Annotated in this window: 38 protein-coding genes and 2 riboswitches (1 of these 40 running past the window's edge); of the genes, 17 read left to right on the plus strand and 21 right to left on the minus strand. The window is 64.2% G+C overall.

The window, feature by feature from the left end:
- From PSQ39_RS14250 to PSQ39_RS14275, 6 genes are all read left to right on the plus strand, one after another.
- A partial coding sequence (locus tag PSQ39_RS14250; protein ID WP_273927493.1) for a hypothetical protein occupies positions 1–355 on the plus strand: 355 nt, incomplete at its 5' end.
- 252 nt (positions 356–607) lie between these two features.
- Entirely contained in the window at positions 608–1,462 is an 855-nt protein-coding gene (locus PSQ39_RS14255) for a 3',5'-nucleoside bisphosphate phosphatase (RefSeq protein ID WP_273927494.1), read from the plus strand.
- Positions 1,463–1,469: 7 nt separating this feature from the next.
- A complete protein-coding gene (locus PSQ39_RS14260; protein WP_273927495.1) occupies positions 1,470–2,372 on the plus strand; it encodes a DMT family transporter in 903 nt (300 codons plus the stop codon).
- Between the two features lie 35 nt (positions 2,373–2,407).
- Entirely contained in the window at positions 2,408–3,043 is a 636-nt protein-coding gene (locus PSQ39_RS14265; RefSeq protein WP_273927496.1) for an L-threonylcarbamoyladenylate synthase, read from the plus strand.
- Between the two features lie 43 nt (positions 3,044–3,086).
- Complete coding sequence (locus tag PSQ39_RS14270) at positions 3,087–3,761, plus strand: site-2 protease family protein (RefSeq protein ID WP_273927497.1); 675 nt, start codon at positions 3,087–3,089, stop codon at positions 3,759–3,761.
- 64 nt (positions 3,762–3,825) lie between these two features.
- The gene (locus PSQ39_RS14275) at positions 3,826–5,130 is read left to right on the plus strand and encodes a tryptophan--tRNA ligase (protein WP_273927498.1); all 1,305 of its coding nucleotides are present in this window, start codon (positions 3,826–3,828) and stop codon (positions 5,128–5,130) included.
- Positions 5,131–5,242: 112 nt separating this feature from the next.
- On the opposite strand, the gene PSQ39_RS14280 is transcribed toward PSQ39_RS14275, so the two are convergent.
- Positions 5,243–6,343: a methyl-accepting chemotaxis protein gene (locus tag PSQ39_RS14280; RefSeq protein ID WP_273927713.1), complete on the minus strand. Its 1,101-nt coding sequence runs from the start codon at positions 6,341–6,343 to the stop codon at positions 5,243–5,245.
- A gap of 803 nt (positions 6,344–7,146) precedes the next feature.
- Between PSQ39_RS14280 and PSQ39_RS14285 the strand changes: the two genes are divergently transcribed.
- A complete protein-coding gene (locus tag PSQ39_RS14285; protein WP_273927499.1) occupies positions 7,147–7,980 on the plus strand; it encodes a shikimate dehydrogenase family protein in 834 nt (277 codons plus the stop codon).
- Positions 7,981–8,014: 34 nt separating this feature from the next.
- Positions 8,015–9,934: a bifunctional sugar phosphate isomerase/epimerase/4-hydroxyphenylpyruvate dioxygenase family protein gene (locus PSQ39_RS14290; RefSeq protein ID WP_273927500.1), complete on the plus strand. Its 1,920-nt coding sequence runs from the start codon at positions 8,015–8,017 to the stop codon at positions 9,932–9,934.
- Between the two features lie 52 nt (positions 9,935–9,986).
- Here PSQ39_RS14290 and PSQ39_RS14295 read toward each other — a convergent pair whose 3' ends face one another.
- The 6 genes from PSQ39_RS14295 to PSQ39_RS14320 all read right to left on the minus strand — a co-directional run bounded on the left by PSQ39_RS14295 (position 9,987) and on the right by PSQ39_RS14320 (position 29,924).
- On the minus strand, positions 9,987–11,681 hold the full coding sequence (locus PSQ39_RS14295; RefSeq protein ID WP_273927501.1) for a mechanosensitive ion channel family protein: 1,695 nt from the start codon (positions 11,679–11,681) through the stop codon (positions 9,987–9,989).
- A 5-nt stretch (positions 11,682–11,686) separates the two neighbouring features.
- On the minus strand, positions 11,687–12,601 hold the full coding sequence (locus PSQ39_RS14300) for a Tll0287-like domain-containing protein (RefSeq protein WP_273927502.1): 915 nt from the start codon (positions 12,599–12,601) through the stop codon (positions 11,687–11,689).
- Positions 12,602–12,845: 244 nt separating this feature from the next.
- Positions 12,846–19,535, minus strand: coding sequence for a prealbumin-like fold domain-containing protein (locus PSQ39_RS14305; protein WP_273927503.1), 6,690 nt, complete (start codon positions 19,533–19,535; stop codon positions 12,846–12,848).
- A gap of 716 nt (positions 19,536–20,251) precedes the next feature.
- A complete protein-coding gene (locus tag PSQ39_RS14310; protein ID WP_273927504.1) occupies positions 20,252–25,855 on the minus strand; it encodes a hypothetical protein in 5,604 nt (1,867 codons plus the stop codon).
- 329 nt (positions 25,856–26,184) lie between these two features.
- Positions 26,185–29,124 carry a hypothetical protein gene (locus PSQ39_RS14315; protein ID WP_273927505.1) on the minus strand — a complete coding sequence of 980 codons (2,940 nt, stop codon included), beginning with the start codon at positions 29,122–29,124 and terminating at the stop codon, positions 26,185–26,187.
- Positions 29,125–29,348: 224 nt separating this feature from the next.
- On the minus strand, positions 29,349–29,924 hold the full coding sequence (locus PSQ39_RS14320; protein WP_273927714.1) for a hypothetical protein: 576 nt from the start codon (positions 29,922–29,924) through the stop codon (positions 29,349–29,351).
- A gap of 606 nt (positions 29,925–30,530) precedes the next feature.
- Between PSQ39_RS14320 and PSQ39_RS14325 the strand changes: the two genes are divergently transcribed.
- Together PSQ39_RS14325 and PSQ39_RS14330 are read left to right on the plus strand one after the other, a co-directional pair.
- Entirely contained in the window at positions 30,531–31,967 is a 1,437-nt protein-coding gene (locus PSQ39_RS14325) for an NAD-dependent succinate-semialdehyde dehydrogenase (RefSeq protein WP_273927506.1), read from the plus strand.
- Between the two features lie 235 nt (positions 31,968–32,202).
- The gene (locus tag PSQ39_RS14330; RefSeq protein ID WP_409242035.1) at positions 32,203–33,237 is read left to right on the plus strand and encodes a Bug family tripartite tricarboxylate transporter substrate binding protein; all 1,035 of its coding nucleotides are present in this window, start codon (positions 32,203–32,205) and stop codon (positions 33,235–33,237) included.
- Positions 33,238–33,352: 115 nt separating this feature from the next.
- Here PSQ39_RS14330 and PSQ39_RS14335 read toward each other — a convergent pair whose 3' ends face one another.
- A complete protein-coding gene (locus tag PSQ39_RS14335; protein WP_273927507.1) occupies positions 33,353–34,288 on the minus strand; it encodes a LysR family transcriptional regulator in 936 nt (311 codons plus the stop codon).
- A gap of 124 nt (positions 34,289–34,412) precedes the next feature.
- On the opposite strand from PSQ39_RS14335, the gene PSQ39_RS14340 reads away from it, so the two are divergent.
- From PSQ39_RS14340 to PSQ39_RS14360, 5 genes are read left to right on the plus strand one after another with little or no spacing between them, the layout of a single operon-like run.
- The gene (locus PSQ39_RS14340; RefSeq protein ID WP_273927508.1) at positions 34,413–35,249 is read left to right on the plus strand and encodes an intradiol ring-cleavage dioxygenase; all 837 of its coding nucleotides are present in this window, start codon (positions 34,413–34,415) and stop codon (positions 35,247–35,249) included.
- 4 nt (positions 35,250–35,253) lie between these two features.
- Positions 35,254–35,553 carry a YciI family protein gene (locus PSQ39_RS14345; RefSeq protein WP_273927509.1) on the plus strand — a complete coding sequence of 100 codons (300 nt, stop codon included), beginning with the start codon at positions 35,254–35,256 and terminating at the stop codon, positions 35,551–35,553.
- On the plus strand, positions 35,550–35,897 hold the full coding sequence (locus tag PSQ39_RS14350) for a Dabb family protein (RefSeq protein ID WP_273927510.1): 348 nt from the start codon (positions 35,550–35,552) through the stop codon (positions 35,895–35,897). The genes PSQ39_RS14345 and PSQ39_RS14350 overlap by 4 nt, the downstream gene beginning before the upstream one ends.
- Before the next feature lie 20 nt (positions 35,898–35,917).
- A complete protein-coding gene (locus PSQ39_RS14355) occupies positions 35,918–36,994 on the plus strand; it encodes a maleylacetate reductase (protein WP_273927511.1) in 1,077 nt (358 codons plus the stop codon).
- Positions 36,995–37,023: 29 nt separating this feature from the next.
- Positions 37,024–38,013 carry a Bug family tripartite tricarboxylate transporter substrate binding protein gene (locus PSQ39_RS14360; RefSeq protein ID WP_273927512.1) on the plus strand — a complete coding sequence of 330 codons (990 nt, stop codon included), beginning with the start codon at positions 37,024–37,026 and terminating at the stop codon, positions 38,011–38,013.
- 61 nt (positions 38,014–38,074) lie between these two features.
- Here the strand turns inward: PSQ39_RS14360 and PSQ39_RS14365 are convergent, their stop codons facing one another.
- From PSQ39_RS14365 to PSQ39_RS14405, 9 genes are all read right to left on the minus strand, one after another.
- Positions 38,075–39,901, minus strand: a complete 1,827-nt coding sequence (locus PSQ39_RS14365) for a methyl-accepting chemotaxis protein (protein ID WP_273927513.1) — start codon at positions 39,899–39,901, stop codon at positions 38,075–38,077.
- Positions 39,902–40,269: 368 nt separating this feature from the next.
- The gene (locus PSQ39_RS14370) at positions 40,270–41,532 is read right to left on the minus strand and encodes a D-amino acid dehydrogenase (protein WP_273927514.1); all 1,263 of its coding nucleotides are present in this window, start codon (positions 41,530–41,532) and stop codon (positions 40,270–40,272) included.
- Between the two features lie 57 nt (positions 41,533–41,589).
- Positions 41,590–41,713, minus strand: a riboswitch (glycine riboswitch).
- Position 41,714: 1 nt separating this feature from the next.
- Positions 41,715–41,815, minus strand: a riboswitch (glycine riboswitch).
- Between the two features lie 118 nt (positions 41,816–41,933).
- Positions 41,934–43,889: a caspase family protein gene (locus tag PSQ39_RS14375; protein WP_273927515.1), complete on the minus strand. Its 1,956-nt coding sequence runs from the start codon at positions 43,887–43,889 to the stop codon at positions 41,934–41,936.
- Positions 43,886–45,520 carry a CHASE2 domain-containing protein gene (locus tag PSQ39_RS14380; protein WP_273927516.1) on the minus strand — a complete coding sequence of 545 codons (1,635 nt, stop codon included), beginning with the start codon at positions 45,518–45,520 and terminating at the stop codon, positions 43,886–43,888. Before PSQ39_RS14380 ends, PSQ39_RS14375 begins: the two co-directional genes overlap by 4 nt.
- A 2-nt stretch (positions 45,521–45,522) precedes the next feature.
- A complete protein-coding gene (locus PSQ39_RS14385) occupies positions 45,523–47,280 on the minus strand; it encodes a caspase family protein (protein ID WP_273927517.1) in 1,758 nt (585 codons plus the stop codon).
- A 38-nt stretch (positions 47,281–47,318) separates the two neighbouring features.
- Positions 47,319–47,708 carry a hypothetical protein gene (locus PSQ39_RS14390; RefSeq protein ID WP_273927518.1) on the minus strand — a complete coding sequence of 130 codons (390 nt, stop codon included), beginning with the start codon at positions 47,706–47,708 and terminating at the stop codon, positions 47,319–47,321.
- Between the two features lie 271 nt (positions 47,709–47,979).
- The gene (locus PSQ39_RS14395) at positions 47,980–48,672 is read right to left on the minus strand and encodes a response regulator transcription factor (RefSeq protein ID WP_273927519.1); all 693 of its coding nucleotides are present in this window, start codon (positions 48,670–48,672) and stop codon (positions 47,980–47,982) included.
- Positions 48,662–51,040, minus strand: a complete 2,379-nt coding sequence (locus PSQ39_RS14400; protein ID WP_409242036.1) for a sensor histidine kinase — start codon at positions 51,038–51,040, stop codon at positions 48,662–48,664. The genes PSQ39_RS14395 and PSQ39_RS14400 overlap by 11 nt, the downstream gene beginning before the upstream one ends.
- The gene (locus PSQ39_RS14405) at positions 50,979–51,329 is read right to left on the minus strand and encodes a hypothetical protein (protein ID WP_273927521.1); all 351 of its coding nucleotides are present in this window, start codon (positions 51,327–51,329) and stop codon (positions 50,979–50,981) included. The genes PSQ39_RS14400 and PSQ39_RS14405 overlap by 62 nt, the downstream gene beginning before the upstream one ends.
- A 199-nt stretch (positions 51,330–51,528) precedes the next feature.
- On the opposite strand from PSQ39_RS14405, the gene PSQ39_RS14410 reads away from it, so the two are divergent.
- Entirely contained in the window at positions 51,529–52,515 is a 987-nt protein-coding gene (locus PSQ39_RS14410; RefSeq protein ID WP_273927522.1) for an NADPH:quinone reductase, read from the plus strand.
- 35 nt (positions 52,516–52,550) lie between these two features.
- Here the strand turns inward: PSQ39_RS14410 and PSQ39_RS14415 are convergent, their stop codons facing one another.
- Positions 52,551–53,351: an IclR family transcriptional regulator gene (locus PSQ39_RS14415; RefSeq protein WP_273927523.1), complete on the minus strand. Its 801-nt coding sequence runs from the start codon at positions 53,349–53,351 to the stop codon at positions 52,551–52,553.
- A gap of 226 nt (positions 53,352–53,577) precedes the next feature.
- On the opposite strand from PSQ39_RS14415, the gene PSQ39_RS14420 reads away from it, so the two are divergent.
- Positions 53,578–54,921 (plus strand): alpha/beta hydrolase family protein, encoded by a 1,344-nt coding sequence (locus PSQ39_RS14420; RefSeq protein WP_273927524.1) that lies wholly within the window; start codon positions 53,578–53,580, stop codon positions 54,919–54,921.
- Between the two features lie 93 nt (positions 54,922–55,014).
- Here the strand turns inward: PSQ39_RS14420 and PSQ39_RS14425 are convergent, their stop codons facing one another.
- From PSQ39_RS14425 to PSQ39_RS14435, 3 genes are all read right to left on the minus strand, one after another.
- Entirely contained in the window at positions 55,015–56,016 is a 1,002-nt protein-coding gene (locus PSQ39_RS14425) for a Bug family tripartite tricarboxylate transporter substrate binding protein (protein ID WP_273927525.1), read from the minus strand.
- 133 nt (positions 56,017–56,149) lie between these two features.
- A complete protein-coding gene (locus PSQ39_RS14430; protein WP_273927526.1) occupies positions 56,150–56,818 on the minus strand; it encodes a DUF4286 family protein in 669 nt (222 codons plus the stop codon).
- 194 nt (positions 56,819–57,012) lie between these two features.
- A protein-coding gene (locus tag PSQ39_RS14435; RefSeq protein WP_273927527.1) for a LysR family transcriptional regulator crosses the window boundary here: on the minus strand, positions 57,013–57,671 show its 3' portion. It continues 271 nt past the right edge of the window; 659 of the gene's 930 nt are visible here — the last part of the coding sequence; its start codon lies off the right edge, out of view; its stop codon occupies positions 57,013–57,015.

A 57,671-nucleotide genomic window follows, 5' to 3' on the forward strand; every position in this document is an offset into this window, starting at 1 on the left:
AGTCAACTCAGAACTCTTTCGAACCCCTCACCAACCAACCGCTTGTCAGTCACTGCGTTTTCAGCAGAGCCTCGAATTATATACCGCTTTTCGCAGCACAGTCAACTCGAAGAAGACTTTTTTTCTTCAGCTCCGTCGCAGCACAAAAGAAACTCTTTCACACCACCACTTCACCAAACTTCTGCGCAACCACCGAAGCCGCTACACAGAAGGACTGTTTGATCAGTCGAGCCCTCAATTATACACAAGAAATCAGGCTCAAAGCAAGAACCGCGAAATTTATGCAGATGGGCACACGGCGCCGCGTTTCGTGCACCGGGCCTTTGTACCGCGTCCTCAAGCGCTCGGCTCCTAGGACGTCCTCCAAGCAAGCCAGGCTGCATACATATATGAGGGATGCGTAGCTGCTCCATGCCCCCTCAGCAGAACGTGCGCGTCATGCGCCACGGGGTGCGTCATGAGGCCAAGCATCTTCTACATTCATAGATGGTGCGACAACCGGGGTGTCATGCAGAAGGCCCTTGCTGGCCCAGGGGAAGCGCGGGATTTGATGTCCCTTGCCCCGCCATGGCCGGCACGGAAAAGCACAGGCGCCTAAAATAGATCGGTGACCTCCATACTCAACGCTGACCTGCACTGCCACTCCGTCGTCTCCGACGGCACCCTGACCCCTGAAGCCTTGGCGACGCGAGCCAAAGCCAATGGCGTAGAACTTTGGGCGCTGACCGACCACGATGAAATCGGGGGGCAATTGCGTGCCGCCGCTGCCGCACGGGCGCTTGGCATGCACTACCTGACAGGGGTGGAGATTTCCGTCACCTTTGCCAACGAAACCGTGCACATCGTGGGACTGGGCTTTGACGCCACAGACCCGCGCATCATGAGCGGCTTGCAGGCCACCCGTGGGGGGCGCGGTCAACGGGCCCAAGAAATGTCGGCCCAACTGGCCAAGGTCGGAATTCAAGGCGCCTATGAAGGTGCACTCAAGTTCGTGGGCAACCCAGAGTTGATTTCGCGCACCCACTTCGCCCGCTTTCTGGTCGAGAGCGGTGTGTGCCGCGACACGCCCGAGGTCTTTCGCAAGTACCTGATCGACGGCAAACCCGGTTTTGTGCCCCACCGCTGGGCCTCTTTGCAACAAGCTGTGCAATGGATCACTGAATGCGGTGGGGTCGCCGTCATTGCCCATCCGGGTCGCTACCGCTTCACGGCCAATGAACAGTACGCTTTGTTCTCGGAATTCAAGGCCCATGGCGGGCAGGCGGTGGAAGTCGTCACTGGCAGCCACTCCCCTTCGGAGTACGTGACCTACGCCGACATGGCGAAGGAATTCGGCTTGGCTGCTTCCCGGGGCAGTGATTTCCACAGCCCGGATGAGTCGCACACCGACCTCGGCGCCCTGCCCTACCTCAGCGGTGAGTTGACCCCAGTCTGGGAGTTGCTGGCCCACCGCATCCAGTGAGGCCCGCATGAGCCTGGCCCCTGGGTACCAGCCGAGTCGCATGCTAGGCGGCATCGGTTTGGCCATTGCAGCGACCGCCTGCTTTGCCACACTGGACACCACCACAAAAATGATCAGCGCCAGCGTCCCGCTGGCCATGGCCTTGTGGTGCCGCTATTTCTTTCAATCCATTGCCACCAGCATGGTGGTCTTGCCCAGCCGAGGGTTGAGGGTCTTGCGCACCGCCAACCCCAGGTACCAATGCCTGCGGGGCGTGCTCCTGCTGATGAGCAGCATGTTCGCATTCTTCAGCCTGCAGCACATGCCGGTGGGAGAAGTCACGGCCATTGTGATGATCTCCCCCCTGGTGATCACCGTGCTGGCGGCCACCGTCTTGCGCGAGAAGGTCTCCATGCTGCGTTGGGTGTTGGTGGTTCTTGGCTTTGTCGGCACCTTGATGATCATCCGCCCCGGCGCCAGCACCTTCAGTTGGGCGGCTCTGTTGCCACTGGGACTGGTGGCCAGCAATGCGGCGTTTCAGATCTTGACCAGTCAATTGGCGCGCACCGAAGACCCGGTGACCATGCACTTCTACACGGGCTGGGTCGGGACCCTGCTTTGCAGCGTGCTGTTGCCTTTTGTCTGGGTCAGTGAGTTGCCCTGGACCACCTGGCTGGCCATGGGCCTGATTGGCCTGATGGGCACCATTGGGCACTTCATGCTGATCCTGGGCTACGGACGCACCCCAGCGGCCATCCTCACGCCTTACCTATATGCACAGATTGGTTTTGCCATGCTGGGCAGTTGGTTGGTGTTCTCGCACCTGCCCGACATTCACGCTTTGCTGGGCATTGCGCTCATTGTCTTATCGGGTGCTGCGGGAGCCTGGCTGACCCTGCGTGAAAGCCGCATCCCGCGCCCCTTGGCCTGAGCGCCTTCGCTCGCGTCGACCACCCCTGAATCTCTATGGCTCAATACTTCGAACTCCACCCTGACAACCCGCAAGCCCGACTGCTCAAGCAGGCCGTGGCCCTGCTGCAACAAGGCGGCGTCTTGGCGGTGCCGACCGACTCCAGCTATGCCCTGGTGTGCCACCTGGACGACCGCGATGCCGCTGACCGCCTGCGCCGCATTCGCCAAGTGGACGACAAGCACCACCTGACCTTGCTGTGCCGTGACCTGAGCGAGCTGTCCAACTACGCCAAAGTGGACAACAAGCAATACCGTCTGCTCAAAGCCGCGACACCAGGCGCCTACACCTTCATTCTGGAAGCCACCAAAGAGGTGCCACGACGCGTCAGCCACCCGCAGCGCAAGACCATTGGCCTGCGCGTGCCTGACCACAAGGTCTTGCAAGCCCTGCTGGAACTGCATGGTGCCCCGCTGCTGGCCACCACGCTGATCCCTGCCGGGGAGACCGAGCCGCTGAACGATGCGCGAGAAATTCGCGAGCGCTACGAACACCCCCTGGCCGCCGTACTGGACGCAGGTGCCTGCGCCCTGGAGCCCACCACCGTCGTCGACTTGACCCCCTTGGGTGACGGTGACGAGCCGGAGGTGATTCGCGAGGGCGCTGGCCCGCTCGCCACCCTGGGCCTGTGAAACCCGCCCGGGGCGAGGCCTCGGGCTCTGAGACAATCACCCCGTGAACCACTTCTCTGACCTGATCCAGACCGTTCTGGTCTACGCCCTGCCCGTGCTGTTCGCCATCACGCTGCACGAAGCCGCGCACGGTTACGCAGCGCGCTTCTTTGGCGACAACACCGCGGCCATGATGGGTCGCATCACACTCAACCCGGCACGGCACATCGACCCCATGGGCACCTTGCTGATGCCTTTGCTGCTCTACTTTGCCACCTCGGGTGCGTTTTTGTTTGGGTACGCCAAGCCGGTCCCCGTCAACTTTGGCAACTTGCGCAACCCCAAGCGGGACATGATCTGGGTCGCGCTGGCTGGCCCGGCTGCCAATTTTGTGCAAGCCATGTTGTGGGCCCTGCTGCTGGTTATGCTGGCGGGCAGCGGCGTCACCGAGCGCTTCTTCCTGGAGATGGCCCGCGCTGGCGTGTTGGTCAACCTGGTGATGTGGGCCTTCAACCTCTTTCCGCTGCCCCCGCTGGACGGTGGCCGCATCCTGGTCGGCCTGCTGCCCCGCCCCTTGGCCTACCAGGTGTCGCGCCTGGAGCCCTGGGGGTTTTTCATTGTGATGGGGCTGGTGATCGCGGGTGTTGTGGGCTCTGTGTGGCTGCGGCCCCTGATGGCCGTTGGCTACAGCCTGATTGAAACCCTGATCGTGGGCCCCGCGTCCACGCTGTTTCGCTGAGCCCTGAAGCCCTGCCCCAGCGCCTCTTATTCTTTTGTCGATAGCAACCTGATTTCTCCCAGCCATGAGCACCAAGCGCGTCCTGACCGGCATCACCACCACCGGCACCCCCCACCTCGGTAACTATGTGGGCGCCATTCGCCCGGCCGTGGCCGCCAGCCGCGCCCCCGGCGTGGAAAGCTTCTACTTCCTGGCTGACTACCACGCACTGATCAAATGCGATGACCCAGCCCGCATCCAGCGCTCCACACTGGAAATCGCCGCGACCTGGCTGGCCTCGGGCCTGGACCCGGAGCGCGTGACCTTCTACCGCCAGTCCGACATCCCTGAAATCCCCGAGCTGACCTGGCTGCTGACCTGCGTCACCGGCAAGGGCATCCTCAACCGCGCCCATGCTTACAAGGCGGCGGTCGACCGCAATGAGGCGGCCGGCAACGACCCGGACGCCGACGTCAACGCAGGCCTGTTCATGTACCCGGTCTTGATGGGCGCGGACATCTTGATGTTCAAGGCGCACGAAGTGCCCGTGGGCCGCGACCAGATTCAGCACATTGAAATGGCGCGCGACATGGCGCAGCGCTTCAATCACCTCTATGGTGAGCACTTTGTGCTGCCAGAAGCCTTGATTGAAGAGTCGGTCGCGACCTTGCCGGGCCTGGACGGCCGCAAGATGAGCAAGAGCTATGACAACACCATCCCGCTGTTCACCCCGCGCGATGCCATGCGCCGACTGATCGCGGGCATCCTGACCGATTCGCGCGCGCCGGGTGAGGCCAAGGAGGTCGAAGGTTCCGCCCTGTTCCAGATCTACCAAGGCTTTGCGAGCGCCGAAGAAACCCAAGCCCTGCGCCAGGCCTACGCCGACGGCATCGCCTGGGGTGACGCCAAACAAGCCTTGTTTGAACGCGTGGACCGCGAAGTGGCGCCCATGCGCGATCACTACCAAGAGCTGCTGGCCCACCCCGAACTCTTGGAAGACATCTTGCAAGCCGGCGCGGCCAAGGCACGCCGCCTGGCCACGCCCTTCATCCAAGAACTGCGCCATGCCGTGGGCCTGCGCCGCCTGTCCGCCGTGGCCAGTGCCAAGACACCGGCAGCCAATGACAAAGTGGCCCTGCCCAGCTTCAAGCAGTACCGCGAAAAAGACGGTTTGTTTTATTTCAAGCTGCTCGATGCCCAAGGCAAGCTGCTGCTGCAAAGCACCGGTTTTGAAGCCCCCAAGGCCGCAGGTCAAGCCATCGCTCAACTCAAACAAAGTCCCGCAGAGACCTTGCAGACCCTGCAGGGCCAATGCCACTTGGCCGACGGTGTGGATGAAACAATTGTGCTGGCGGCACTGACCGCCCTGCAGCCGCAAGATGGCGACTGAAGGTCTTTGACCGCTGTTCACCGCGATCGAGTGGACCAGAAAAAGGGGCGTTCAACGCCCCTTTTTTCATGCAGCACTGTCGCTCGCCTGCCGGCCACAGGATCGACCGCGCTCAGGCGTGCCCCAGGCGGGCCGGTGCACTGTGGGACACGGTTGGCACGGCACTGCCTTGCGGCGCAGCATCATCGTCGTCCAGCTTGAACTCCCCCACCACTTCCTGCAACTGGCGCGCCTGTGTGGACAGCAAGGCCGCGGCCTGAGCCGCTTGCTGAACCAGGGCCGCGTTTTGCTGGGTCACCGAATCCATGTGGGCCACCGCCTGGTTGACGTGCTCGATGCCCGTGCTTTGCTCATTCAGCGCCCCCGAGATTTCGCCCAACAAGCCCGTCACCTGACCCACGGCCTGGACGATCTCCGCCATGGTATGGCCCGCCTGGCCGACCAGCCCGGCGCCACTCTGAACCTGCTCGACCGAGTCCCCAATCAGCGACTTGATCTCCCGTGCGGCCACCGCGCTGCGCTGGGCCAGGGAACGCACCTCGCTGGCCACCACGGCAAAGCCTCGGCCTTGCTCGCCCGCCCGGGCAGCCTCCACCGCTGCGTTGAGCGCCAGGATATTGGTCTGGAAGGCAATGCCTTCGATGACCTGGATGATGTCCACAATCTTCTTGGAACTGGCACTGATGGCGTCCATGGTCTGCACCACCTGGTCCACCACCTGACCGCCGCGCTGGGCAATGCCCGAGGCGTTGACCGCCAAACCGCTGGCAGAGCGCGCGCGCTCGGCGTTCTGGCGCACGGTGGAGGTCAGCTCTTCCATGCTGGCGGCGGTTTCCTCCAGCGAGGCCGCCTGGTCCTCGGTACGACGCGACAGGTCGGCGTTGCCCGAGTGGATGTCGCCCGCCGCGTGGGCAATCGCATCGGTCGAACCCTTGATGCGACCGACCAAATCAGTCAGCGTGTCTTCCATCGTGCCCAGCGAGCCCAGCAAGCGGCCAAAATCACCGCCCAGCTCGGTGCTGAACTCCTGACTTAAATCCCCCGAAGCCACGGTCTCGGCAATGAACAAGGCGTCATTGAGTGGTTTGACAATGCTCCGGCGCAGCGACCACACCGCCACCGCGGCGACCACGGCCGACAGCAGGCCCAAGCCCAGCATCCACCAGCGGCTGGTGCGGATCTCGCCGCTGGCCGCCTCCACTTGCGCCTCCATGCGTCGACGCTGCTCGTCGGCCAGTTGCTGACCCAATTCACGCACCCCGTCGACTGCGGGCAGGGCCTCACCCAGCAAGCGCTTCAATCCGGCCTCTTGATCACCCTGAACCAAGCCCTGAGCCGCTTGCGCCAGGGCCTGCTGCGCCTTGGCGGCACGGTCGGTCAAGGGCGTGGCCAAGGCTTTCTCGGCGGCAGGCATGTCCAAGGCCAGCAGATCCCGGGCGCCGTCGCTGCTGATCTTGAGCTGAGACTCCAATTGGCGGCCCACCAGGGCTTTGTCGGCCCCAGCCTGGGACAGGAGCAAGGCCTGACGGGCGGCGGACTCGGTCCCCTGCACCAGCGCCATGACGGCGTCACGCTCGATCCTGTTGCTGCGGCCCAGCACACGCTGGCTTTCTTCAACCTGCCCCAATTGGGTCCAGCCCAAAGCCAGGATGGCTGCCGCCAACACCACCACGTAAGAAAAGGCCAAAGCCAAGCGGGTACTGATCTTCAAATTGTCGAGGGACACAGGGCACAAGCTCCAAGAAAACCGTCGGGGATCAATGGGGAACCATGAGGAGGCACAGACCTCGCCAAGAACCCCATCATAGAAGCGGAATTCGATGGATGAACAATTGGAAACACCCTAGGACAGGGGCTGTTTCAAGGCCGACGCGGCCTGGCGGTCCACTTCCGCCAATTTCTAGGGGTTTTCACCCATCATTTAATAACGTACTAGTTCGTACATTATTGAGATAATGCCCAGACCAGCCTCCTGCCAAGGCCTGCTGTTCCCTCACAACACCTAGACACCTGCGCATGATCTCCGGCAAGACCACCCTGATCGCCCACCTGGGCTACCCGACCGAGGCGTTCAAAGCGCCCATGATTTACAACCCCTGGTTCGAACAGCAAGGCATCGACGCCGTGGTCATGCCCATGGGCGTGCAAGTCGATGACTACCCCGCCATGCTGGCCGCGCTGTCGCGCGTGACCAACCTCAAGGGCGCCTTGGTCACCATGCCGCACAAAGTGAGCACGTTGGCGCTGGCCGATGAGCTCACGCCCACCGCCCGCATCGCTGGGGCGTGCAACGCCCTGCTCAAGCTGCCCGATGGCCGCTGGCTGGGTGACCAATTCGACGGTGAAGGCTTTGTGCGCGGCCTGCTGCGCAAAGGCCGCCCCCTGAAGGGTGTTCGCGTGCTGGTCACGGGCTGTGGCGGCGTGGGCTCGGCGATTGCTGCTTCGTTGGCCGCGGCCGGTGTGGGACACATCAGCCTGTTTGACCGACTGGCCAGCAGTGCCGAGGGCTTGGGCAGCCGCCTGCAACAACACTATCCGCAACTGACCGTGCGAACGGGCTCGGATGACCCGGCAGACCATGACATCGTGGTCAACGCCACGCCCATGGGCATGAACGACACGGACCCGCTGCCGCTGGACATCGACCGCATCGCCCCCAGCACCCTGGTGGGCGAAGTGGTCATGAAGACCGAGCACACCCCGCTGCTGAAAGCGGCGCTGGCCAAGGGCTGTGAGGTGCAAGTAGGCACGGACATGCTGTTCGAGATGATCCCGGCCTACCTGGAGTTCTTCGGCTTTGGCACGGCCAGCGCGGACGAGCTGCGCGCCGTCTCGCAGATCCGCTACTGAGCCTGCCCCACCCAACGCACCTAGATTGCCCGCCATGCGCCGCTCCATCGCCACCGTCTCCATGAGTGGGACCTTGAGCCAAAAGCTCGAGGCCATCGCCGCCGCCCGTTTTGACGGCATCGAGCTGTTCGAAGCCGACTTCATCAACTTCAACGGCAGTGCCCGCGACCTGCGCCGCCAAGCCGAGGACCTGGGCCTGGGCATTGACCTGTACCAGCCCTTCCGCGACTTCGAAGGCATGCCCGACGCACAGTTCAAGCGCAGCCTCGAGCGCGCCGAACGCAAGTTCGATGTGATGGAAGAACTGGGCTGCCCGCTGGTGCTGGTGTGCTCCAACACCTCGCCGCTGTCGCTCAACGACCCCGCTCGGTCCGCCGCCCAGTTGCATGAACTGGCCGAGCGCGCCAGTCGGCGCAACCTGCGCATTGGCTACGAAGCCCTGGCCTGGGGCCGCTGGGTGAACCTGTACCAACAGGCGTGGAACATCGTCGACACCGCCAATCACCCGCACCTGGGCGTGATCCTGGACAGCTTCCACACCCTGTCGCTGAAGGACGACCCCAGTGGCATCGCCCAGCTGCCGGGTGATCGCATCTTCTTTGTGCAGATGGCCGATGCCCCCTTGATGAGCCTGGACGTGATCCAGTGGGCGCGCCACCACCGCAACTTCCCCGGCCAAGGCAAGCTCGACGTCGAGACCTTCTTTGAGCAGGTGCTGCTGTCAGGCTACACCGGCAACCTGTCGCTGGAAATCTTCAACGACGTGTTCCGCGAAACCCCCAACCGCCGCACGGCAGTGGACGCCATGCGCTCGCTGCTGTACCTGGAAAGCCAGGTGCGCCAGCGACTGAGCCACAGCGCCCACAACCCGGCCGCCCCAGAAGCCGCCGCCGCCAGCCGCGCGCTGCAGCGCTTGGACCTGGCCATGCCCCCCCCAGCGCAAGACCTGCAAGGCTACAACTTCATCGAATTTGCCGTGGATGCGCCGGGCGCCCAAGCGTTGGGCCAGACCCTGAGCGCACTGGGCTTTGAGCATGCGGGTCACCACCGCAGCAAGGCGGTGGACCTGTACCGCCAAGGTGAGATCCAGCTCGTCATCAACGCCCAACCGGGCTCGGAGGCGAGCCAACGTTTCGAGGACCAAGGCCCCAACGTGTGTGCCTTTGGCCTGAGCGCCGCCGACCCGGTGCAGGCAGCCAACCGCGCTGCCGCCCTGCTGTCGGCGCGCCACCATTCCCCGCTGGGTCCGCAAGAGCTGCAGTTGCCTGCCATCATTGCCCCGGGGGGCGCCGTGGTGCACTTTGTGCACGCAGGCACCACCTTGGCAGCTGATTTCGACCCCGTTCCAAGCCGCCCTGGACCACCGGCAGATGCGGGTCTGACCCACATCGACCATATGGCCCTGGCCCTGGCCACCGACCAACTCGACACCTGGACCCTGTTTGGCAAAGCCATCCTGGGCCTGCAAGCTGGTGAAAGCCAGGAACTGGCCGACCCCTTTGGCCTGATCCGCAATTGCGCGCTGAGCAACCCCAGCCGGGCGCTGCGCCTGGTGATGAACGCCTCCACCAGCCAGCGCACACGGACCGCGCGCCAGGTGCACACCACCGGCCGCTCGGGCGGCAGCGTGCACCACATCGCCTTGGGCACCCCAGACATTTTTGCCACCGTGCGCCGTCTGCGTGAGCGCGGCGTGAAGTGGGTGCCCATCAGCGCCAACTACTACGACGACCTGCTGGCCCGGCTCGACCTGGACGAAGCCCTGGTCCGCGACATGCAGGCCCACCACATCGTCTGCGATCTGTCAGCCCAAGGCCGCTTTCTGCACGCTTACACCGAGCCCTTCGCTGACCGCTTCTTTTTTGAAGTGGTGCAACGCGAGGACTACGACGGCTACGGGGCTGTCAATGCCGCGGTGCGCATGGCCGCGCAAGAGCAGGCCCGGCCAGCCTGAGCGGGCGTGCCTGCCGGGCCAGTTCGGGCACGGCGCTGGGGACGCCAGCCGATCAAGCCGCGCGCAGTTCGTCAGTGCGCAACCAAGTCAGCCACTGGCTTGAACTGAGGGCGGCACAACCCGCGGCCTGGCGTCGCAATTGCTGCAGCAGGCCAGCGTGGTCTTGGCCGGAGGCCTGGCGCAACAGGGCTCGCAGGGTTTCGGGCGACCAGACCAGCACAGTGCAGCCCTGGCTGACCCGGCATTCACGCATGGCAGGCTCCAAGCCCAAGGCATGAGCCCAGCCCAACCAGGCACCCGGACTCAACACCCGCATGCTTTGGCCGGGTGCATGCTGCAGAAACTGGGCGCGCGCAGTGGCGTCGGGGATGGACTCCGCCAGCGCCTGCCAAGCCAACCAAGGGTCTTCGGTCAGGGTGGCGATTGGCTCGCACAAGCTCAAGGCCACCGGTCCCAGTACCTGGCTGGCCTGCCCCACCAAAGCCTGGAACACATCCCGCTCCAAGCGGCGCGAGCGGCCAGGCACTGCGAGCGCCGGGTCAGCCAGGGCCTGCAGCAGCTGCGCCAGGTCGTCACTGGCCTGTGCTTCCATCAAGGGTCGGGTCTCCCGCAAGCGGCCGGCGACCAACAGTTTGATCGAGGCTCCCTCGCAACGCTCGTGGCGGCCGTAGTGCAGGGTCTGGGCGCTGCGGGCCCAGGCCTGCCGCAAGGCGGGGCTCAAGCCCGCCAACACGGTGCCCAGCAGTGCCTCTTGCAGTGCAGGGGACGCGCCGACCGGGGCCTGAACTGGCGCAGCACGCAAAGCAGGCCGGGGGGCTGGGCTGGGCTGCACCGCAGCGCTGGCACCATCACCCCCTTGCCACAGTGCCGGAGCACCTTCCCAGATCGGCCAAAACGCAGGGGGCGCCGGCAGGGCCAGCCCTTCGCGTGAAAGGGCATACCAAAAGCGCTCCAGGAAAGCCGAGGCCATGCCGGCTCGTTCCATGTAGCGCAAGGTGTAGAAGCGCACGACATAGCGCAAGGTGCCGTTGGCCGGGTCGTTGGACACCAGCAAGACGCTGGGGCCAGGTTGTTCCAGCGCTCCGGGCAAACCGCTTTGCAGAATCTGCATGGCCGTGCGCACGACCTGGCCCGGGGCGTGCTCCGTGCTGACGAAAAACGGGAACTCGTGGCGGAACGGAACATCGGCCGCAATCACCTCCAGGGATCGGTTGGTGAACTCACTGTTGGGCATCACGATGGTCGACCCCCTCACCGTGCGCACCTTGACCGAGCGCCAGGTCATGGCCACGACCTGCCCCTCCAACTCATCGCGGCGGATGAAGTCGCCCACGCGAATCGGTTTGTCGATCTCGATGGAGACGCCCGCAAACAAGTGTCCCAGCGTGGGCTGCAAGGCCAAACCAATGATGGCCGACAACAAGGCCGACGTCGCCAGCAAGCTGCCCAAGTCACGGTTCAGGCCCCAATGCAAAAACAACACCGTCACCAAGGCGTAGAGCACGATGGTCAGCACGGACTGAAGCAACTCGGAGCCGGCCCCGGACCGGTAGCGCAAAGTGCTGCGCAACACATGCACCAACAGTTGCTGCAGAACTTGGGCCGTGGCCAGGGCGCTCAAGCCCAAGGCCAAAGGGGTCAGCCACACGCCGTGAGCGGCCCAAGGGCTCAGACCCGGCTCATTGCTCAGGGTGACCTGCAGCAACCACGCCAGGGCAGCCAGCGCCAAGGTGATCAGGGGCCACATGGTGCTCAGTCCTTCTTGTCCGAGGGGGCGGCCGTGACGGGCGCGCGTCGGTCCATCAGGCGCAAGGCCTGGTCCACACTGCTCTTGAGCCGCAAAATGGCTTTCTGCAAATCACTGAACTCACCTGGCGCCACCGGCAGGGTCGTGCCTCCCGGCCCGCGCTCCAGACTGGACGCCAAAGCCACCTGGGTCAGCGCCGCCAGGGGGTGGGTGACATGGCGACGCAAGAGCAACAACATGACGGCAGCAGACAGCACAAACACGCTGGTGATGGAGCCAATCGTCACCACCACGCTGTTCAAAGCCTTCTGTTCAGCGGGCGCCGTGGCCACCTGCACCAGTTGCAGCCCCACCACATCGCCCATTTGCCAACCAAAACCGTTGCTGCTTCCGTAGCGGGCCAACATGGCTTTGGGTGCCGCGGCCGGCACACTGTGGCATTGCAGGCAGGCGCTGGAACTCATGCGAATGGGACGGGCCACGTAATACTGCCGGGCTGCGCCCTCCCCCACCTCGCCGATCAACTCTTGCCGACTCGGATCACCCTGGAACTGGCGCAGCAGGCCCACTTCCCAGTCCGTGGCCCGGTCATTCACATTGGTGGGGTTGAGCGAGCTTTCTCGGTACTTGTAGCCAGGCAACTTGTCTGCCAGGCGGTGCATGGCGCTCTGGGCCGCAAAAGAAGGCACTTGAGCGGCATGAAAACGGTCGGGGTCCGGCAAGCTGGCCAAAGCCTGGGTCACCTCTTCGGAGGTGAAGGCCCGCACCGCCAAAGCGGTCTCCAGCACCATGTCGGCCTTTTGCTTGATCTCGTCCTGGGCCTGGCGCGCCTCCAGCCGATAAGAAATACAGCCTGCCGCCACCACCCCGAAGACAAAGCAAAGAGCAATGATCCCGGCAAAGCGGGTTTCCAAACGCATGATTTCCCCCTGACATCCAGCGCTGTCGCTTTGATGAGCGGTCGAGTCACTGGATCAGAAGTCATTCTGGGGGAAAGGGCTGGCCAGTGGTGCGTTTGCATCCAAATGAGCTCTAACGGTCGGCATGTCATCACATCGTCACAAACCGCCCAAGCCCCTGGACGGCCGGATCCTCAGGCGAGGCCTCGAGCGACTGATCTTGCGCAGAACTGGCAAGGGCTGACCAGGGCCAGCCCCGCCAAACTCAATGGGCCAAACGCACACAAAACAACACGCTGCCACTGCCACCTGATTGCAAGCCGATGGGTGCTGCACTGTTGTCCGTGAGCTTCCAGACCAGGGGGCCGGTTGCGCCCAGCGCGGGCTGATCGGTCACCGTGCAGCTGGCCAGCCCTTGGGGCAGTGTGCCGCAGCCAGCGCTCTGGAAGCCCGTGTAGGCCGGCACGGCGTCGGAAATCTGAATGCCCGTCACCGGCCCGCTGGAGCCATTGGCATAGCTCAAGCGGTATTCCAGGAAACTACCCGGCATGGCCGTGTTGCTGGCCGAGAAAGGCAAGGTGTCAGCCACCGTGCTGGGGCAAGTAGCCACCTTGCGAACCTCCTTCAACAAAGTCAACGCCCCAGAGGCGTTCACCCCCACCGTGGTGACATCCACCTTGGTCTGCGCGCGCACCACCGACCCGACCTGGGGTGTGGGCTGGTAAGTTTCCGTGGCGGTCAAGGTGGTTTGATCGGTGCTGCCAGAGGCGGCCGAAGCCGGACTGAACACCCGCACCAACAAGCAAACGGTTTGCCCTGCCGTGACCGACACAGGCCCGTTGAGCACGGTGTCTGAGGCGTCGAGGCTGGCATTGCACTGATTGTCCAAGTAGAGGGTGCTCGTCCACGGTGCCCCCGACGGGCTGGGCTGATCCGCAGTGCTGAACACCACGCTCGCCGACGTGCCCGCCAAGAAGCTGTGCCCGTACACCACCGACTGCCCCGGCTGCAGCTGCTGGCGACCGTCCCCCGTCAACAGGCTGATCGGCACCTCGCCAAACACAATGCCGCTGTAGTCCGTGCCAGCCGCCAGGGTGAAGTTCAAACTGCGGGTGGCCGCATTGAAACTGCCCGCCGTGTTGCCCGCTTGATTGCTGACGGAAACCCAAGCGCCAGGCGAGGTCTCGACCAGGCACACCGGGCCCGGCACGGCAGCCGCCGTGCTCAGGCTGAAGCGCCCCTCACCGTCCGTCACCGTGCTCGCATAGGTGGTCCCACTGCAGTTGCCCAAGGTCATGGTGACACCTGGGCGTCCTGCCTCGGCACCGTTCTTGACCCCATCGTGGGCCGTGCCGCCACCAGCACCGTTGTCTTGCAGCACCAGGCCCGACACCGTCTGCCCAGCCGAGGCCGCGACCGTGGCTGTGCAGACCAGGTTGGCACCTGCAGGCACCTGACCGGCCGTCAGGGCCAGCGTTGTGCCACCCGACACGCTGACATCAAAGGTGCCGGAGGGGTTGCCACTGGCCGCGCTGTTGGCATCCACGCAAGACGCCGAGCTGATCACCCAACCCGCCGGGCCACTCAAGCTCAGTTGCGTGGGGCTGCTGGCCGCCGCCAGGACCTGAACGGGGTTGGGACTGCCGGGCACCGGGCTGGAGGAAGCCCCCGCACTGACGAACGACTGGGCCGTGTAGCCATTGCCCGCCGTCGCCGAGGGCTGGGTGGTGAAGGTCACCGAACCGCTGCCCGTCTGACGCAACAGGCTGAGCTGGAAGATCGGCAGCTTGACCAGGGTCGCTTGGCAACGGATCACATTGCCAGCGGTGGTCGCCGTGGCGTCAAAGCTGAAAGTGCCCGTGCTGCCGGTGCCTGCAAAACTGGCGCTGCCCGGCGCGGCTGCGCCACCGCTGCTGCTGACCGTGCAACTGCCGCCAGTGGCTGACCAGCCCGCAGGCACATTGAAGGGCACGGTGCTGGCCCCGGTGTTCAAGCCCTGGGGCGTGATGCTGCCCGTGCCCTGCGCCGGCGTACCCGTGGCACCCGTGGTGGTCAGGGTGGTGGCCGTGAAGCCATTGCCCCCCGTGCCTGCACCGATGGCAAAGGTGTTGTTGCCGCCCAGGGTGTTGAAAGTGAGCTGGAGCTGCGCCTGGCTCGACACCGTCAGCCCCGGCGTGGCCGCACAACCGGCCGTGGGTGTGTTGGTGCCCGTGCAGTTCGCCGGGGTTTGAGCGGCATTGCTGCCCGTGCTGTCCACGGCTGCGCGGTTGACGGCGCTGCTGCCCGAGGCCGATGCCACCGGGGTGACGCTGACGCTGAACTGGGCAGAACCCGTGCTGGCCGGCAGGCCTGCGCTGAGGCTGACCGTGCACTTGAGCAGTTGGCCCGTTGTCACATCGCCACTTTGCACCGAACAGCTCACCCCACTGGGCGTGACCGTGCCACCGCTGACCGGGGCTGCCACGTTGGCAAAGCCCACCCCCACCGGGAGTTGGTCGTACACGTCAATGCTGTTGCCGCTGGCCGCAGAGCCGGTGTTGGACAGCGTCAGCGTGTAGGCGCTGGTCACGCCCACCGTCAAGCTGGCGGGGTTGGTTTTGCTCAAGCCCAGGTTGACGCCGCTGCCCACGGTTTGGGGTGCGCTGGTCGTGCAGCCTGGCGTGGGTGTGTTGGCTCCCGTGCAGTTCGCTGGCGTTTGGGCGGCGTTGCCACCCGTGCTGTCCACCGCTGCTTTGTTGACGACGCTGTTGCCCGAGGCGGTGGCCGTTGGCGTCACGCTCACACTGAACTTGGCGGTGCCCGTGCTGGCCGGAATGCCCGCGCTGAGGCTGACCGTGCACTTGAGCAGTTGGCCGGTGCTCACATCGCCGCTTTGCACGGAACAGGTCACACCCGTGGGCGTGACCGTGCCACCGCTGACCGGGGCCGCCACGTTGGTATAGCCCACCCCCACCGGCAGTTGCTCATACACGTCAATGCTGTTGCCGCTGGCGCCGCCGCCGGTGTTGCTCAGGGTCAGGGTGTAGCTGCTGGTCAGGCCAACCGCCAGATTGGCCGGGTTTTCCTTGCTCAAGCCCAGTTGGGTCAGGCTGCCTGCGGCAACCTGGTTGGTCGTCACCGCACAGCCCATGGGAGCCCCTGTGGACGAGCAATTGCTGACCGATGTGCTGCTCTGAGGCGCATTGAAACCCGTGGCGTCAATCCTGGCCTTGTTGGTGGCAAAGAACGCCGTGGCTGAGTTGCCTGGCAGAACCTGCAGGTCCACCGCCAAGTTCTGGCCCACAGCCAGCATGCTGGGCAGATCGACCGCGCACTTGACCAACAAGCCCGCAGCCACGCTGCCGCCAACGGCTGAACACGACACGGTGTTGGCCGCGACGCTGGTGGTCGGGTGGACGGGATCACGTGAAGCGCTGCCCGCTGGCACCACGCTGGCACCGACCAAGTTGAAACCAGGCCACAGCAGGTCGTAGAACTCCAGGTGTGGCTGCGCCGGTCCAGTACTGCTGCTGTCGTTGTTGCCAACGGCAATGCGGTAAGTAGAGACCGCATTGGCCTTGAGGCTTCCGTCGAGCGGGAAGGCGCTCTTAAACAAAGTCACCACCGGCCCAGAGGCACTGACCGTCACGCCAGGGGCGACCGCGCAACCCGCTGGCGTGCCGGTCGCCGTGCAGGTGCTGGGCGTGGGCGCTGCAGCCCCCCCAGCGGGGTCGACCGAGGCTTTGTTGGCCCCCGTGGTGCCGCTGGCCAAGGCCTGCGCGCGCACTGTGACCACGGCCGTGGCGCCAGACGCCAAGCCACTGGCCAGGCCCACCGTGCAGGTCAGCAATTGCCCAGGGCTGCTGCTGGCGCTGCCACTGGCCGAACAGGAGGCACTGCTGGGCGTGACGCTGCCGGCGCTGCTGGGTGCGATGTCGAAGAACTGCATGTTCTGCGGCAACTGGTCCAACAAGGTGAGGCTGGTGCCCGTGGTCACAGCACCGGTGTTGCTGATCTGCAAGGTGTAGCTGCTGAGCGCAGCCACACTGCCGCTGGCTGGGCTGGTCTTGCTGAGGCTCAGATTGATGCCATTGCCCACGGTTTGGGGTGCGCTGGTCGTGCAGCCTGGCGTGGGTGTGTTGGTTCCCGTGCAGTTCGCTGGCGTTTGGGCGGCGTTGCCACCCGTGCTGTCCACCGCTGCTTTGTTGACGACGCTGTTGCCCGAGGCCGTGGCCGTTGGCGTCACGCTCACACTGAACTTAGCGGTGCCCGTGCTCGCCGGAATGCCCGCGCTGAGGCTGACCGTGCACTTGAGCAGTTGGCCGGTGCTCACATCGCCACTTTGCACGGAACAGGTCACACCCGTGGGCGTGACCGTGCCACCGCTGACCGGGGCCGCCACGTTGGCATAGCCCACCCCCACCGGCAGTTGCTCATACACGTCAATGCTGTTGCCGCTGGCGCCCGTGCCGGTATTCGACAGGGTCAGGGTGTAGGCGCTGGTCGCACCCACCGCCAGGGTGGCCGGGTTGGCTTTGCCCAGACCCAAGTTGACACCGTTGCCCACGGTTTTGCCAGGGCTGACCGTGCAACCTGGGTTGGGCGTATTCAAGGCCGTACAGACTGTGGGGTCGGCCACCGAGTTGCCGCCGGTGGCGTCCACGGCAGCCTTGTTGGACAAGGGCGCCGTGGTGCTGACGCTGGCATTGGGCATGACGTTGATGACAAACTTGACCGAGCCTGAGGCGGCGATGCCCCCAGTGCCGACATTGAGCGTGCACTTGAGCAACTCACCCGTGGCCACCGCACTGCCCGAGCCTGACTGCACGGCGCAGGTGGCGCTGCTGGCAGAGGCTGAGCCGCCCGTGGTGGGCGCAGCGCTGATGAACGCCACATTGGCTGGCAGCTTGTCATACAGCTCGATGATGCTGGTGCCGCTGGCGTCCACACCCTTGTTGGTGACGGTGATGGTGTACGCACTACCCACCCCCACGGTCAAGGTGGCGGGGTCCTCTTTCGTCAACTCCAAGAAGGCACCGCTGCCCGCTGAAACCGTGTTGGTGCTCACGGCGCAACCCATGGGGCTGTCGGTGGCCGAACAAGCCGCCACGGCGGCACTGCCTTGAGGCGCATTGAAACCGGTGGAATCAATGCGGGCTTTGTTGGTGGCGCTGAAGGCGATGGCCGAGTTGCGCGGCTTGATCTGCAAGTCCACGGCAGCGAACGAATTCACCGTCAACAGGCTAGGAAGGTCGACCGAGCAAGTCACCAACAAGCCCGCCACCACGGTGCCGCTGGTCGAGCACAACACCGCACTGGGCGTGATGGTCGTGGCGGGGTTGGCGGGGTTGAGCGAAGGGCTACCACTGCTGACCGCAATGGCGCCAATCCAATCAAAACCCGGCGGCAACTGATCGCTGAACACAAAACGACTTTGTGCCGAAGCCGAACTATTGGCTGAGCTGTTGCCAATGGTGATGCGGTAGGTCGATGCCACACCCGCCCTCAGGCTGGTGGCCGAGGGCGTGACCCCCTTGAACAAGCTCACCACAGGGCCAACCGCGCTGACCGAGAAGCCAGGTGCAACGGCACAGCCCGCCGGTGAGCCCGTGGCCAAACACGCACCCGGCGTTTGGGCGGCGTTGTTGCCGCTGGGGTCGACCGCCGCTTTGTTGCTGCCGGTGGTGCCACCCGCCTTGGCCAAGACGCGGATATGGAAGCCCGCCGAGCCGCCGGCAGGAATACCGCCGGGAATGGTGATGCTGCAAATCAGTGACTGGCCCGGGTTGTTGGCCGCGCTGCCGGAGACCGAACAACTGCTGGCCGATGGTTGGACTGAGCCCGCGACACTGGGCTGAATGTCGTAAAACTCCAGGTTTTGCGGCAACTCGTCGTACACCACAAGGCTGTTTCCAGAAGCGACATTGCCCGTGTTGGAGAGCAAAAGCGCATAGCTACTGACCCCGCCCACGTTGCCGCTGGCTGGGCTGGTTTTGCTCAAGGCCAGCGTCACCGTGCCCTGCACGGTTTGCGCTGGGCTGACGGCACAGCCCACCGAGGGCGTGTTCTGACCGGTGCAACTGGCAGGGTTTTGCGCAGCATTGCCGCCCGTGCTGTCCACCGCAGCGCGGTTGATAACGCTCTGGTTGGCCGCTGCGGCCTCAGGCTTGACGCTGACACTGAACAAGGCCGAGCCGGGAATACCGCCGCTGACCGCACGGATACCGGCGCTGAAGGTGAGCGTGCACTTGAGCAGTTGCCCGCCAGACGTGACCGTGCCAGTGCCCACCGTCACACAACTCACGCCAGAGGGTGTGTCGGTGCCACCACTGATGGGCCCCGCTGCATTGGCAAAGCCCACACCCACCGGCAGTTGTTCATACACGTCAAGGCTGTTGCCGCTGGGTCCCGTGCCCGTGTTGGACAACGTCAGGGTGTAAGCGCTGGTCGCGCCCACGGCCAGCGTGGCGGGGTTGGCTTTGGACAGGCCCAGGTTCACGCCAGTGCCCACCGATTGCGAGGCCGTCACCGCACATCCCGCAGGGGTGCCCGTTGCCGTGCAAGCACTGGGCGCTTGCGCAGCATTCGCCCCGGTGGAGTCGATTTGCGCCTTGTTCACCACGCTGCTCGCCACCCCTGATTGCGGCGTGACATTGAGCTTGAATTGGGTCGTGCCCGTGCTGGCCGCCAAGCCCGTGGGTAAGTTGACCGTGCAGTTGAGCAACTGCCCACTGGCCACCGTGCCGCTGACCACGCTGCAGCTCACAGCGCTGGGCGTCACCGTGCCACCTGCCAGGCCTGCCGCACTGTTGAAGGCTACAAAAGGAGGCAACTGCTCAAACACGTTGAACACCGTGCTAGTGGCTGCCGAGCCCGTGTTGCTGACGCTCAAGGTGTAATCGCTGGCCAGCCCCACCGTCAGACTTGCCGGGTTGACTTTGCTCAGAGCCAGCTCAGGACTCGGGGTGATGTCCATCAACGAAATGTCATCGACAAAATGGTAATTGGTGTCAGGATTAAGATCCGATTGATAGGTAAAAGTGATTCGCACCGTATCCACTGGCACCACAAAACTGGCGAATTGAATAAAGTTCCAAGCCCCGTCAGACGGAGAGTCAACAATACCGCATTCTTGGTAGTTGAATCCGTTGGTATCAAACAGGCAAATCACACGCCCTGGGGTGAAGCCATAGAACCACAGGCTCATTTGATAGGTCCGGCCAGGCGTCACTGTGAATTTTTTGCTGAAGCTGTTCCCCGTCATGTGACTGCCGCCCAGTGGCATGGAGAAGTTGGGTGAATGGGATTGGGTGGTGGAAGGCCACGAAATCGGGAATGCGGGCGGGGTGTAATACCTCCAACCCTGGTCCGTGCCATCGTCAAAGTTGGCAACGCTTTGCAACGTGCTGGCTTGGGCCGAGAAAGAAACAACCAATGCCAACAACCAGATAAAAAAACAAACCAGGATTTTTGGGAGGGGCATCAAAAAGCGATCACGCCAAGCGAAAGATAATGAAAAAACCTGTTTCTCACCACTCAACCTTACTCTCATCATTTCAATTTGATCCATAAAGCTACCCTTGATCGTCAAATGACGACACTGGACCGGTGCCAGCAAAGCACCCCCATCGCTTGAAACCCTGCGCCCATGGGTGGCTGTTTTCAGCTGAATCGCGTGTTGCATGGGAGCCCTTAAAACTTCTTGTCGCGCGGCGAGATGGTGTTCTCGTCGAACTTGAATCGCATGCGCACATAGGGGCCCTTGGCGGTGAAGGCGCTGCCGCCCAGGTCGGGGTCTTTGATGCCCATGAAGTTGTAGCCCCCCGACATCCACAGGTTGGGCATGAGCTGGTAGCCCGCTTCCAGGCCCAGGATGGTCTGGTTGGTGCTCGTGCCGTTGGCCAAAGTAAGGCCAGCTTGCAGGCCCAGATCCCAGGACGCATTCAAGTCGCGGGTGATGCGGCCCAGCAGCAGCTGGGTGATGCCACTGGTGCTGATGCCGTCACTGCCAGAGCGGGCCCACTTCAGGGCGTAGCGTGCGCTCAGGATGGTGCTGCGCTCGGGCTGCACATTGGCCTGCAGGCTGATGATCTGCGACTCGGTTCGGGTGGAGCCCGGCAGGGTCAGGCTGCTGCCAGCGTTGGCCACGCCGATGTTTTGCAAGCGGTGCTCATAGCGGCCAATGGCGTTCCAGAGGTCTTGGTCCACAGGGCGGTAGGCAAAGCCAATCTGCTGGCGCTGCAGCAACTGGGTGGCGCCGCCCACGGCGCGGCTGTTGTTGCTGCTGACGACGCTGCGGGCCAGCAGGCTCCAGTCGGCATCGAGCTTGAGCGCCAAGCCCAGGGTGTTGAGAGCGCTGTTGGCGTCGGTGCCGTGGCGCAGCTCCACGGTGGTGCTGGCGCGGAGCTGGTTCTCCAAGGTGTATTCCAGCCCGCCGGTGACGGCGGTGGAGCCCAGGCCCGGCACGCCGCCCAGGGCACCGGTGTGCTCCAGGCCGGCCGTGCCGCGCAGGTGGTCGGTGAGCTTGAGCATGTTGCGCACGCCCAGCACCGCCTGGGCACCGCGGCCGTCAATGGTGTCGACCATGCGGTACTCGTTGAACAGGCGTCCGCCTTCCATGTAGGCGGTTTCTACGCCAATCAGACCGACGTTGTTTTGCTGCGTGGTGTTGGCGTCGTACTGGTTGTTGTAGAGGTTGGAAACCAGCGCATAGCGGCCATAAAGGCGGGCCTGGTCGGTGATTTGGTAATTGCCCCCCACGGTGAGCGCATGGCGCTCGCCGTCGGTGATGCCTTGCTCGGCCTCCACAAAGACTTCCGCTTGCGGGACCTCAGGCACTTTGCTGGTCAGGCGGCCTCGCACGCTGGTGAAGTTTTGATTGACGCTGGACACGCCCGTCTGCGACATGGACGGCCCGGTGGGCGAGGACACGGTGCCGTAGTTGAACGACCCCGCATTGGGCCCCGACTGTTGACCGGTACGGACGCCCACTTCGGCGGTCACGGTGTCGCTGAGTCGGCGCTGCACGGCGACCGACGCGCCATGGGTGTCCGAACCCTGGCTACCGATGCCGTTGTGGTTGTACACACCTTCGGCCTTGAGCTGGGTGCTGGGGTCCAAGCGCAACTCCATGCGCAGGCTGGCACTGGTTTGGCCTGCCGGGGTGGTGGCATTGGGGTTGTCAAACTGCGTGCTGGCGCTGTTGACCTGGGCCACGAGCTTGAGTTGGTCATCCTGACGGCGCAACTCGATGCGGCCCGCCTGGCCGTTGCCCTTGGCGTCGGACTGTGTCTTGACCACTTCCGAAGACAAGGTGGTGGCCTCGTCCAGGCGGGCCAAGGCCGTGGCCGCCGCCAGGCTGCGGGTGGCGGTGGGATTGCGGTCGGTGGCGGCCACAGCCCCCAGTTGCAGCTGGTCGTTCACTTTGAACTGGGCGTCGGTGCCCGCGACCCAGAAGGGGGTGCCGCCCGAATCCACTGAATAGCTGACACGGATGGATTGCGGGTTGAGGTCTGGGTCCAGGGAGCGCACCGGCGCCGTGAACAACAGGGTCTTGCTCAGCGGCTCGATGGTGTAGTCGACAAAGCGCGTCAACTGCGTGGTTTTGAGCACGGTTTGCAGTTGATTGCGATCGCGCACCAACACCTCCACGGTTTCGCTGTTGATGACCATATCGCCCAGGCCCTGCAGAACAAACGGCCCTGAGGTGCCGTTGGCCGGGAACTCCTGGATTTGCTGCGTCAGCGTGTCACGGCTGAGGTAGCTGTCGATGCGCAGGTCTTTGTCTTCGTAGCGGTGGCGCAGGCCACTGACGCTGCGGTTGATCTGGCTGAGCTGGCGCACCTCGGGTGAGGAGGTGGTGACAAAGTCACCATAGAGCAAGAACGAGCGGTTCTTGTCGATGCGGACATACAGTTTGCCCGTGCTCTGCGCGTCAAAAGACTTGATCGACGAGTCGCCATAGACCGGGTAGAACTGGTCGGGCTGGATGTCGCGGAACATGGATGTGTTCTTTGGCTTGTCCGAGTCATAGGCGGTGGACAACAAATAGCTGCCCAGGATGGTGCCCTTGAAGTAGAAGGCCGTGCGAGCGGCCATGTGCCCGTTGCCCGACGTGGTGGAGAAGCTGTTGAGTTCGGACTCAAAGGCGCTGCGCTGGGGGGAGCCCAAGGCAATGGAACCCCGGCTGCTGAGGTCGAACACGCCTTCGACCACACCAATGCCCGTGAGCGGCCGCAAGTCAGGCAGGTAGGCAATGCGGGCCTCACGAACGAGCTTGTTGTGGAAGACGCGCACACGGCCGTCGCCCGGTGCGGCGGGGGGGATCAGCTCGAATTCCGTGCCATCCCCTTGCACAAACGCCTGCCACCCGGGCTCCGAGGGGCTGAGGTCCGGCATGTTCCAACGGCCGCTGTTGCTGTCCAGGGTGATGGGCAGTCGGGTGTGGATGGGCAGGCCTGCCGAGTCAGTGATGCGAACCTTGACCTTGATAGGGGTCTTGCCATCAGCCGGCGCCGTCTGGGGGAGGGTCAACTCAATTTGGGTGGGCTCGCCGGGGGCCACCAGCTGGATGCGGACGCGCTCACGCACATTGCCAAAGTCGTCGGAAGCCTCTGCCTCCAGCCCATTTTCTCCGCCGCGCAGGGGGATGCCGATGTATTCCAAGGCGCGCAAGTCACGGGCGGCCAAGGTCACGCGCTTGCCGATGCGCTTGTCATCCACGGGTTCACCGTTGACTTTGAGCTTGATCTGCCCTGGCAGGGGGCCCTTGAGCCGGATGTTGATCATGGCGGTGGTCAGGGTCTGGCCAGGTTGGAGGCCGACAAAGCCCAGGCTGTTGTCAAGCCCACTGAGTGCATCCTCCAGCGGTGGGGCCGCAGGGGCGGACAAAGCGTCCACCGCTTCAGGGTCATCAGCGCCGGGCAAAGGGTTGCTGGGCAGGCTGGGCTGCAAGGGCTTGAACACGGGGCTGAAGGCCTGGGACTGCGTCGTGGCCAAGGCCGTGGCGGACTGCCCGGGACCGCCGTTGGGCAGGTCGATCAGGGGGCGGGCCACGGCGATGTTGCCGCGCACGCTGCCATCGCTGCCGATGTCACCGCTGGCGGGCATGGCTCGGGGATCAGTCTGCAGGGTGGCTTGCCCCTTGGGATCAAAGCGCCCCCTCGGGTTGCTGAGTTGGCCGTCCATGGCGGGCTGTGCCGCAATGGCTTTTCGGCGGGCCTTGACCTCATCCACCATGGCTTGGTTGCTGCAGTTGTCCACAGCAAAGTTGGCCTTGTGCCATTCGCCGTTTTTGAGGTCGAGGAATTGGCTGTCGCCAGCGCCGGCGTGCCGATTGCTGAAGGCCGCCAGGTGGGCTCCTTCAGGCAAAGTGGTGAGGTCGACCTTGAGGGCGTGGGTGACGGGACGCAGGCCGTAAAGGCTCCACTTGCCCTCAGCGTCGGTGACGACACTGGTGCCATCCTCCAGCATGAGGCGCACACCGGGGATGCCCAGTTCGCTGTCGGACTGCACACCATCGCGGTTGCAATCCAGGAATACCTTGCCAAAGGCAAAGGCCGCATCTCCCATCACACCGCCCGCTACTTTGACGCGCCAGGAGGCGACGTTCGAGGCGCCTTGCACCCGGGTGCTCGACACCTGACGGTTGCGGTTGCTGGCCAACACCACCGTGCTGTCGGTGGAGGCAAAGCCTTGGGCTTGGTTGATCGCCTCCCCATTGCTGGGAACGCCCGGCACCACGCGCACCCGGTAACGAACAACCCACTGCCCTTTGGGAACCAACTGAGCCGAGGCGGGCGCGACAAAGTTCAGCAAGGGTCCACGGCCCCCTTGTGGGTCCGGCAGGGCCTTCAAGGAGGCCGTGCTGCCCGCGGCACCTGCAGCGATGAAGCCCCCGCGCGCTGTGCCGGGGACATAGCTGAAACCCCGGGGCAGTTGGTCCTGCAAGCGAATGTCCGTCAGCGTCGTGGCGCCGTTGTTGGCCAGGTTGAGCATGAAGTCAATGAAGTCCCCCATCTCCGCTTGCTTGGTGGAGCCGGTCTTCTCCAGCGTCAGACTGGTCAACTGCGGCTGGGTCACTTGCAGGATGACATCGGTGCTGCCAAAGGCGACCGTCAAAGGGGTCGAGCCCGTGGGATCGAGGGCGGCGCTGGGCGTCCCTACCGCCCAGGCCTGGTTGCTCAGCAAGGCGCCGCCGCTGATGGCGTCGGGCTTGAGGGTCACTTTTACCGTGAAGCTGAGGGTCTCGCTTTGGCCCGGCGCCAGCGAACGGCTGCCATCGACCAAGTTGACACTGCTGCCAGCAGGATAGGTTTGTGGATTCGCATTGGAATCGGGGCAGTTGGCCGGGCCCTGACCTGTGAAGCTGCTGACCGGGCTCAAAACACCACTCTGGGACACCGGCGGCTTGAGCAATTGCCAAGAGGCCACCGAGGAATCACTGCGGCCCACACCGTAGGCACAGTCCAGGCTGTCCATCACATGGACGTTGGGCGCACTGGCGTTGCCCACGTTGCTGACGGAGATGGCGTAGTCAATTTCATAGACCCCGGCCGTGCTCGTCGTCCGAGAAGCTGTGACCGATTTATTCACAGCCAACGCAGGCAATTGGGTCGGCACCGGGGTGGCGGCCGTGTCGTTGGTGGGGTCGCCGTCGCCATTGGCGTCGGGGTTGCTGCCGTCGGTGGACTGGTCGGACACGGTGAGGTCCGCATTGGGGCTCAGCGCCGCGCGCGCTTGAGCGCTGTTGAGCAACTGTCCGGTTCGACCCGTGACGCTGTAGCGCACATCAAATTGGACCGTGAACTCGCCATTCACAGCGAGCACGCCGCCGCTTTGCAGCAGCTCCGCCGTGTTGGCCTGGCCGGTAAAAGAGGGGTTCAGGCTGACACTGGTGCCGCTGCCCTGCACCTGGCTCAAGGCGACGCTGCCAGCGACCACGGTGTATTGACCGGTGCCGGGCGCAGCGGCGGCGGTGTAGGTGCCGAACTGGGTGCTGCCGGAGCCTTCCATCAGGTCGGTGACACTCAGGCGGTACACCGGCACGCTGCTGTAATTTCGCACACGGAGACTGAAGCGAACGGTGGCAGTGCCGTCCGATGCACCGTTGGTGCTGGTATTCATCAGGGGCACGCTGGCCGCTTTGGCGATACCGATGCGATCCAGCTCTGCAGGCACCTGAATGGCCACCACATTGGAGCTGTTGGCGCTGGGCTGCGAAGAACCCGACACGGTGTAGGCCAAGGTGGCCTGGTTGTTGATGGTGGTGCCAGGTGGGGCGGCTGCGGCATGCACGGGGGGCAATGCACCGAGCGCCAGCGCGGCAAAGACTGACGCTCGGCGTGCGAATGCAGGCACCCAACGCAGCAGTTTTACAGTCTTAAACAACATGGCACACCAAGTCCAAACAAAGCCCAGGCGTTGACAGTGAGCCCAGAGCGCATGCATGCCTCTGGCTCGCCTGGATGCGCTCCGCCCAACACCCACGGTCAGTGCGGTGTTCTTGGCGAAACGTCAAGTAATGGGGGCAGTGGGGTGCTGATCAGAGAAGCAATACCCTGAGCATTCCCCACTGCGGGGAAATGGCCCCCTCAGACGGGGGCCTGTGAAACGTCCTTAGCGGATCAAGGCACGACGGGGTCGAGCTTCACGCCGAACTTCATGGTCAGCGTGCCACCCGAGGGGATCACCACACTGTCAGCGCCGCAGGTGACACCCACAGAACCCGGGGTGTTCGCGAAGTTGACAGGTCCACCCGTGGCGTTGCTACTGGCGACGCATTTGTCCGACGGCTGAGTGGCCGTCAGGCTGGTGTACGAAGGCACCATGTCATTGATGAACACCTTGGTCACAGGGGTCACACCGTTGTTGGTCGCGGTGATGCGGTAGATCACGCAGGCGCCGGGCTTGAGGGTCAGGGTGTTGGTGGAGAAGGCACCCGCCACACCATTGCAGCTTGCATCAATGGCCTGTTCCTTGACCATGCCCACCTGGTTGCCCAGCAACACGGAGGTCGAATCCACGTTGTTGGCTGTACCACAAGCGTTGGCGCTTGCATCCGTCACCGTGATGGTGGCGTTGTTGATGAACTTGTCAACAGCGCCCGCTGGGGCGTTCACGGTGATGCGCAGCTTGACCTCACTGCCAGCCGCCAGCACAGGCAGTTGGCCTGTGAGGTTGGTGGGGGTACCACTGCTGTCCACCGTCGCAACCGAGTAGGTCCAGCCGGCGTCTGGCGAGGTGACGGTCACGTTGAACGGGCCGCAGCTTTGAGGGGCTGCGCTGGCGTTTTGCAGCGTGTGGATGTAGCTCGTGGTGCCGCCGGGTTGAACCTGGCCAGTTTGGCTGTTGGTCAACAGCAGTTGCTTCTTGGTAGCCGGGTTCAGGGTCACCGCATCCAACTTGATGTCGCTCACGATGGCGCCCGTGGAGGCGTTGGTCGTGGACTTCACCTGGAAGTAAATGCTTTGCGTGGACGAAGTCGTGACGGCCGTGGTGGGCGGCGTCACGCAAGCGACCAAGCCTGTTTGCTGACCGGCATTGACCGTGATGGACGAGAGCTCCGCAGGCAGAGTCGAGGCCGAGCACGTGGTGCCGCTGGCGTAGAACTTCACCGTCCAGCCCGCAGGCAGGGTACCCGGGAAGGTCTGGCTTTGGCTGGCACTGAGGCTGTAGGTGGCGTTGATGCTGTCGTTGTTCTTCACAAACAGAGAGAACTGCGCAGCCACACCCGGCGTGGCCGCCTGGGTGGTGGTGGGGGCATTGCTGGGGCCGGTACCGACGTCACCGCTGTTGGGGTCCGTGGAGCCAGCAGCTGTGTTGGTCAAGTCCACCAAGGCCGAGGTGGTGACGATACCCACCTGATCCCAGACCGAGTCCAGCACCGTGCTGCCACTGCCGGCGGAGATTGCATCGATTCGCGCGCTCAAGGGGCCAGAGCCCACCGGGGTCGTTGGCGGCACGGTGACTTTGACGATGATGATGCTTGCCGCACCAGGATCCAGCGGACCCGTGTCAGCAATGCCGTCGTTGTTGGTGTCCAGCAGCGGGGTCAGACCATCGGACTTGAAGAAGTCAAACTGGGTGTTCGCCGGGAAGCCAGAGTTGGCGCCGACCTTCATGTTGAAGGTGTCCGTGCCATTGCCGGTGTTGACCACATGGTTGGTGAAACGAACCCAGCCATTGGCGGCCACGCTGGGCATGACGACCAAGTTGTTTTCAGGCGCGGCGTTCGACGCAGGCAGTGCCAGGGGACTGGAACTGTCCGAGGTGGTGGTGCCCGCCGTGCTGGAAGCTGCCACAGCATAGACCTGGGACACGGAGACCGGCGGCCGGTTGGTGGGCGTCACCGCGCAGGTGTCGATGCTGCTCGCAGGACAGTCGGTGGTGCCGTACAGCGCCACGTTGCCCGTGTTGGAACCATCAGGCTTGGCGGTGCTGTTGACCAACACCACAAAGCTGACCGAACCGGTTTGGTTGGCAGCCACGGCAGGCACCGTGGTGCTCAGGTTGTTGCCCGATACCGTGAAGTTGACCGGAGGCGCCGTGGCAGGTTCTGCCAAGGCCACACCCCCATTGCCACTCCAGACGGCAGAGCCCGTGACATAGGTCATGCCCGAGGGGATGTTGTCCTTGAAGGAAAACGCACCCGCCGAGGCTCCGGTGTTGGAGTAATTGATGGTGTAGACCGTGTAATTGCAACGCGGGTCAACGGTCACGCCATTGGGTTTGCTGGCGTCCCAAGTCGAGGAGCAAACGCTGCCGGCGACCGAGGGCTTGACCGAGGTCGAGGCCGCGGGCCAGTCCTTGTTGTTCGGCGCTTTGACAGCCGGGATCGAAATGGACTTGCTGACCGTGAAGGCGGCCCCGTTGGTCAAGTTGATGGTGTCGGTGTTGGTCTGGGTCGTGGTGGTGTACGCGCCAGAGGTGGTGCCCGACGGGGTGCTGGTGAGCGTTGGCACAGACGCCGTGACGGTGCCCTTGCCCACCCAGCCCGTGCCAGCCGTGCTGGGTACGCCATAGGCCACGACAAAACGGAAGGCCCCGCCATTGCCTGCCACAGTGACTGGAACACCATTGGGACTGCAAGGGGTGGCGCTCAAGGTGGCGTCACTGGAGCACAGCGGCGTGCCGCTGGGCGAGCCGGTGCCGTTGGCGTCGGGGTAGATGGTGATCTTGGTCATGGTCGGCGACGAACTTGTCGCGTCCACGACCTTGATCAAGAAGGTGTCTTTGTCATTGCCGTTGTTGACCAAGGTGTGCGCCATGGGCACGGTATTCCCTGCGGCTGCCGACTTGGTGTTGTCTGCCGTCAGGGTGAAGGCTCCGACGAACTCGACCATGGTCAGGGCTTCATTGGACTTGGACTCCTGACGAATGTTGTTGGCATCCATGAAGGTGGCCAGGGCTTGGTTACCAATCTTGGTCCCTGCGGGTGCCGGCGCTGCTTGGGCCCCGCCCATGCCGCCCAACGCCATCAGGGCACCGAGCACCAGAGCGCCACCACCGCCCCAAACTGAGCGGATCCGACGCCCCCCCCGAGGGGAATACGCAAAAGTTTTCATTGAAACTCCTTGGTTGGCATTCGGTCCGGTGCGCTATTGAATTAATTCAAGCATGCGCTCCGCCTGCGGGTCCAGGACCTGCAGGCAAATTCAGACCAACACCAACTATTGTTTTAAAAAGGTCCGAAGGGTTATTTCGGACCAGAAGTTCTCGTTAACCGACATTCGGAAATACGAGATCGGGGACGGTCGGCCTGGCTTGTCTACTTCAGGCCCATCTGCGCTTATTTGTTTTTCGCTAAATCGGCGATTTGTTGAGTCGAGCGCGCGGGCACGGCCGATGTCACCCCCGCTTGAGTCGGTGTGTACCGTTCTATCTGAACCCGGGCCTTGACCTGAAACTCGCCACCGGGTGGCAACTGACCCCATGCCCATTGCAAGGACCGGTACTGGCCGTAGGGCACGGGCTCGGTTTGCAACTTGCCATTCACACGGACCTGCCGCTGCAAGGGCTCGGGCGCGTACTGCCCCTCGCGTGTGGCCGCCTTGACCAGATCGGCACCAGGGCGGGCCGTCTTGGGCAGGTACTCTGTGCCCTCTGGGATCGGCAAGGTAGCCTGCAAGCCCGTGACAGGCTTGACATCGTTGTTGCGGTAGGTGGCCTGGTACTCAACGATGTCGCCAGGTTTCACGGTGCTGGCGTCTGCCAGGGATTCCTGGCCTCCCGGTCCGGAAACCACCTTGAACTGCTCCAACTTGACCGTGACGGCTTGCTTCGGGACCGTTTGCACCGATACCGTGGGACGGCTGACCGCAAGCTGCGCATGCCCCCAGGGCAGCAAGACAAAGCCCACGACCATCACCAATGCAGAGCGGGTACAGGTCCGTAGCGCAGCACTTTTGATACAACGACTCATCGAGTCACCCCTCATCCAAAATTGAAACGAATAGATCAACAGCCAGAATGGCCTTGGGGTGCGAGATTAATCGAGCCATGTCCGAATCGATGTAACCAAAAAGAGTGTCCGGAATATAAAATCAACTCGCCTCCGAACGCCATCCTGCAAATTTGCCGTTGAATGGGTTAAGTTTTACCGTTCGGCGCTCTTGGGTGCGAAATTAGTCACACAAACCCGAATCAGCAAGATGTTCTTTCGTTCTCATTTATTACATGAGGTGACTGTTAAATAACAATAGACACAGATTACCCGCCCCACGGCCCCGCCCCGGGGCTCGGCCAACGCCGGGAAGAGGCAGTCAGCCAGGGGACACTTCAACCGAGGGCGGCCTGCAAGCCGAGTCAGAGGACGCTACGATGGTGAGTTATCACTTTCAACCGACGCGCCCAGCGCTGCGGGTGGGATGCACAGCCCCCGAGGCCTCCCTGGCCTGAGCTGTGTGCCCCCCCGACTCGGGCACTCGGGACACCCTCACCCGCTTGGCGGGCACCCTGAAGGACTTTTGCCATGAGCTACCCCAACACCCAACTCCTGATCGATGGCCAATGGTGCGATGCTGCCGATGGCCGCACCATCCCCGTGCTGAACCCCGCCACCGGCCAAGAAGCCGGCCGCGTGGCCTTTGCCAGTCAGGTCGATCTGGACCGCGCGTTGGCTGCGGCGCAAAAAGGCTTTGATGTTTGGCGCAAAGTGCCCGCGGTGGAGCGCAGCAAGATCCTGCGCCAAGCAGCCGCCCTGGTGCGCGAACGTGCGGCCTCGATGGCCGAACAAATGACCCAAGAACAAGGCAAGCCCCTGGCCGAGGCCAAGGGCGAAGTGCTGATGGCCGCCGACATCATTGAGTGGTTTGCCGAAGAAGGCCGCCGCGTCTACGGTCGCCTGGTGCCGCCGCGCAACCTGGGTTCGCAGCAGCTGGTGCTCAAAGAGCCGGTGGGCCCTGTCGCGGCCTTCACGCCTTGGAACTTCCCCATCAACCAAGTGGTGCGCAAACTGTGTGCAGCGCTGACCACGGGCTGCTCGATCCTGGTCAAGGCCCCCGAAGAAACCCCGGCCTCGCCTGCCGCCTTGCTGCGCGCCTTCGCCGATGCGGGCGTGCCGGCGGGCGTGATTGGCCTGGTGTTCGGCGACCCGGCCGCCATCTCCAGCTACCTGATTCCCCACCCCATCATCCGCAAGATCACCTTCACCGGCTCCACCCCAGTGGGCAAGCAACTGGCATCGCTGGCCGGCCTGCACATGAAGCGCGCCACCATGGAACTGGGTGGGCACGCGCCGGTGATCGTGGCCGAGGACGCGGACATCGCCCTGGCCGTGAAGGCCGCCGGCTCGGCGAAATTCCGCAATGCAGGCCAGGTTTGCATTTCGCCGACTCGCTTCCTGGTGCATGCCAGCCGCCACGATGAGTTTGTGAAAGCCTTGGTGGCCCAAACCGAGCGCCTCAAGGTCGGCAACGGCTTGGACAGCGGCTCAACCATGGGCCCATTGGCCAACGCGCGCCGCTTGCAAGCCATGGCCCAGTTCACTGAGGACGCCGTGCAAAAGGGTGCCACGGTCGCCACGGGCGGCGTGCGCCTGGGCGATGTGGGCAACTTCTATGCCCCCACCGTGCTGACCGATGTCCCGCTGGACGCCAAGGTGTTCAACGACGAGCCTTTTGGCCCGATGGCGGCCATCCGTACCTTCAACACCCTGGATGAAGCCATTGCGGAATCCAACCGCCTGCCCTTTGGCCTGGCCAGCTACGCCTTCACCCAGTCGCTGAAGAGCGCACACCAGCTCACCCATGGTCTGCAAGTGGGCATGCTGTGGATCAACCAGCCCGCAGCCGCCTGGCCTGAAATGCCGTTTGGCGGGATCAAGGATTCGGGCTACGGCTCGGAGGGCGGACCGGAGGCGCTGGAGGCCTACCTGAACACCAAGTCGGTGGCCACGCTCTGCGAATGAGCTTTTTGAGCGGCTGAAACCCAGCCCATCGGCCGCTCAAGGGGGCAGGGCCTGCCCCCTCAAAAAACCCGCCTCGACAGGCGGGAAAAGAAGCGACTACACTCCACGCCGCCGTTGGGTTAGCGGATGATTCCGCTGACGCCCAACCCAGCCCTGGCCGGCCCGGGTGATTCCCACTGCGGGCCAAGAGACAAACTGCGGATCACCGCAGGCACTACACAAGAGAAAGAGTCGCATGAGCCTCCTCGCTTCCCTGACCTCCCCCCTGGCATCGGCACCGCGCCGCCGCGCCGCTGGCCTGATCGCCGGCCTGATGGTGCTGGGCGCCAGCCCTTGGGCCCAGGCCCAAACCGCTGCCCCCGCCGTGGCCTTCCCGACCAAGCCGGTGCGCATCATCACCCCCTTCCCGGTGGGCGGTGGCCCGGATGGCGTAGCCCGTCTGGTGGCCGACAAGCTGTCGCGCATGTGGGGCCAGCCGGTGGTGGTGGAAAACCGCCCTGGTGGCAACGGCTTCATCGCCATTGACGCGTTCAAGCGCGGTGCCAATGACGGCCATGACCTGATCCAACTGGACAACGTGCACATCGCGGCCTACCCGCACCTGTTCAAGAAGCTGCCCTATGACCTCGAAAAAGACTTCGATGTCATCTTGCCGCTGTTCCGCACCTACTTCTTCGTCAACGTGGCCGCGCAAAGCCCGTACAAGACCATGGGCGCGCTGATTTCCGACGCCAAAGCCAACCCGGGCAAGTTGAACTACGGCTCGTGGTCGGTGGGCAACCCGGTGCACCTGGGGTCTGCCTTGCTGGAGAGCATGACGGGCACCGACATGGTCCACGTCATCTACAAGGAAACCACACAGCTCTACACGGGCGTGGCCAATGGCGAACTGTCGTTTGCCCTGGGCACCAGCGCCACGGCAGGCCCGTTGCAACGGGCCGGCAAGCTGCGCTTCCTGGCGGTGGCCGCGCCCAAGCGCCTGGCCAACTTCCCTGATGTGCCGACGGTGGCTGAATCGGGCGGTCCCGCTGGCTACGAGGTGACGGGTTGGAACGCCATCGCGGCCCCCAAGGGCGTCTCGCCGGCGGTGGCGGAAAAGATCAAGCGTGACGTCGAGAAGGCCCTCAACGAACCCGATGTGAAGGAAAAGTTTGCCTCCTTTGGCTATGAAAACTTCCCGACCACGCGTGAGTCGTTCAAGCAATTCATGGACAGCGAATCGACCCGCTTCGCCGCCGTGATCAAGAAGGCCGGCGCCTCGCTGGACTGATGGCCCTGCGCCCGCCCCCCTGCAACCGGGGGGTGGGCTTTCTCCTGATCGGCGGCATGCCGCCATGGGCCCAGCACGGGCCCACTCCAAGCGGGGACGCGGGCGCCCCCTCCCCTCACGCCCGCCGCAGGCCCATGTAACTGGTCCACTTGCGCTCGGCGTCATCGCGCTCGAACTCTTCCACCATGAAGTCGATGAAGGACCGGACCTTGGCCGAGACATGGCGGCGGTTCGGGTAGGCAATGTTGATCTGGATGCGGGGCAAGTCCCAGTCGTTGAGCAGTGGCACCAGACGGCCCGCCACGATGTCGTCGTAGACGATGTAGCTGGGCTGCACCAAGATGCCCAGGCCATTCACGGCCGCCGCGCGCAGCACCTGACCATCATTGGATTCGAGCAAGCCCTGGATGGGCACCACCCGCGTGTCCTCACCCTGAGACAGGCGCAGCTCATGCGCGTGGTTGGCATGCACGTAAATCAAAAAATCATGCCCAGCCAAATCTTCGGGTTGCCGGGGCGTGCCCCGAGCCGCCAGGTAGGCCGATGAGGCACAGAGCAGGCGCCGGGTCGATCCCAGGCGGCGTATGGTGATGCTGCTGTCGGGCTCGAACTCCCGGTTGCGGATCGCCACGTCGATGCCGTTCTCGATCATGTCCAGGTAGCGGTTGGCCGCCTCGATGTGCACCCGAACCTGGGGGTAGCGCTGGTGGTAGCGCGGCAGGCGCGGCGCGATCTGCTGCATCGAAAAGGACAAGGACGCGCTGATGCGCAACAGACCTGAGGGCTTCAAGGTGCTGGAGTTGATCGCCGTCTCGGCGTCCCTCAGTTCGGCCAAGACCGCTCGCGCGCGTTCGAAAAACGCCTGGCCCTCGCTGGTCAGGTAAAGCCGCCGGGTGTTGCGCTCCACCAGGCGGGCGCTGAGCCGGCTCTCCAGTGCGGCCAAGTGGCGGCTCGCCGCCGGGTTGGACAGGCCCAAGGCCTCGGCCGCGCCGCCCATGCTGCCCAGTTCGGCCACTTTGACAAACAGCTCCAGCTCGGTGAGTCGGTCCATTTTTCCATTTTAAGGAAATATCAATTCCTTAATTACCTGTTTTATTTTCTTGGCTGAAATTCTAAAGTGCAGCCCAAGGGCCCGAAAGCAGGTCCATCCCCGAACCAGCCACAGGAGACACAGGGTGCGCAACCTCAACCAAGACAACATCACACAAGCGGTCATCGCCAGCTTTGCCGAGACGGAGAACCCCCGGCTCAAGGAAATCATGATCAGCCTGGTGCAGCACCTGCACGCCTTCGCCCGCGACGTGAAGCTCACTGAGGGGGAATGGTTCCAAGGCATCGAATTCCTGACCCGGTGCGGCCACATCACCGACGAGCGCCGCCAGGAGTTCATCCTGCTGTCCGACGTGTTGGGCCTGTCCATGCTGACGGTGGCCATGAACCAGCAGCGCCCCAAAGGCTGCACCGAGGCCACGGTGTTCGGCCCGTTTCACGTCAAGGACGCACCGCACTATGAGCTGGGTGCCGACATCGCCAACGGCGCCAAGGGCACGCCCTGCCTGGTGCGCGGACGGGTACTCAGCGCGGACGGGAAAGCCATCCCCCACGCCCACCTGGATGTCTGGCAGTCGGACGAAGACGGGCTCTACGACGTGCAGCATGAAGGGCTGGCCCAGGCCCAGGCCCGTGGCACGCTGAACGCCGATGCGCTGGGGCAGTACCACTTTCGCTCCATCGTGGCCGTGCCCTATGCCATCCCGCACGATGGCCCGGTGGGCGCCATGCTGCAGGCCACGGGGCGCCACCCCTGGCGCCCGGCCCACCTGCACTTCAAGGTGGAGGCGCCTGGCTACCAGCCCCTGATCACCCATGTGTTTCGCAACCAGAGCGAGTACCTGGACTCGGATGCCGTCTTCGGCGTGCGCCAGTCGCTGATTTGCGACTGGGTGGCGCAAGCCGACGGCAGCTACCTGCTGGAGTACGACTTCGTATTGAACCCGGTGGCGCAGGGCTGACACCATGCTCTGCACCTTTCACATGATCGACCGATTGGACGCTGGCGACCTGCGCCAGCAGGTGCGCCCCGCCCACAAGGCCTACCTGGCCCAGGTGCAAGACCGCATCGCCTTCGCTGGCCCCTTGCTGGACGAGGACGGCCAAACCATGCGCGGCAGCCTGTTGGTGATCGATTTCCCCCACCGGGAAGCCGCCCTGGCCTGGCTGGCACAAGAGCCCTTCCACGCCGCCGGCTTGTACGCCCAGGTTCAGTTGCACGCCTTCCTCAACCTCTGGCCTCAGCGGGTCGGCTTTGCCCCATGAACACCGCCTCTGTCATCCGGCACATCGTGATGTGGAACATCGCGGGCGCCAGCGCCGCCGAAAAGAACGCCAATATCGACTTGCTGCGCCAGGGCTTTGAAGCCTTGCGCGGTCGCATCCCAGGCTTGCTGCAGCTGGAGATCGGCGTGGACAGCAGCCAAGTGGACTACGCCTGTGACGTGGTGCTGTACAGCGAATTTGCCTCCCAAGCCGCGCTGGACGCCTACGCCACCCACCCCGAGCACCTGCGACTCAAAGCCGCACTGGGCACCATGCGCACCGCACGCCACCAGGTGGACTACGCACGCCCCGTTACCGCCCCCACCACGCCCTCGGCCACCTGACGCCAGCGAGCCCCCCCCCCATGAAAGACTTCATCTACCAAGCCTCGTCACCGCGCGTGGTGTTTGGCGCCGACGCCCTGCAGCACCTGGAACGCGAAATCGACCTGCTGGGCGCGCGGCGCGCCCTGATTCTGTCTACCCCACCGCAAGCCGCAGGCGCCCACGCCCTGGCCCAGCGCCTGGGCGATCGGTCCGCCGGGGTGTTTGCCCAGGCCGTCATGCACGTGCCCATCGAATCGGCCCAGGCAGCCCGAGCGGAGGCCGAGCGCCTGCAAGCGGACTGCGCCATCGCGCTCGGCGGCGGCTCCACCATCGGGCTGGGCAAAGCCTTGGCACTGACCTCAGGCCTGCCCATCCTGGCCATCCCCACCACCTACGCCGGCAGCGAAATGACGCCGATCTACGGCATCACCGAGGCCGGCCTCAAAAAGACCGGCCGGGACCCGCGCGTGCTGCCCAAAACCGTCATCTACGACCCGACCTTGAGCAGCACCCTGCCCGTGGCCCTGAGCGTGTGCAGCGGTCTGAACGCCATCGCCCACGCAGCAGAAGGCCTCTACGCCGCCGACAGCAACCCCATCCTGGACCTGATGGCCGAGGACGGCGTGCGCGCCCTGGTCCAGGCCCTGCCCGTGCTGCATCAGCAGCCCCAGCAGGCCGAGGCCCGCGCCCAGGCCTTGTACGGCGCCTGGTTGTGCGGCAGCGTGCTGGGCCAGGTCAGCATGGCCTTGCACCACAAGCTGTGCCACACCTTGGGCGGCAGCTTCAACCTGCCCCACGCCGAAACCCACAGTGTGGTCTTGCCCCACGCCCTGGCCTTCAACCTGGGACATGCCCCCCAAGCGGCCCAGCGCCTGGCCCGGGCCCTGGGCCTGGACCAGCCCGGTGCCGTGGCGGGCGCCCTGTGGGACCTGGCCCAGTCCTTGGGCGCCCCCATGAGCCTGCGCGAACTGGGCTTGCAAGCCACCGACGTCGAAACGGCCTGCGCACTGGCCATGACCCAGCAGTACCCCAACCCGCGCCCGCTCGACGCCCGCGCGGTGCGCCAACTCTTGCAGCAGGCCTATGAAGGCGTTCGACCTTCGGCCTCGACCTGATTCCCCTCAAGAAAACCATGGAGACACACATGACCTTCTCAACCCGCCCCCACCCCCTGACCCGCCGCGCCAGCGGCCTGGCCTTGCTGGCCCTCGCCGCCACGCTGGGTGCCCCGGCCCTGGCGCAGGACAAATACCCCAACCGCGTGATCAAGGTGATCGTGCCCTTCCCCGCCGGCACGGCGCCCGACGTGATGGCGCGCTTCTGGGGCGAGCGCCTGTCCAAAGCCCTGGGCCAAGGTGTGGTGGTGGACAACAAACCCGGCGCCAGCACCATCGTGGGCACACAGCAGTTCGTGGCCGCACCCGCTGATGGCTACACCCTGCTCTACACCGCCAGCGGTACCGTCTCGATCAACCCCTTTGCCTACAAAAAGCTGCCTTACCAAGCCAGTGACCTGGTGCCGGTGATCCAGACCTTGTCCATCCCGCTGGTGGTCAGTGTGGCCAATGCCTCGCCCTACAAGACCCTCGCCGACCTGATCAAGGACGCCAAGGACCACCCGAACAAGGTCAGCTACGCGTCCTATGGTGTGGCCACGGCACCCCATGTGTCCATGGCCTACTTTGCCAACAGCGCCAACATCAGCCTGAACCATGTGCCCTACAAGGATGGCGGGCTCAATGACATCGTGGGCGGCGCCGTGGACACCGCCTTCAGCCCGATTGCCGACGTGCTGCAGTTCATCAAGACGGGCCGGGTGCGTGCCCTGGCTGTGTCCAGCAAAACGCGGCTGGAGTCCCTGCCCCAGGTACCGACCGTGGGCGAGTTCTTCCCGGGCTTTGAGGGCGACTCCTGGCATGGTGTGTTCGCGCTCAAGGGCACGCCACAAGCCGCCATCGACCAGATCTCAGCGGCATCACAAAAAATCGTGGCCTCGGATGAGTACAAAAAGTACCTGGGGAGCATGGGCTTGGTGCCCATCGGCGGCACCCAGGAGAACTTTGCTGCCGTCCTGCAAAGCGACAGCAAGCGCTGGGTGGGCGTGATCAAGAACAACAACATCAGCCTGGATTGAGGCGCCAGGGCGGGCCACGCCACCGGGAGGCGCCTGTCGCCGAGCAGGCGCCTCCCGAGGTTCAGAGCCGGAAGTTCTCCAGTTCACGCAACAGCACATCGGACTGCCGCTTCAGCAGATTGGCCGCGCTGGCTGTTTCTTCCACCATGGCGGCATTGCGCTGGGTGTCGTGGTCCAGCACCTGAATGGCACTGCCCACCTGCTGCATGCCACTGGACTGTTCCTGAACCCCGCTGGCAATCGTGCCCAGCAAGCCATTGATCTGTTTGGCGTTGCCAAGGATTTCATTCATGGTCTGGCCTGCAGCCTGCACCACCGAGGTACCGGAATCCGCTTTTTCGATGCTGGCGGTGATCAGGGTTTTGATCTCCCGGGCGGCATTGGCACTGCGCTGCGCCAGGGCGCGAACCTCAGAGGCCACCACGGCAAAACCGCGCCCTTGCTCGCCCGCGCGGGCAGCCTCCACAGCGGCATTGAGCGCCAGGATGTTGGTCTGGAAGGCAATGCCATCGATCACGCCAATGATGTCGCCAATCTTTTGCGAGGAGCCATTGATCTCGCCCATCACCGACACGGCCTCGGCGATCACCGCCCCGCCCCGGTCGGCCACCAGGGCATTCGAGTGGGCCAGGCGCGCCGACTCCTGGGCATGCACCGCCGTGTTGGCCACCGTGGCGCTGATTTGCTCCATGGCCGCGGCCTGCTGCTCCAGGCTGGCGGCTGCCGACTCGGTCAGACCGGAGAGTTCATGGCTGATTTGGGAGATTTGTTCGGCCGCGCCATGCAGCTCCTGAGCGCAATAGCGTACGGCCTCGATCAAATGGCGCAAGGCTTCGTAGGCTTGCCTCAAATCCACGATCACGCGGGCTGGTTCATCCCGGCCCCAGGGCAGGCTGGGCGCCCGACACAAGTCCCCCAGCGCCATGTCCTTGAGGTGACCACTGATCAACTTGAGGCCCCCTTGGGTGACCAGGAAGAAGGCATAGAAAAAGTACAACGCCAGCAGCAAAAACACCGCCAAGACCAGTGCAACGGTCAGCAGGCGGCTCTGGATGTGCTCGATGCGCTGCTGCAGCAGTTGATCCAGCGCTGCCAAACCGGGGCCGTAGCCCTCAAACACGGCCTCCACGGCCGCACGGCCCTCGTTGAAAAGATCCGTCGGGCGCAGCGTCGATTTGAATTGCGCCGGCTCCCGAACACGATCGGCAAATTGTTGGGCTCGGTCCAGAAAATCGAGGGGCAAGCGCTTATCCAGCGTCGGATTGGCCTTGATAGCGCGGGCAAAATGCGCCCGGGCGGTTTCCCCTGCATTCAACACACCAGCCAGCCACACCTCATAGCGTTGCAATTCCTGCGGCTGCAAGCCCCCTCGGGCCAGGGCATATGAGGCCCAGCCCCGCAGCGATGCGACATCGCTGGCCATTTTGGGCAAGGTCAGCACATAGGCATTGATCAAGTAAAAACTATCAATATCGGGATCCAGGACCAAATTGGAGTTATCGCCCAAGTTCTGCAAGAGAACCAATGCACTGCTCAATACCGGCTGGTACACCGTGCGTCCGGTGGCGGGGTCAATGGCGGATTGGGTTTTTCGAGCCACTTCCCATGCGGCATGAAATCGAGAGAAATCGTCACGCAAATTCAAGCGGTCTTGTGTGGCTTGCAGGTATTGGCTCAGGGCCTGCTGCGCTTGTTGCACCTCGGACAAGCCTTGGTCCTGCAAGACTCTGGCATCCACACCGGCTGCTGCCAGTCGGTGGGCGTCTTGTATGTCCACCAAGCCCTTGACCAAAGGCATCACCTGCTTCAGGGCCTGGACCCCCTCTCGTTCGGTGGTGCTGAATTGAATCTGTTCCCACTGGGCCTTGACAAACAAAACCGTGGACATGCCCAAAGGCAATATGAACATCATCGAGATAATGAGCGCCTTGATCTTGAAAGGGATCCGCCGCATCAGTTTGACCCCAGGCGCCAGAAATCCATGGGGATAAAAGAAACTGGCATGAACCACCTGCGGCGCAGGGATGGGAGAACGCGGAATGGGTGGATTTCTCATGGAAAGTCGAATCCCTGTCTGTGGTTATATGAACTTTCTTCTCATTTCCATTCTTACCGAATGAAATACCAAGTTCACAGACTGTCCGAAATTCGACTTTATGCCCGACCATCAGCCGAGGAATGCCACCGCTGATGCTGACCCCACCGGGCAAAAGAGCACCCAGCGCAGGCCCCTCACGGTCCTGCGCGGGCTCGCCATCAGGCCTTGGCCAGCGCGCCGTCCAGCGCCAAACCCGCCGTGGGGCGCAAGGTTCCAGCCACCACATCCCCCACCAAATCAGCCGTCACGGCGCTCAAGGTCCAGCCCAAGTGGCCGTGGCCCGTGTTGTAGAACACGCCGGGCGCCCGGCCGCGACCGACGCGGGGCAGCATGTTGGGCATCATGGGGCGCAGGCCGGCCCAAGGCACCACGCTTTGCGTGCTCACGCCCGGGAAGCACTGCTGCACCCAGTCGATCAGGGGCTGGATGCGGTCCGCGCGGATGTCCTTGTTGAAGCCGTTGAACTCGGCGGTGCCAGCCACGCGGAAACGGTCCACGCCCAGTCGACTGGTGACCAGCTTGGTGGCATCGTCGAGCAAGCTCACATTCGGGGCCGAACGTTGGCTGAGTTCGTCGCGCAGGTTGACGGTGATCGAATAGCCCTTCACTGGGTAAATGTTGACCCGGTCGCCGAGGCTGGCGGCCATCTGCCGGCTGGCCGTGCCAGCGCAGACCACCACGCCGTCAAAGCCATGGGTATGGTGGCCTTCGTCGTCCTGGGACACGATCTGGACGCGACCATTCAGCGACTTCACCGCCTGCACGTCCTGGCCAAACAGGGTGCGCACGCCGCGGCGCTCGGCGGCACGGGCCAAGCCATTGGTGAATTTATGGATGTCGCCGGTGGAGTCGCTCTCGGTGAAGTAGCCGCCGTAGTACTGACCCGCCAGCGTGGGCTCGATGGCTTTCATTTCCGTGGGCGTCACGGCACGGCGCGGCAAGCCGCCTTGGGCCAGCAATTTCGACACCCGGCCCGCGTGATCAAAGCCCGCCTTGTCGCGGTAGATGTGCAGGATGCCCTCTTTCTTGAGGTCGAAGTCGATGCCTTCGTCCTGCGCCCAGGCAAACAAATGCTGGCGGGCGGCCACGGCCAGGCGGGCGGTCTCCACGGTGTTGCGCTCGTAGTGAGGCAAGTGGGTGATGAACTCGGCAAACCACGACAACTTATGCCAGCTGGGCTTGGGGTTGACCAACAAGGGCGCATCGCTCTTGAGCATCCACTTGAGGCCTTTGAGGATGGTCGACGGGTGGTTCCAGACCTCGGCGTTGGAAGCCGACAGCTGGCCGCCGTTGGCAAACGAGGTCTCCATGGCGGCGTAACGGTTCTTCTCGAACAAGGTGACCGAGAAACCCCGGCGCACCAGGGCGTAAGCGGTGGTCACGCCCGTGATGCCGCCACCAATAACTGCGATGGATGTCATGAAAAAAGCTCCAGAACTCGTCATGAGGATGGGGCCCGCACGCGGATCTGCGTGGCAGGCGCCCCCTCTGTTCTGGACCTGAGAGATTCACCCAGGCGCCGTCGTGGGACGCCGCTGGGCTTGCTCCTTCGGTGCGCCGGACGACGAAAACGATTTCCGGCAGCTCTTCAGAGTGTCTGATGCAGGTGAACCCGGTCCTTTTGCCTGAGAGTTTCCGGGGCGGTTGCTCCTTCGGCGCTGCGCCACGCGGGGCGTGGTCGGCAGTCTCTCCCGGGTTCACATGGGGCCTGGGGCCCCAGAAAGTGGCCTTTTTGCGAAAGACCACGTCGCGCAGTGTAGGAGAAGCGGGTCCAATTGGAAACCTTTTTCTAAACACCCTGAGCGGCCTGGGGTTCATCGCGTCAAGGCCGCTCTTCGACCGTGGCCCAAGCCGCGCCGTAGGCGTCTGAGCAGGTGGCAGGCAAGGGACGTGAGCTCCCCACAGGGCAAGCCGCCTGTGAGGAGCTCACTGAGTTGCCCAACAGCAGGCCCAATTGGGCGCGGCCCTGGGCGTCATTGAGGCTGCGAGCAAACGGACTGCCAGGCGCTTTGCCCAGGGTGCTGAGATCGCGGGGGCCATCGGTCACCACCACCAGCAAGCTGTTCTTGCCTGCGGGGCCGGCCGCCTTGATTGGCCAACTGGGCCTGGGCAAGAGCAATTGCTGTCCGGCCTCGATGCGGTTGTTGCCATCCAGGTCGTTGGGGAACAAAAGCACCAGAGACTGGTTGTCCGACCCGGCCGAGGCGACATACACATAGCCCGCGCGGTCCGACTGAATGGACAGGTCCAGCGGATCCTGCCCGATGCGCAAGGTGCTCTTGCCCAGTTGCAACTGCACCCGGCGTTTGCCATCGCGCTGGTCAAACAACTGGCGCAAGGCCTGAGCCCCAGTCAGAGGTGCCTGCTGGGGTGGCACGGGGGGGAGTGTCAACACCGCAGCGGGGAGGGACCCTGGCGAAGGCACGGTCGGCGGGTTCGCTGGCGTGGCCGTGGGCACGGATGGCGAAGAAGGCAGCGGTGTCGCTGGGGGCTGCGGCGTTGGGGTCTGTGCCACAGCATTCACCACGCCCGTGGACGCCGCCCCCTGCACTTGGCTGACCGGCCAGGCCTGGCTGAACCAGGCCGGCACAAAATGCCGGTTGCCCGACAGCATCAGGTGGTGCGGCGTGAACAGGCTGTCGTTCTTCATGCGCAGGTTGATCTTCTTTTGCGCGCACTGCTGCAGCTCTTCGACGCTGATCGCGCCCGAGCCGTCCAGGTCCACGGCGTCACGCAGCAGGCAGTCACGCAGGTATTGGGTGGCCAAACCGCCCTTCTGGGGGTCTTCCAGGCTGACTTCATCCGGCCGGGCTGCCGACAAGAACACGATGTCCTGGGGGTACACGCCCATGGCGCTGGCCTCGTCCAGCCAACTGCGGGTCTTGACGTTGCTCGGCTTGGCACAGGCCTCGCTGGTGGGGGTGAAGCGCCCTTGCAGCGGAGGCTCATCGCCGTCGGGCGCGTGGCCGCGATTGCGTGGCAGCGGCAGCTTGCTGACCAAGCCCCCGGAGTGGCAGGCGTCGTACATGACAAACAGCTTGTCGGCTTTGCGCGCCACGGGCTGCAGCAACTGGGCCATTTCGCGGTGCAGGACCATGCCCTTCCAGACACCGCCGTCGTAGGTCGACAAAGCTTCGGCGCAGCCACCGGACTCAGGGTCCGGGAAGCGCGTTCCGTGGCCGGAGTAGTGGATGAACACCCGGTCGCCTTCTTGGACGCGCGCGTTCAGGTCGGCCAGGGCCTGGCGAATGTGGTCCCCGGTGGCCTGCTCGTCTTGCAGGTAACGGATGTTGGCCTGAGGCACCTGCATGGCCTGGGCGATCTGGGTGGCGCTCTCTTTGTCCACCCGGGCCCCGGGCAGAGGCGAGGTCTTGGGGTCGGCATAGCGGCTGATGGAGATGATCAGCGCATGGCGCGTGCTCTTGGCGGGCAGACCGCGCACCGTCAAACCGATGGCCTGGTTGCCAGCCGCCAGCCGCCCGCTGGCGAGGCGACTGACATCGGCCAGTTCACTGGGCAGTTGCAAGGTCCCGGCCCGCACCCAGCCACGCTGCGTGCCCCAGTCCACCCAGGCCCAACCGCCCTCCAGGCTCAACAAACGCAGCCCTGCCCCGGCGGGCACAGCCCCCAACACCGGCGCAGCGGCCAGTTTGTCAGAGCGCAGCTCGGTGGCACGGCTGGTTTTCACCAGTTCTTGGGCCTGTGCTCCCAGCGGGTAGGACGCCATCAACCCAGCCAACACCCAGCTCAGGGGGGTCGGCATCTTCCAGCGTTTCATGGGAACTCCTTGGGGGTCGAACGGGTGGTGAGCAATTGCTGCCAGGCGGCCAGGTTGTCGGGCACCCAGCCAACCCCATCGGGCCGAGGATCGAGCGCCTGAACAGGCCCCAGCCGCAGCCCGCGCAGCCAACGGTCGGTCTGGCAAGGGGCTTGGAGGGCGGCCAGCTCCCGCGTCGGACCGATGAGCGACGCCAGGCCAGCCAGTTCGCCGCCTTGCACATGAGCGCCGGGCGTGGCCAGCAGCAGCCGGCAAGTCGGGGCGTGTCGCTCCAGCACCGACATCAAACGGTTTTTGCTGTGGTCGTCCCAAGCGCCGGGCAACTGCATCGGCAGCAAGCTCAGCCCTGGCGTGCCCGGTGGTGGCAGTTGGCACCAGTGATCCTGCCGAATGCCGGCCCACAGCCGCAGCAGCGCGACGAAGGCCAGCGACCAAGCCGCTGCCAGATGCAGGTCCAGAAACACCCAATCGGTTTGCAAACTGAGGTAGCTGACCGCCAGGAGCAGCAAAGGCAGGTCCAGCATCAGGCCGTCCAGCACGCTGAGGCCACGCCAGTGCATGGTCAGCGCGATCAACAGGCACAGGCCCAAGGCCAGGGCGATTTGGGCGATCTCGGGTATCTCCATCGGGTGGCGCTCGTGCAGTTCGTTGTCGATCAAGGTGGCCAAAATATCGACCCCGGCATGGGCGCTGGCCAGTGGTGTGGCGTGGCTGTCGTGCAGGGTGGGGGCGCTGGCGCCGATCAGCACCACCTTGCCCCCGAAGTGGGGCACTGGCTTCAAGGGCGATTGGCCCTCGGCCACCGCCAGCACGTCCGCCATGGGCACATGGGGGTAGGCCTGCGCGCTGCGGCGCCAGGCGATCAAGGTCGACGCCGGGGCCCCTGCCGCCCGCGCGGCAGCCACTTGCCTTTGGTAGGCTTGGGGCTGCAGCGTGCGCTGCACGCTGACGGGCAGGGTGTGCATCCAGCTGCCGTCGGGCAGGCGCTGGAGGGGCTCAAAGCGGCGCAACACACCGTCGGCCTCGGGCTCGGCATTGGTCAAGCCCAGTGGCGCAGCGGCCACCGCCGGCAGCACCGGGGGGATCAAGGCCACGGTGGACGAGCCCACGGACTGGCTGTCGACCCACAGCCCTGGCAAAGCGGGCGCGCGGATTTGGCTGGCACTGTCATTGCTAGGCGGCAAGCGCAGCACCGAGAAATGACTGTGCGGGCTGCGCTCAACTGCTGCGTTGAAGGCCGTGTCACCGCCCGGGCTGAGGGGGTCGGGGTCGGCAAACAACACGTCCCAGACCACGGCTGCGGGCTGCTGTTGCTCCACATGGTTCAGCACCGTGGCCAGCACGTCGCGCGGCCAGGGCCAGCGCCCAAACTCCGCACTGAGGCGGGCCAGGCTGGCCTCGTCGATGTCGATGATGACGATGCGGGGGTCCGGTTCGGCGGCCACCCAACGGTGGCGCACCATCCAGTCATAGCTGGACTTGGACAGCCCTGAGCTCTGGTGCAAGAGGAAAGCATCGACGCCCACCCACAGCGCAAACAACAGCCCCGCGGCCACCATCACCACCGTGCTCGACAACCCGCCCAAAGGCCGCAACCAGGCTCGCGCCCGGCGCCACAGCACATCCACCATGCTCAGCGCGGGGACGCCAGCGAGGCGCCCTGGACTTCGTAGCTGACCAACTCGGTTCGGCGCAAATCAGGGGCGCCCTGAGCGGGCCGCCAGACCTCATCCAGAGCGACAAAGCTGCGAATCGCGGGCACATACCAGGCGGTGATCTGCTGGCGCGATTGCCAGGTGTCACGGCCGTTCTTTTGGGCCCCGCGGATGGTGGCTTCGCGCTCAATGCGGTAGGCCATGAAATCACCCGCCGGCACGCTGATCTTCTCTTGGCCTTTGACGGTCAAGCTGCCTTTGAAGTCCTGCTCGTACTCACGGCCATCGTGCTGCCTGACTTCTTCGTGGTAGCTGAACTCTTCGCGGTAGCCTGTTTCAATCTTCTTGGGCACCATGATTTCCGCCTCGGTGAAGACCCGGCTGGCATAGCGCGCGTTGCTCATGTGCTGGGTGTTGCCCTGGCGTGTCAGCAAGGTGGTCCCGCTCATCAGGTCGCCGTTGGGCAAGATCTTGGTGATTTTGCGGCTGGGGTTGGCCACCACTTCGCCTTTGTATTTGTCGACCACCTGGAAGCTCCAGCGGTCCCCCAACCGAAAGCCCTCAGGGTTGGCGGCCGCAGCGGTGCTGGGCTTGGCTGGGGGCTTGGCCGCCGTCGCTGCGGGCGTGACGGGCGCCGACACGGGGGCCGCTAACGGGCTTGGCACTGGCAGCACCGCCGGCGCCGGCGTTGGCACGGGGAGAGGCAGCGCCGCGACCCCACTCGGCGCCGGTGCAGGCGCAGGCGCCGTCGGCGCCACGGGGCTGGGCTTGGCGTCGGCCAGCAGCTTGTTCAACTTGGTCTGCGCTTCAGCGGCATGGACCCCCTTGGGAAAGCGCGCCAAAAAAGCCTTCAGGTCCAGCGGCTGGGGGTTGTCCTTGACCAGCGCCCACATGGACTTTTCCAGGGCAGCGTCCGCGGAAGCGGCCGCCCCCACGGGGGGGATGAAGTAGAAATCGCCCTCCAGCGACGTGGCCTCCCAGGGCACTTGCTTGTCCTTGGAGTCGCGCCGCACCGAGGAGCGCACCCGCTTGAACACGTCCTCGACCTTGATGCCAGGCTCGCGCAGCGCGGTCAACAGGTGCTGGGTGTACAAGCCGTTTTGACCCGCTCCATCGCTGGCGACCGAGCCCGGCGCGGTGGCAAAAGCCACCAGCGTGCCCACCGGGGCGTCCATTTGGGCCAGGCCTTGCTGGGCACTGCGGAAGCTGCGTGCAAACGGGTTGTTGCGGCAGGCGTCCAAGATCATGATGTTGGTGCCATTGCCCGCAGCGTCCATTTTGTCGAGGATGGCCTGAGCGTCCACCGCTTGGTAGGCCACCTCGTCCTCCCGCTCGATGGCGCTGCCCACCGGGATCAGGTAGTTGCGGCCCTTGATCTGCATGCCGTGGCCAGCGTAGTAAAACACCCCCACCCCGCCCTTGCGCAGCTGGTCGCCAAACTGGCGGATGCTGCTCAACATGCTTTTGATGTCCGAGTCCACCTTCAGGGTCACGACAAAACCGTTGTCTTTCAACACCTGGGCCATGGCGCGGGCGTCGTTGGCCGGGTTGCCAAGCGGTGCCTCTTTGTAATTGCCATTGCCAATGACCAGGGCGACCCGCTGAGCCGTGGTCGCCGCGGCGGTCGCTGACGGGCTGATGACCAGGTTGCGCTCGGCTTTGTCAGTGGCCGCCAAGGCCGTCAAACTCAGGCTACAGCAAACCCAAACCAGGGTTTTTTGGAAAACAGGGCTCATGGACATGGACTTGTGTCTTGGACGGTGGGCGCAGGGGATCAGGGCGCTTTGGCGACGCGGTGGAAGACGAGTCGCTCGATGACGATCTCACCGTCAGCGCTGCGGTTCAGTTGGAGTGTGACGTGGTGGCCCGCGGCTGCTTGCAGCATGTGGGACTCTTTGATTTCGCCCCAGGCTTTCAGGGTGGACCACAAGCCGCCGAGCAAACCCAGCAGGAGCACCGGGTTGCGGGGCGCCAGGTCGCCAGGCGGCGGCGCCACCTCGAGCGAGCCGCCCGACTGCTCAATCGCAGTGAGCCACTTTTGCAAGCGCTGGGGCAACTGGTTGGGACTGACCTTGCTGTAGAAGGTCACGTCCACCTGCGGCTGGGCAGCGTTCAATGCTGCCGCCAGGGCGGTGTCGAAGCGCGGCAAATCCAGAAACGGCAAGGGGGCGGCGGACTGCGCAAGTTCAGGCGCGGCCGGCGCGGGCGCCGTCTGCGCCTGAACCCAAGAGGCCAGGACACACCATGACCCCAACACGAAACAACGAGCCAAGCTACCCATCTTGAAATTCCTGTGCGCCACCGCCATCGACTGTGCCGCCGGCCGAATGGGTGGCGGCAGGCCGCCTGCGCGTCGACCGGTGGGTTGGCCGGGACTATATCAGATGGATCTATTTGATCCTGATATTTGCATTTGAAATTGATACATATATCAATTAATGCGACATCACCACCACGGGTCGGCTGAGTCGGTAGCCATACCCCCGACTGGCCTTGATCACTTCATCAGCACCCAACTCCTGCGACATCTTGCGGCGCAAGCGGCTGATCATCACGGCCAGGTTTTCCCGGCTGACCGGTCCTTGCATGCCTGCCAAGCGACTGGCCAGCACATCCGACTCCAGGCATTGGTCGGGCGCAAAACACAGCTCGCCCAGCAGCCGGGCCTCCGTCGGGGTCAAATGCAACAGAGGGCCGCCTGCGGGCCCCAGCGTCTGCGCTCGCAGGTCCAGGGACCAGGCCGGGGCCGACAGGCGCTGCACGCGGCGCCCCAGGTTGTGGATCACGGCCTCCAACTCGTGCACATTGGCTGGCTTGGTGAGGTAGACATCGGCCCCATGCAGGTAGCCGCTGGCCCGGTCACTCGACATGACGCGCGCGGTCAGCAGCACGATGCCCACCTCGGGCAAGGCCGAGCGCAGGCGGCGGCAAATGCTCAGACCGTCTTCACCGGGCAGGTTGAGATCGACCACCGCGATGTCGGGCACCCCCTCGCGCAAGGCTTCATCCAGGGCCAGACCGTCGTCCACGCCGCGCACCTGCCAGCCCGGACGGGTCAGAAAATCGACCAGCTCCATGCGCAGCAAAACGTGGTCTTCCACCACCAGAATGTGCAAATCAACGGGCATACGGACTGGGCACCAAGGTATCGACCGCGTGGTGCATCGGCCAACTCAGCTCGAACACCACCCAATCGCCGTCGCGGCGGTAAAGCAGGTCGCCGCCGCACAACTGCGCCAAGTGCTTGACCAGGTACAAGCCCAGGCCCGAACCCGTGCGCTGGTGGGCGGCCTCGGCACGGTAGTACTTCTGGAACAACTTGCCCTCATCGGGGAAACCGGGTTTGCCCGGGCGGTTGCGCAACTGGAACTGGGCCATGCTGGGGTCAGCCGGGTCCGGGCCCCAGCGGTAATGGATTTCCGAGCCGGGCGCCGAATAGGCCAAGGCGTTGTCCAGCAGGTTGCTGAGCATGGTCTTGAACAACATGGGTTCAATCGGCAGGACCCAGGTCTCGGGGCCCTCGCCGAGGATGCGCTCGGTGGGGGCAACGCTGGCGCGGCACTCAGTCCAAAGCGCCATCACATCGCTGGGCAGAAACTGCAAATGCATGCCACCTTGCTCCAGCCGGTCCACTTGGCGGCAACGCTCCAGCACGGCGTCCATGCCCTCCACCGCCTGCTGGATGCGCTCAAGCCGGCTCAGCTGAGGCTCGCCCGGGCCGGTACGGCCCTGGCGCAAATTGAGGGCCGCAAGGCGGATGCTGGCCAGCGGGTTCTTCAGTTCATGCAGCAGCATGCTGAGGAAACCCGAGGTCTCCAGGCGGCGCTTGAGCTCCCACTCCAGCTGCTGCTGGGTCTCACGCATGCGGGCTTCAAACTGAGCCTGGTTGCGGTAGACCAGCGCATCGCGCATGGTCAGCACCAAGTGCTGCATGATGGCGCCGAACAGGTTGACCAGCAGCGCCGACATCATGTGCAGCTCACTCATCTGGCCCACCCCCAGCAGGGGCAGCATCATGTAGAGCAGGTACAAGAACTGCGCGGTGTACATGAAGCGCACCATGAAACGCAGGCGCCGGTCTTCGATCTTGAAGAACAAAAAGTCCACCTGGCCCAGCAAGGTGGTGAACAGCACCAACTGGGTGTTGATCTGCATCGCGGCCAGGGCCTGGCCGTGGCTCACCGCCCAGAGTTGCCAGGCCAAGGCCGGCACACAGGCCATGCGCACCCAGAACACCCACCGAGCGCCTTGGAACGAGCGGCTGAAGAAGCCGTAGTAGACGTTGACCACATGAAAGTGCAAGCAGATCACCACGCAGGTGATGAGGTCTGTGAGCGGCCCGTTGTCCGGTGTCACGTACTTGGCCCACAGCCCCAGGAAGGCAAAGCTCAACAACAGGCTGACGAACTGCATCAAGCAATTCAGGGCCCACAAACGCTGCGCAGTGATCGCGTAACGGATCAGCGACAGGATGACCAGCACCGTGACGATGCTGGCGTAAAAGCCAGCCAACATGAATTGCAGGCTGTTTTGGTCCAGCGTCTCCTCGAGCGAGCGCACGGTGACATTCAAGGCCTGGGTCGAGGTGGTCTGCAAGCGCACATAAAACACCTTCACCTGCCCTGGCGTGGGCTGCAGGTTGAAGGTGTAGGCGAGCTCCTGGCGGGGGCGATCGCGGAAGGCCACTCGGTCGCCGGCCACCTGGCGCTTCCATTGACGCGCTTCGCCAGGGGCAGGGCTGTCAAGCTCTTCGTACAGTTGGATATCGTCCAAGTACCCCGGTCGCACCATGGCCACCAAACTGCTCAGATCATTGGGCGCCACCGACACGCGCATCCACACCACAGAAGGGCTGTAGCCCCGCGCCAAAATGGCTGGCGCAGCTTGGAATTCCTGGTCCACCACCTGGTCGATGGTCCATCGGCCCTCGGTATCGATCAACAGCGATCGCTGCAGCGCCACCGGCTCAGCCTGAGCGCCGCCCAGCAGAGCCCAGCCGCAGATCAGCGCCGCGACTGAGCGGCCCCATCCGACGCCCACAGCACGGAGCCACCCGCCTCGCACTCGTGCCAGGACGGTGGTGAACATCAAAAAGAAAACCATGTGCATGGGGTCAGAAAGCGCGAAAGAGGCAAAGAGGCAAAGAGGAGCGGGCAACGCCAGCGGGCTGCGTTCAGCGCCGCAACGCGGCTTCGGGGACGGAATGTAACAAGAATGCCCTCCCAACGGGGATTTCCTCCCTCCCGAAGGCCCCTGCGCGCGCTCGCCCCGCGTCACACGCGCGGACGAAGACGCGCCCCAACCGCCAACACCATCAACCCACAGCAAGGCCCACTCGCTCAGGGTCGGAACCGCGTTCAAGGAAGACACCACGGCCAAGGGCACGCCCAGACCCACAGGGTCGACGATGTGACCGTTGACAGCCAAGTCATCGTCACCGACGCCCCCATCCACGACCGTGTAGGTCAAGCTGTTGCCCGATGCGGTGGCGGCCACCGGGGCTGGCCACGTAGACGCGGTCGCCAGCGGCGTTGACCGCCAGCCCGTTCCCGACCGGGCCCGACAGGACCACATCGGTCGCGGCGTTGTTCGCCAGGTCCCGCACTTTGACCGTGCTCATGTTGGTGGTCAGGTGTGCACAGGGGGCGGCGTGGGCGGCGCCCCCCAGGCCACACAGCCGCGCCAGCACCGGGGTGCCCAAAAGGCTGCAAGCCCGTGCCCAGCCCCAGGCCGTCGGATGCCCTGCAGCCGCCTCGAAACGGGAGGCGAGCGGCAATTGATTCATCTTTGTCCCTCCATCGTGTCCAGTGCTGCAGCCTCTGCACCCAGCCTGATTGCTGGCTGGTCGAGGTTGTAACAACGCGCCCTCGAGCAAGATTGCAATAGATAACGGTCAGGGCATGCCATGGCCCCGCCTGCTGCACGGACTCCGCCACAGGCGCTAAAGTGCCCCACCCATCCACCACCCCGCCCAGGAGCCTTCCATGCAAGCCGCTTACTACGAACAGACTGGACCCGCCTCGACCGTGCTGAAAGTGGGCGACCTGCCCGACCCACAACCCGGCCCTGGCGAAGTGCGGGTTCGGCTGGCCTGGTCGGGCGTCAACCCATCGGACGTGAAAGCACGCTCAGGCGCGCGCAGCCCGGACATGCCTTTTCCCAAGGTCATTCCCCACAGTGACGGCATGGGGGTCATCGACGCCGTGGGCTCCGGCGTCCCGTCCTCGCGCATTGGCGAGCGCGTTTGGCTGTGGAACGCTGCATGGAGCCGCCCCTTTGGCACCGCGGCGCAATCGATCTGCCTGCCCGAGGCCCAGGCCGTCTTGTTGCCCAAGCAGGTCCCCGACGAGGCCGGGGCTTGCCTGGGCATTCCCGCCCTGACCGCCCTGCATGCCGTGCTGACCGAAGGCGGTGTCCAAGGTCAGCGCGTGCTGGTGGCCGGGGGCGCCGGGGCGGTGGGCCACTACGCCATCCAATTCGCCCGACTGCTGGGCGCGCGCCAAGTCATCAGCACGGTCAGCTCAGCCGAAAAAGCCGCACTGGCCCAGGCGGCAGGCACCGACGTCACGGTCAACTACCGCAGCGAGCCCGTGGCGGAGCGTGTGCTCGAAGCCACCCAGGGCGAAGGCGTGGACCGCGTGATCGAGGTGGACATCGCCGCCAACGCTGCGCTCAACCTGGCGGTGGTGCGGCCCAACGGCCTGTGGGTGGTGTACGGCAGCGGGGCCCGCGAAGTGAGCTTGCCCTTCTTCCCAATGATTGCGCGCAACGTGGGCCTGCGCTTTTTCATTGTGTACAACCTCAACGAGGACGACCGGCGCCGGGCCATCGCCGTCCTGACCGACTTCTTGCGCACCGATCGCTTGCAACACCACATCGGCCTGCGCCTGCCGCTGGCCCAGGTTGCCAAGGCCCACGAGGCGGTGGAAAGCGGTCAGGTGGTGGGAAATGTGGTGCTTTCGACCGGCTGAAGGCGCTGGACAGCCGCCCGGCAAAGCCAATGCGCTCAGTCGTCGTTGCGCAACAGCGACTCCAGGCCTTTCACCATCCGGGCCAGTTGTGGACCCACCTCCTGCACCAGCAGCTCACGCGGGAACTTGCTGGCCGACCCACCGGCATTGAACGCGATCACCCGGCCGTCCGCCTGACGGATCGCCGCCCCCACGCTCGCAATATCGGTTTGCCAATCGCGCACCACCACCGTGAAGCCGTGCGTTTGCCAATGCAGTTCACCCGCCTCAATGGCTTGTTGCCGGGCTGGCCAGTGCGCTCCGGTCAGCTGGCGAAGCTCTGCCAACAGCCGCTCCCGTTCTTTGGGCTCCATCACCGCGAGCAAGGCGTGTCCCATGGAGGTCTGGGCGATCGGAATGCGCGAGCCCAAATCCAGCCCCAAGGACAGGGGCGCGCCTGAACGGCAGTTTTCCACATACATCACCGACAGCCCATGGCGGATGCCCAGCGACACCGAGAGGTCACAGAGGTTTGCCAAGTCCTGCATGTAAGGCCGCGCGAGACGGCGCAGCTTGAGGTTGGAGACCATGGTGATGCCCAGAGTGGCCAGGCTGTCGCCCAAGGCGTACATGCCCGTGGCCCGCGAGTGCCGCAGGTAGCCCTGCACGCACAAGGTGTAGGCCAAACGCACCACCGTGGGCTTGGGCAGGCCCGTGCGTGAGGCGATTTCGGAGTTGCTCAACCACGTCTCATCCGCCTGAAAGCACGCGAGCACATCCAGGCCTCGAGCCAAGGCGGTGACGAAACGGCGGCTGTCTGCCCCGTCTTCAAAGTCTATGTTGCGTGTTCTACCCATTGGAACTCGATTTTATTTTGCCAAGCGGAATTAATTAAATGCCAATTTGCATTGGCATCGTGTATTCCCCTATCGGCATGAAATTAACACTGTATTTACAATGAATACTCGATGTGCCGGCATGTTAATACAATTCCGCACAGAGAAATTATTAAATCAAATAATGGAGACAATCCCCTTGCTATTACCCAATCCACGTGGCCTATTCGCCAAAAGTTTGGCCTTGATGAGCACCCTGGCCTTGATGGCCTGCGGCGGTGGTGGCGGCACGACCGAGCCCGAAGAGGCGCGTGTGCACGATCAGCGCCAGTTCACCGTGAACACCTCATTGCTGCCTTTCGCGGCCCTGGCCAACGCGCCCCAAACCGACCGCTGGTGGGGTGATTTGAACGGCGCCGGATACCGCGTAGAAGTGCCCAAGAACTGGAACGGCATGCTGGTGATGTATGCCCATGGCTACAACGGCACCGGCTCTTCGCTGTTTGTGACCGACCCACCCATCCGCGCTCACCTGATTCAAAACGGCTATGCCTGGGCCGCCTCGAGTTACTCCAAAAACTACTATGACGTGCGCGCCGGCATTGAAGACACCAACGCACTGGCCTTGGCATTTCAGCGAATCGCAGCCCAAAACGGCCGCACCCTGACGGCACCCGACAAAACCTACATCGTGGGAACCTCGATGGGCGGGCATGTCGCTGCAGCCGCTGTCGATGCCGAGACCTTGGAAAACGCCAACAACAAAGTGCGCTACCACGGCGCCACCCCCATGTGCGGGGTGCTGGGCGACAGCGAGCTGTATGACTATTTCGGCGCGTCCCAGATCGCGGCCCAGCAGCTGACCGGCATGCCGGCGACCAGCTGGCCCGCGGCCAACTGGGCCACCGTGGGGCCCAAGGTACGTGACGCTTTGTTCACCACCTTCCCCAGCGCCACCACCCCGCTGGGCAACCAATACAAGGAAATCATCAAACAGCTCACCGGCGGCGAGCGACCGATGTTCAACGAGGGTTTTGCGGGCAGCCTCAACACCACCGTCTGGGGCACTTTCGGGCGTGACGGGACCATCCTGGGCATCCTGAACCGAAACGGCTACGACACCACCACCTTCCAATACCAGTTCGACAACGACCCGGCACTCAGCCCGACCGAACAGGCATTCAATCAAGCCGCGTACCGGCTGCGCGCAGAGCCCGATGCCAACCGCCTGCGCCGCGATGGCCTGCGCTGGTTCCCCAAGACCAACGCCCGCATCAACGTGCCGGTGGTGACCATCCACACCTTGGGCGATGTGTACGTCCCGTTCAGCATGGAGCAGATCTACAAGCGCCGAGCGATGGCGCAGGGCACGGATCAGTGGCTGGTGCAGCGCGCCATTCGCGGTATCGCGCACTGCGATTTCACGCTGGACGAGCAATCCGCCGCGTTTGACGCCATGACCCGCTGGGAACAGAAGGGGGTCAAGCCCGAAGGGGATGACGTGCTGGACCGCGCCAAAGTGGCGCACCCTCAATACGGCTGCAGGTTCTCGTCATCGAGCCGCACGCCGAACGCCTGCCCCGCCTCCTGAGGCAGAGACCACAGCCCGCCGGACTGCCGCAGTGCAGCGGCGGGCTGATGGGCTGGCCAAGCCAGCCGCTCTCCAACCAGAGCCTCAAGGGCCTCAGTCGATCTTGATGCCGGCGTCGTCGATGACCTTTTTCCATCGCGCGGCATCGGTGCGGACCTGCTCGACCAACACGGCTGGCGAGCCGCCGCCCACCTCCACATTCAATTCGGCCAGTCGGGTGCGCACGGCCGGTTCTTGCAGCACCGCGTTCAGCGCCGCATTGAGCTTGCCGACCACCTCCCCCGGGGTGCCGGCCGGCGCCACGAAGGCGTACCAGAAAGACGCATCCAGCGGTTTGGCGCCTGACTCCTGGACGGTGGGGATCTCGGGCGCCGTGGCCAAGCGGCGGTGGGACGTCACAGCCAGTGCCCGCAGCTTGCCGCTCTTCACCATGGGCAAGGCCTCGGGGGCGATGGCAATCATCATCTGCACATTGCCCGCCATCAAATCCTGCAAGGCAGGCGCGCCGCCTTTGTAGGCAATGTGCGCGGCGTCCACACCGTTCTGGCGCTTGTAGTACTCCACCGCCAAATGGCTGGGCGTGCCGTTGCCGGCAGAACCATAGTTGAGCTTGCCAGGGTTGGCTTTCGCATAGGTGGACAGCTCGGCCATCGTCTTCGCGGGCACGTCGGGGTGGACCACCACGATGCTGGGGACGCTGCCCACCAGGGCCACCGGGGTGAGCTCCTTGTTGGGGTCGTATTGCAAGCGGGGGCCGTACAAACCGGGATTCACCGCCAGCCCAGTCATGGTGGACAGGAGAAGGGTGTAGCCGTCCGGCGCCGACTTGGCGACCATGGACGTGGCGATCTGCTCCGCCCCACCGGGCTTGTTGTCCACGATGGTGGGCTGCCCCAAACGCTGGGTCAGGCGCTCGCCCAGGGTGCGCGCCAGCACATCCGTCAAGCCGCCCGCCGAGTAGGGAACCACGATGCGGATGGGGCGGGTCGGGTAGTCGGCTGCCAAAGCACCCGTGGCGCCCCCCAGCATCAGGCCGGAGGACAAGGTAGCGGCCCCCAGAAGGACCGCGCGTCGTGAAAGCAAAGTGGTGTTCATGGTGATGTGAGCAGGAGAGATTGGGATGCCACAAGACATCCGGGGGGGGTGAGAAGAAGCGCCAGTCGCACCGTGGCGCGGTCAGGGGCGGCCGCCCCCCGCTGCCAACGCGGGGCCGAGCGCCCATCCGCCATCACAGGTCCACGGCGTGCAGTTGCCAGCCCAGGGCATAGAGGCTGGTGGCCTCGCTGCTGACCGCCAGCGCCCGTGAGGCCTGAGCACGCAACTGCTGCGCCCCAGAGAGCGTGCTGGCGTGGACCAGCAGCATGGGTTGAAGGACCCGGCCCTCGGTCGACTCCTGAGGCAAGGGGGTGCTGAGCGACTCGTCGGGCAGGTACAAACAGCTGTGCACAAAGCCATCCACCTGAGCCAGTTGCGCCCCCAGCGCCAGGACCTGGGTCTCCAACTGCGCCTGGGTGCTGCCCAGAGGCAGTTGAATAATCACCAGCACACTGCCTTGCCCAGCACCGGTGTGAGCCAGGACCTGGCAGACACGGCGCATGGGCTGACGCATGCGCTCCAGGTTGGTCACCGACCAGGGCGTTTGATGCTGAAAAGCCTGACGGTAGGCGGGCGTGCCGAACACGGCCAGCGACTCGGTGTGGTACAGGCCCAGGTAGCGCTTGCCAGCCTCAATCGCCTGGTAGCGCGTGCCAGACACAAAGCCCGGAATGCGGACCCGCTCCAGCACATGCTCACGGTCGTACCAGCGGTTGTAGTCCAGGTCATGGGCCGGATCGACGTCGGAGGCCACAAACAAAACGCCGCCGGGGGTGGGGGTCGATGGGGAGGGAGAAAGCATGAAGTGAAAGCCCTGAAGTTTGCGAACAGGCCTTCATGCTAGGAGTCGGGTCCTCCGGGGACAAACGAGTTTTGTTGGCCGCCGATCAACAAAATTTCTTGCTTGGGTGCCACGCTCAAAGCCCCCTCGAACTTCATCTCAAACCATCCGAGGGCGGCGTCCAGACGAGGCGCGGACCCCGGCGAGCCCTGGGTTCAGGTTGTGAGCACCGTCAAAGCGCTGGCCTGGAGGTCCGAGATGGACGTGGTGTAGCGATCGCTCGCCATGCAGGCCAGATCGGCCACCACGCGGATGGCATCGGGGCTGGCGGGCACGGCCTCCACATGGCTCACCACCACGCGCTGCGGCGGCACCTGGACATCACACTGGATGAATCGAATGTCACCGCGCTGCGCATGCTCGACCACGGGCGGCAGGGGCATGACCGCATGGCCAAAGCCGGCACTCACCAGCTTGACCAAGGCCGAGATGGAGCTGACGCAGTGCACCTTGCCAATGGGCAGCCCAGCGTCACGGAACATCTGCTTCACGGCCTCATGGGGCTGCGAGCCAGGGCTCATGGTCAGCACGGGCTGGGCCAGCAAATCGCGCAGGTCCTGCACGGCCGGCGCATCCACCGCCCCCACCCAGCCCATGGGCATGGGCATGCAGGCGGTGCTGCGGATACCGGGCTCGTCGATGTGCTCGGTCTGCACGGCGATGTCCAGCGACCGCTCGTGCAAGCCACGGTGCAGGCCCCGTGTCGTTTCGGAGGTCAGCTGCACTTCAATGCCCGGGTAGGTGGCGCGCAGGTTCTCCAGAAAGCTGACCAGCCAGGTGTGGACCACGCTTTCGATCACGCCAATGCGCACCA

The organism is Curvibacter microcysteis, assembly GCF_028649455.1.
GTDB lineage: Bacteria > Pseudomonadota > Gammaproteobacteria > Burkholderiales > Burkholderiaceae_C > Curvibacter > Curvibacter microcysteis.

Excerpts from the sequence above, each read along its gene's own strand:
- PSQ39_RS14260 (WP_273927495.1), top strand. The coding sequence starts at position 1,470 with ATGAGCCTGGCCCCTGGGTACCAGCCGAGTCGCATGCTAGGCGGCATC.
- PSQ39_RS14265 (WP_273927496.1), top strand. The coding sequence starts at position 2,408 with ATGGCTCAATACTTCGAACTCCACCCTGACAACCCGCAAGCCCGACTG.
- PSQ39_RS14275 (WP_273927498.1), top strand. The coding sequence starts at position 3,826 with ATGAGCACCAAGCGCGTCCTGACCGGCATCACCACCACCGGCACCCCC.
- PSQ39_RS14280 (WP_273927713.1), bottom strand. The coding sequence starts at position 6,343 with ATGGAGGCGCAAGTGGAGGCGGCCAGCGGCGAGATCCGCACCAGCCGC.
- PSQ39_RS14285 (WP_273927499.1), top strand. The coding sequence starts at position 7,147 with ATGATCTCCGGCAAGACCACCCTGATCGCCCACCTGGGCTACCCGACC.
- PSQ39_RS14290 (WP_273927500.1), top strand. The coding sequence starts at position 8,015 with ATGCGCCGCTCCATCGCCACCGTCTCCATGAGTGGGACCTTGAGCCAA.
- PSQ39_RS14295 (WP_273927501.1), bottom strand. The coding sequence starts at position 11,681 with ATGTGGCCCCTGATCACCTTGGCGCTGGCTGCCCTGGCGTGGTTGCTG.
- PSQ39_RS14300 (WP_273927502.1), bottom strand. The coding sequence starts at position 12,601 with ATGCGTTTGGAAACCCGCTTTGCCGGGATCATTGCTCTTTGCTTTGTC.
- PSQ39_RS14305 (WP_273927503.1), bottom strand. The coding sequence starts at position 19,535 with ATGGACATCACCCCGAGTCCTGAGCTGGCTCTGAGCAAAGTCAACCCG.
- PSQ39_RS14315 (WP_273927505.1), bottom strand. The coding sequence starts at position 29,124 with ATGAAAACTTTTGCGTATTCCCCTCGGGGGGGGCGTCGGATCCGCTCA.
- PSQ39_RS14320 (WP_273927714.1), bottom strand. The coding sequence starts at position 29,924 with ATGGTCGTGGGCTTTGTCTTGCTGCCCTGGGGGCATGCGCAGCTTGCG.
- PSQ39_RS14325 (WP_273927506.1), top strand. The coding sequence starts at position 30,531 with ATGAGCTACCCCAACACCCAACTCCTGATCGATGGCCAATGGTGCGAT.
- PSQ39_RS14330 (WP_409242035.1), top strand. The coding sequence starts at position 32,203 with ATGAGCCTCCTCGCTTCCCTGACCTCCCCCCTGGCATCGGCACCGCGC.
- PSQ39_RS14335 (WP_273927507.1), bottom strand. The coding sequence starts at position 34,288 with ATGGACCGACTCACCGAGCTGGAGCTGTTTGTCAAAGTGGCCGAACTG.
- PSQ39_RS14345 (WP_273927509.1), top strand. The coding sequence starts at position 35,254 with ATGCTCTGCACCTTTCACATGATCGACCGATTGGACGCTGGCGACCTG.
- PSQ39_RS14350 (WP_273927510.1), top strand. The coding sequence starts at position 35,550 with ATGAACACCGCCTCTGTCATCCGGCACATCGTGATGTGGAACATCGCG.
- PSQ39_RS14355 (WP_273927511.1), top strand. The coding sequence starts at position 35,918 with ATGAAAGACTTCATCTACCAAGCCTCGTCACCGCGCGTGGTGTTTGGC.
- PSQ39_RS14360 (WP_273927512.1), top strand. The coding sequence starts at position 37,024 with ATGACCTTCTCAACCCGCCCCCACCCCCTGACCCGCCGCGCCAGCGGC.
- PSQ39_RS14365 (WP_273927513.1), bottom strand. The coding sequence starts at position 39,901 with ATGTCCACGGTTTTGTTTGTCAAGGCCCAGTGGGAACAGATTCAATTC.
- PSQ39_RS14370 (WP_273927514.1), bottom strand. The coding sequence starts at position 41,532 with ATGACATCCATCGCAGTTATTGGTGGCGGCATCACGGGCGTGACCACC.
- PSQ39_RS14375 (WP_273927515.1), bottom strand. The coding sequence starts at position 43,889 with ATGAAACGCTGGAAGATGCCGACCCCCCTGAGCTGGGTGTTGGCTGGG.
- PSQ39_RS14380 (WP_273927516.1), bottom strand. The coding sequence starts at position 45,520 with ATGGTGGATGTGCTGTGGCGCCGGGCGCGAGCCTGGTTGCGGCCTTTG.
- PSQ39_RS14385 (WP_273927517.1), bottom strand. The coding sequence starts at position 47,280 with ATGAGCCCTGTTTTCCAAAAAACCCTGGTTTGGGTTTGCTGTAGCCTG.
- PSQ39_RS14395 (WP_273927519.1), bottom strand. The coding sequence starts at position 48,672 with ATGCCCGTTGATTTGCACATTCTGGTGGTGGAAGACCACGTTTTGCTG.
- PSQ39_RS14405 (WP_273927521.1), bottom strand. The coding sequence starts at position 51,329 with ATGAATCAATTGCCGCTCGCCTCCCGTTTCGAGGCGGCTGCAGGGCAT.
- PSQ39_RS14410 (WP_273927522.1), top strand. The coding sequence starts at position 51,529 with ATGCAAGCCGCTTACTACGAACAGACTGGACCCGCCTCGACCGTGCTG.
- PSQ39_RS14415 (WP_273927523.1), bottom strand. The coding sequence starts at position 53,351 with ATGGGTAGAACACGCAACATAGACTTTGAAGACGGGGCAGACAGCCGC.
- PSQ39_RS14420 (WP_273927524.1), top strand. The coding sequence starts at position 53,578 with ATGAGCACCCTGGCCTTGATGGCCTGCGGCGGTGGTGGCGGCACGACC.
- PSQ39_RS14425 (WP_273927525.1), bottom strand. The coding sequence starts at position 56,016 with ATGAACACCACTTTGCTTTCACGACGCGCGGTCCTTCTGGGGGCCGCT.
- PSQ39_RS14430 (WP_273927526.1), bottom strand. The coding sequence starts at position 56,818 with ATGCTTTCTCCCTCCCCATCGACCCCCACCCCCGGCGGCGTTTTGTTT.